Origin of the sequence: Limimaricola sp. (genome assembly GCF_016125575.1) — a bacterium.
Classification (GTDB): domain Bacteria; phylum Pseudomonadota; class Alphaproteobacteria; order Rhodobacterales; family Rhodobacteraceae; genus WGLM01.
On sequence record NZ_WGLM01000001.1, the window covers coordinates 220,162 to 274,272 of the forward strand.

A 54,111-nucleotide genomic window follows, 5' to 3' on the forward strand; every position below is an offset into this window, starting at 1 on the left:
GATGCCTCCGGCGGGAGTACTTGGAGCAAGATGAAGGGGATGGCGATGGTTCCGGGCGAAGTGATGGTGGCCGAGGGCGAGATCGAGCTGAATGCCGGGCGCGCGGGCGTCTCGTTGCAGGTCGCCAATACCGGCGACCGGCCGGTACAGGTGGGCAGCCATTTCCATTTCGCCGAGGCCAATGCGGCACTGGATTTCGACCGCGCGGCGGCGCGCGGCATGCGGCTGGATATCGCCGCCGGAACCGCGGTTCGGTTCGAGCCGGGACAGCGGCGCGAGGTGCGGCTGATCGCGGTCGCGGGCGCACAGCGCATCTTCGGGTTCAACCAGCATGTGATGGGAGACCTCTGATGCCTGCCCGCATTTCCCGCCGCGATTATGCCGCGATGTTCGGCCCCACCACCGGCGACCGGGTGCGACTGGCCGATACCGACCTGGTGATCGAGGTGGAGCGGGACCTGACCACCTATGGCGAGGAGGTGAAGTTCGGCGGCGGCAAGGTGATCCGCGACGGGATGGGGCAGTCCCAGGTGACGCGGGCGGCCGGCGCCGTGGATACCGTCATCACCAATGCGCTGATCGTCGACTGGACGGGCATCTACAAGGCCGACGTGGGGCTGCGCGACGGGCGGATCGTCAAGATCGGCAAGGCGGGCAACCCCGACACGCAGCCGGGCGTCGACATCGTCATCGGGCCGGGGACCGAGGCGATCGCGGCAGAGGGCCGCATCCTGACGGCGGGGGGGATCGACAGCCATATCCATTTCATCTGCCCCCAGCAGATCGACGATGCGCTGCATTCGGGCATCACCACGATGATCGGCGGCGGCACGGGCCCCGCGCATGGCACGCTGGCCACCACCTGCACGCCGGGGCCTTGGCATATCGGGCGGATGCTGCAATCGGCCGATGCCTTTGCGATGAACCTGATGTTCGCAGGAAAGGGCAATGCCAGCCTGCCCGCCGCGCTGGAAGAACAGGTGCTGGCCGGTGCGGCCTGCCTGAAGCTGCACGAAGACTGGGGCACGACGCCCGGCGCCATCGACTGCTGCCTGTCGGTGGCCGATGCGATGGACGTGCAGGTGATGATCCATACCGATACGCTGAACGAATCCGGGTTTGTCGAGAACACCGTCAAGGCGATGAAGGGCCGCACGATCCACGCCTTTCACACCGAGGGGGCGGGCGGCGGCCATGCACCGGACATCATCAAGATCTGCGGGGAAGAGCACGTGCTGCCTTCCTCGACCAACCCGACGCGGCCCTTTACCGTCAACACGGTGGACGAACACCTCGACATGCTGATGGTCTGTCATCACCTCGACAAGTCGATCCCCGAGGACGTGGCCTTTGCAGAAAGCCGGATCCGGCGCGAGACCATCGCGGCCGAGGACATCTTGCATGACATGGGCGGGTTTTCCATCATCGCCTCCGACAGCCAGGCGATGGGCCGGGTGGGCGAGGTGCTGATCCGCACCTGGCAGACGGCGCACAAGATGAAGGTACAGCGCGGGCGGCTGGCCGACGAAACCGGCGCGAACGACAATTACCGCGTCCGCCGCTACATCGCGAAATACACGATCAACCCCGCGCTGGCGCATGGCATCTCGGGCCATGTCGGCAGCATCGAGGAGGGCAAGCGCGCGGACCTCGTGTTGTGGCACCCGGCGTTTTTCGGTGTAAAGCCCGAGATGGTGCTGATCGGCGGGACCATCGTCGCGGCCCAGATGGGCGACCCCAATGCCTCGATCCCGACGCCGCAGCCGGTCTATACAAGGCCAATGTTCGGCGCGTTCGGGCGGTCGGTGGAGCGCTCTGCCGTGACCTTCGTCAGTGCCGCGGCGCAGGATGCGGGCGTCGGCAAGGCGCTGGGCCTGGCCAAGGACACGGTGGCGGTCGCCGGGACGCGCACGATCGGCAAGCGCGACCTGAAGCTGAACGACGCGCTGCCGAAGGTAGAGGTGAACCCCGAGACCTACGAGGTGCGGGCCGATGGCGAGTTGCTGACCTGTGAGCCGGCCGAGGTGCTGCCGATGGCGCAGCGCTACTTCCTGTTCTGAGGCGGGCCATGATCCGGGCCATGACGCGGCTGCAAGGCGGGAGTGCGCAAAGGGCAGTTGTGCCCGGTGCCGTGGGGGATATGTTGCCGGGCAGGGGAGGAAACAACCTGTGATCACACGAGGTGTTTCCAATGGCACAGACTGTAACCGCCTTTCATGGCAATGGATTTTCGTTGCGCGCACTGGCCGCGCGGGTGGCGGCGGGCGTTTCGCGGGCCGTCGTGCGGATGACCGAAGCGGGGCCGCATGCCGCCGAGATCAAGCGGCTGAACGCGCTCAGCGACGCGCAACTGGCCGCGATGGGCAAGACCCGGGCGGGCGAGGTGCGGCGCATCTTCGGGGCGCATTACTACATCTGAGCGGTGCCGCGGCATGAGCGCGCCCGATCTTCCGCCCGCCGTCGCGGTGGTGCAGGGGGGGGCGGCCATCGCCACGCTGCGGCTGAGCTACGAAGAGCGGCTGGTGCGGCGCAAGCGGCTGGCCACGCTCGAAGGGCCGATGGTGCTGGTGGACCTGCCGCAGGTCGCCAGCCTGAACCACGGCGACCGCTTGCGGCTGGCCGACGGGCGGCTGGTGGCGGTCGAGGCCGCGGCCGAGCCGCTGATGGACATCCGGGGCGATCTGCCGCGGCTGGCTTGGCACATCGGCAACCGGCATGCGCCCTGCCAGATTGAGACCGACCGACTGCTGATCCGGCGCGACGTGGTGCTGGAGAAGATGCTGGCGGGGCTTGGCGCGCGGGTCACCCACCTGATGGCGCCCTTCACGCCCGAGGGCGGGGCCTATGGCCACGGGCGCACCTTCGGACATGACCATGCGCATTGACGACCTTCTGACGCTGGCGCAGTGGCTGGCGCCGACATTTCCGACCGGGGCCTTCGCCTGGTCGCACGGGCTGGAAGCGGCGGTGGCGGGGGGCGAGGTGCGCGATGCGGCGGGCCTGGCCGACTGGCTGGCCGCGGTGATCGACCTTGGCGCGGGGCGGGCCGACTGCATCCTGCTGGGCGCGGCCTGGCGGGCCGAGGCGGACGAGGTCGCGGCGCTGGCCGAACTGGCCGATGCGCTGGCCCCCTCGCGCGAGCGGCGGCTGGAAACATTACAGCAGGGCGCGGCCTTCGCCGCCGCGGTGCGCGCGGTCTGGGGTTTTGACCTGCCCGACATTGCGCTGCCGGTGGCGGTGGGCCGGGCGGCGCGGCTGGCCGGGCTGCCCGCGGGGCCGGTCGCGGCACTGTGGTTGCAGGGCTTTGCCGGAAACCTCGTGCAGGCGGCACTGCGGCTGATGCCCCTGGGCCAGACCGCGGGGCAGCGGGTGCTGCACGGCCTGCAGCCGCTGATCGCGCGGGTCGCGACCGAGGCGCTGGCGGCCACGCCCGATGACATCGGCACCGGCACGCTGGCCGTCGACATCGCGGCGATGCGGCACGAGGCGCAGTATTCCCGGATCTTCCGGTCGTGACCGGGGCGGGCGAGAGGGAGGCAGCGATGAGCGGGAACGGACCCCTGAAGGTGGGCATCGGCGGGCCGGTGGGCGCGGGCAAGACGACGCTGACCGCGGCGCTGGCGCGTGCGCTGAAGGACCGCCTGAGCCTTGCCGTGATCACCAACGACATCTACACGCAGGAAGATGCCGAGGCGCTGATGCGGATGCAGATCCTGCCCGAAGACCGGGTGATGGGCGTGGAAACGGGGGGCTGTCCGCATACCGCGATCCGCGAGGATGCTTCGATCAACCTCGCCGCCGTCGCAGAGATGCGCAGCCGTCATCCCGATCTGGACCTCGTGCTGATCGAAAGCGGCGGCGACAACCTGTCGGCCACGTTCAGCCCGGAACTGGCCGACCTGACGATCTATGTCATCGACGTGGCCGCGGGCGAGGAGATCCCGCGCAAGGGCGGCCCGGCGATTACCCGCTCGGACATCCTTGTCATCAACAAGACGGACCTCGCGCCTTATGTGGGCGCGAGCCTTGAAGTGATGGAGCGCGACGCGACGCGGATGCGCGCGGGCCGGCCGTTCCTGTTTGCCAGCCTGAGGCATGGCAAGGGGGTGGAAGAGGTTGTCGACCTCATCGGGCAGATCGGCGGCATCGGTCCCTGAAGGGGGGCGCTGCCCCCGCTGCGCTCCCCCCGGAGTATTTCGAGCCAGAAGAAGGCCCGATGTTTAGCCGATGTAGCGGCGCAGGGTTTCTGCGACGCCGTTGGTCCAGAGGCTGGCCAACTGTTCTGTGAAAGCCGCGGCGAAGGCCTGGTTCTCGCCCAATGCGCCGAAGATCGTGGTGTTGCCGATGAAGGCGTCGGCGTTGTCCTTTGCGGCCAGCGCGCGCGCCTTGAGGTCGGCGGCAGCCTCGTCATTGGGCGGGATTGGCTGGCCCGCCTCGTCGGTCCCGGCGCAGTAGCGGCACCAGAGGGCGACTTCGAGCGCGAGACCCGTGATCGGGCTGCCCTGTGCCAAAGCATCGCGGAGCATTGGCAGGATGAACTTGGGCTGGCGGTTTGACCCGTCAAGGCAAAGGCGCGGGATAGTGTCGCCCACCTCGGGGTTGGAGAAGCGCGCGATGATCGTCTGCTGGTAGTCGCTGTAGCTGACGCCCGGCAACGGCGCGAGGGTGGGGATGATCTCGCGCGTTTGCAGCGCGCCCAGCCAGTCGCGGATCAACGGATCTGCCATGGCGTCATGCACGAAGTGATGGCCCAGCAGCGCCGACGGATAGGCAATGGCCGCGTGACCGCCGTTGAGGATGCGCAGCTTCATCAGCTCGTAGGGCGCGACATCGGCCACAAACTCGGCCCCCACCTCTTCCAGCGCGGGGCGGCCCTGCGGGAAGTTGTCCTCCAGCACCCATTGCCGGAACGGCTCGCAGGCAACGGGGACGGCATCGATCAGGCTGAAACGGTCGGCCACCATCGCGCGTTCGCGGTCCGAAGTGGCGGGCGTGATGCAATCGACCATCGAATTGGGGAAGGCCACGTTGGCCGCGACCCAGTCGGCAAATGCGGGGTCCGACAGGCGGGCAAGCCCCACGACCGTGCGCTGGCAGACATGGCCGTTATGCGGAAGGTTGTCGCAGGTCATCACGGTGAAGGGGGCCGCGCCCGCGTCGCGGCGGACGCGCAGGGCGGCGAGGATCATCCCGAAGGCCGAGCGCGGCGTGTCGGGGTGGGCGGCATCATGGACCATGTCCGGATGGGCCGCGTCGAACCCGTCGGTCTTGGCGTCGACGTAATAGCCGCCCTCGGTCACGGTGAGCGAGACGATGCGGATCGCCGGGTCGGCCATGCGGGCGATGGTGGCGGCGGCCTCGACCGGGCAGAAATCGATCATCGCGCCCACGACGCGGGCATTCAGGCCGGTCGGGTCAAGCTCGACCACTGTGGTCAGCCAGTCCTGTGCGGCAAGGCGTTCACGCATCACCGCGTCGGCGGGGCGCACGCCTGCGCCGCAAATCGCCCAGTCATGGTCGCGCCCGGTGGCGAACAGCCGGTCGAGATAGACGGCCATGTGTGCGCGGTGGAAATTGCCCACCCCGATATGCAGGATTCCGGCCTTGAGGCCCGCGCGATCATAGCCGGGGCCGGCGACGTTTACTGGCAGGTCGGCCAGCGCGGCAGAGGTTAGAGGTGTCGGCATCAGCTCATCCAGTTTCCGCCATCGACGTTGTAGGTCTGGGCGACGATGTAGTCGGCTTCGGGCGTGGCAAGGAAAATGGCCATCCCGGTCAGGTCGGCGGCGGTGCCCATCCGGCCAAAGGGGACGGCGGCGCCCACCTGTTTCTTCTTCTCGCCCGGTTGCAACCCTTCGAGGCGGGCAAAAAACGCGTCCACCCCGTCCCAATGTTCGCCATCGACCACGCCCGGTGCGATGGCGTTTACGTTGATGCCATGCTTGATCAGGTCCAGACCGGCCGACTGTGTCATGCTGATGACGGCGGCCTTGGTTGCACAGTAGACGGCGACCAGCGCCTCGCCCCGGCGGCCGGCCTGGCTGGCCATGTTGATGATCTTGCCGCCCTTGCCGCGCGCGATCATGGATTTCGCGACGGCCTGCATCGTGAAAAGCGTGCCCGCAACGTTGACCGCGAACAGCTTGTCATAGGAGGCGCGGGTGATTTCGACGATCGGCGCGGCCTCGAAAAGGGCTGCGTTGTTGATCAGTATGTCGATGCCGCCCAGCTGTGCCTCGACCGCCGCGATGCAGGCGTCGATACTTGCCTGGTCGGTGACATCCAGCGCAAAGGCATGCGCCTGCGGCCCGATCTCGGCGGCGGTTGTCTCGGCCGCGGCGACATGGATGTCAGCGATGGCGACGGTCGCGCCCTCGCGCACGTAGGCCTCGGCGAAGGCGCGGCCGATGCCCCGCGCCGCGCCGGTGATCAGCGCCGTTTTGCCGGCAAGCCGTGTCATATCCGCAGCCCCTTCGCGTCGAAGCGGTGCAGTTTGCCCTCTTCGGGGGTGAGATAGATGGTGTCGCCGTAGCGCAGGCTAACCTCGCCGCCGGCCCGCACGGTGATCGCGTCGGCCAGCCCGGTGCCCGTGACGTGGAAGAAGGTGTCGGAGCCGAGGTGTTCGGAAACGCCCACCTTGCCTTGCCATGTCCCCTCGGTCGGCGAGATGGCGATGTGCTCGGGCCGGATGCCGATGGTTGTGGCATCATGTTTCGCGGCCTCGGCGCCCTCGATCAGGTTCATCCGGGGGCTGCCGATGAAACCGGCGACGAAGGTGTTGCGCGGGCTTTGGTAAAGCTCCAGCGGGCTGCCCACCTGTTCGATGTTGCCAGCGCGCAGCACAACAATCTTGTCGGCCATGGTCATCGCCTCGACCTGATCATGGGTGACGTAGATCATCGTCGTCTCCAAACGCTTGTGCAGTTCGGAGATTTCCAGACGCATGCCCACGCGCAGCGCGGCATCAAGGTTTGACAGCGGCTCGTCAAAAAGGAAGGCAGCCGGCTCGCGCACGATGGCGCGGCCGATTGCCACCCGCTGACGCTGACCACCCGAAAGCTGGCCGGGCCGCCGGTCAAGATAAGCGGTCAGGTTCAGCACCTCGGCGGCGCCCGAGACGCGCTTGTCCTGCTCATCCTTGCTCAGCCCCGCCATGCGCAGCGGGAAGGCGATGTTCTTGCGTACGCTCATATGCGGGTAAAGCGCGTAGGACTGGAACACCATCGCCAGCCCCCGCTTGGCCGGCGGCACCTCGGTCGCGTCGCGCCCGTCGATCTGGATATGGCCCGAAGACACGTCCTCCAGCCCCGCGATCAGCCGCAGCAGCGTGGACTTGCCGCAGCCCGAGGGGCCGACGAAGACCACGAATTCGCCGTCCTCGATAGTCAGGTCCAGCGGCGGGATAACTTCGACTTCGCCGAACTTCTTGGTCACCTTGTCGAGCGTGATGCGTCCCATGATGGTTTCCCTTGTTGCGCTGCCGCCGCGCGGCCTGAGCGCCTGTTGCCTACTTCACCGCGCCGAAGGTCAGGCCGCGGACGAGTTGTTTCTGGCTGAACCAGCCCAGCACGAGGATGGGGGCGAAAGCCATCACCGAGGCCGCGCTGAGCTTGGCGAAGAACAGGCCCTCGGGGCTGGAATAGCTGGCGATGAAGGCGGTCAGCGGCCCGGCATTCGCCGCCGTCAGGTTGAGGGTCCAGAACGCCTCGTTCCAGGCGAGGATGACGTTGAGCAGGATCGTCGAGGCGATGCCGGGCAGGGCCATCGGCGTCAGCACGTAAAGGATCTCGGCGCGCAAGGTGGCACCGTCCATCCGCGCGGCCTCAAGGATTTCGCCCGGGATCTCGCGGAAATAGGTGAAGAGCATCCAGATGATGATGGGCAGGTTGATCAGCATCATCACGATGACAAGGCCGGTGCGCGTGTCGAGCAGGCCCAGCTGGATGAACATCAGGTAGATCGGGTAAAGCACGCCCACCGCCGGCAGCATCTTGGTGGACAGCATCCACATCAGGATGTCCTTGGTCCGGCGCGACGGGACAAAGGCCATCGACCATGCCGCCGGAACCGCAACGACGGTGCCCAGCAGCGTCGAGCCGCCGGCGATCACGATCGAGTTCCACAGGTGACGCATGTAGTCGGATCGTTCCTGCACGACGGCGTAGTTTTCCAGCGTCCAGTGGAAGAACAGGAACTTGGGCGGCGCGGCAATGGCATCCGCTTCGGTCTTGAAGCTCGTGAGGATCGTCCAGAGGATCGGGAAAAAGATGAGCAGGCCGACGCCCCATGCGAGCACCGTATAGACAATCTTGCGGCGGGTGGTGACTGAACGGGCCATCTCAGGCTCTCCCGTGCGGGGGTTGCGGTGTGGCGTGTGCGTGGAACTCAGGCATCGAGGTTCTTTCCGACGATGCGCATGAGGAAGATCGCGACGATGTTGGCAAGGATGATCGCGTAGACGCCGCCCGCGCTGCCAAGGCCGACGTTCTGACTCTCCAGTACGCGCTGGAAGATCAGGTAGGTCAGCGTTTTGGTGCCGAAGGCGCCCGCGGTGGTGACGTAGATTTCCGCGAAGATCGACAGAAGAAAGATCGTCTGGATCAGGATCACGATGGTGATCGCGCGCGACAGGTGCGGGATGACGATGAACCAGAACCGCTTGAGTGCCGGCGCGCCGTCCATCTCGGCGGCTTCCAGTTGTTCGCTGTCCAGCGACTGGATCGCAGTCAGCAGGATCAGCGTGGCAAACGGCAGCCATTCCCAGCTCACGATCAGGATGATCGAGAACAGCGATTGCTGGCTGACCCAGTCCACCGGGGCCGCGCCGAATGCCCGCCAGAGATGGGCGAAAAGGCCATTGGTGGAGTCCATGAACATGTTCTTCCACACGAGGCCCGAGACGGTCGGCATTACGAAGAAGGGCGATATGACGAGGATCCGCACGATGCCGGTGCCCCACATCGGCTGGTCCAGCAGGACCGCCAGAAGCGTGCCGAGCAGCACCGTCACGACAAGGACGCCACCAACGATGATCAGGGTGACCTGGATGCTGGGCCAGAACGAGCTGGACGTGACAAACCGCGCGTAGTTCTGGAAACCGACCCAATCGAGGCCCTTGCCCAGCGAGTCGCCGCGCAGCGGCAGGTATCTCTTGAAACTGAAGTAGAGCGTCAGGATCAGCGGGACGAGCATCCAGCCCAGAAGCAGGATGACCGCCGGGGCCATCATCAGTCTTGCGGCGGCGCGGGAATGCTGGGTTGCCATGGCTGACCTGTTCTTTTGAAGGGTAAGCCGTCCGGGTGGCAGTGATACGGCACCGGGATCGGCAGGCAGGTGGGCGAGAAAAGGGGGCGGGGGCCGGGGCGAACTCCGCCCCCCGCCAGGAGGAAACCTTAGCGGTAACCGGCCGCAGACATCGCGTCGTTGGTCATGGCCTGAGCCTTGGCTAGCGCATCGTCAACGCTTTCCTGTCCGGCATAGACCGAGGCGAATTCCTGGCTGACATCGGTGGCGATGCCGGCGAATTCAGGGATCGCCACGAACTGGATGCCGACATATGGTACCGGTTTGACGGTCGGGTGCAGCGGGTCAGCCGCGTTGATCGAGTTGAGCGTCATCTTCGCGAACGGGATATCCTTGTAGTTCGGATTCTCGTAGAGCGAGGTGCGCGCGCCCGGCGGGACGTTGGCCCAGCCCTCTTTCGAGGCGACGAGGTCGATGTAGTGCTTCGAGGTCGCCCATTCGATGAACTGCTTGGCGGCATCCACCTTCTGCGAGCCGGCCGGGATGGCCAGCGCCCAGGCCCAGAGCCAGTTGGCGCGCTTGTCGACGCCCTCATGGTTGGGGGCCATCGCGAAGCCGACCTTGTCAGCAACGGTCGATTGGCTGGGATCGGTCACGAAGGACGCGGCCACCGTGGCGTCGATCCACATGCCGCACTTGCCCTGCTGGAACAGCGACAGGTTTTCGTTGAAGCCGTTGGTGGCATAGCCCGACGGGCCCGATTCCTTCATCATGTCGACGAAGAAGGTCAGCGCCTGTTTCCATTCCGGCGTGTCGAACTGGGCGTTCCAGTTCTCGTCGAACCAGCGCGCGCCGAACGAGTTGGCAAGCACGGTGATGAAGGCGCCGCCCTCACCCCAGCCGGCCTTGCCGCGCAGGCAGATGCCGTTGATGTCGTTGGCGCGGTCGGTCATCGCCGCGGCCGCCTTGCGGATGAACTCCCAAGTCGGCTTCTCGGGCATGGTCAGCCCGGCCTTTTCCATCAGGTCCTTGCGATACATGACCATCGAGCTTTCGCCGTAGAACGGCGCGGCGTAGAGCGTGTTGTCGTAGCTCAGACCGGCGCGCATCGCGGGCAGCAGGTCGTTGACGTCATAGTCGGCGGGCAGGTCGTTCAGCGGCACCAGCCAGCCGTTCTTGCCCCAGATCGGCGTCTCGTACATGCCGATCGTCATGATGTCGAACTGGCCACCCTTGGTGGTGATGTCGGTGGTCACGCGCTGACGCAGCACGTTCTCTTCCATCGTTACCCAGTTCAGCTTGATATCGGGGTGCGACTTGGTGAAGTCGTCGGTCAGCCCCTGCATCCGGATCATGTCACCGTTGTTCACGGTCGCGATCGTCAGCGTGGTTTCCGCATTGGCCATCGCGGCGAGCGTGCACAGCGCGGACGCGCCCAAAAGGGCGCGAACAGAAATCGTCATGGTGGTCCTCCCTCATGCCCAATGGGCATTTGCTTAGTCAGTGGGCAATTATTCGCTTGGCCAATGATTCGAGTCAAGACGGGTTACACGCCGCGCTGCGGCGTCGCGTAATTGTTTGTGATACCGAGAAAAAATCTTAAGGCTTGGTTTTGCCACATGCTGTTGCCCGCTGCCGGGGCTGCGCTGCGGCATAAGCTGGCGAGCTTGATCGGCGCTGCTCAGGGCAGGGCGATCAACCGTTCGGCGGTCAGTTCATTGGTGATCAAGCCGTTCACGAGGTGGCCTGTCAGGGCTGCGCGAATCGCCTTGATCTTCGATTCACCCACAGCCACAGCGATCACCGGGCGGTCGGCCGCGCGCGGCAGCGGGGCCGAGGCCACGCGCCGATTATGGGCGCAGTCGATGACATGTCCACGATCGTCGAAGACCCAGCTGGTGATCTCGCCGGCGGCACCGGCGGCCCGAAGTTCCGCCATTTCGGCGGGCCGCAGGAAGCCATCCACCAGCACCGGCGCGCTCATGTCCATCTGGCCAACGCCGACCATCGTCAGATCCGCCTCGGCACACAGTGCCAGTGAGTTGCGCACCGGCTCTTGCGCATGCAGCGCGCGCAATTCCTCGGCGTCGCGGGCCAGCACCGGCAGCGGCACCGGGTAATGCCGCGCGCCGACCCGGTCGGCCATCGGGATGACGGCGTTGTAAGGCGTCGCCGAGCCGTCCGACATCACGTTGCCCAGCAACGAGACGATCTTGTGCTGCGGGCATTCCATCCGGCTGAGCTGTTCCACCGTGGCGCGCAATGCCCGGCCCGTGCCCATCGCGATGATCCGTGGTTCGGGCGCGCGCAAGGTCTTTTCCAGAAGGGCCGCAGCGGCAATGGCGATGCCTGTCAGCAATTCCGGGGCACCCGGATCAGACGGCACCACCTCGCATGTGGTCAGCGGGAAACGGTCGCACAGGGTTGCGGCCAGGTCCATGCAGCGTCCGATCGGGTGGTCAAGCCGGACCTTGACCAGTCGTTCCGACACCGCCATCGCCACCAGCCGCTGTGCCGATTGACGCGACACGCCCAGCTTGCGCGCGATCTCGTCCTGCGTGTTGCCGGCGACATAGTACAGCCATCCGGCGCGCGCGGCGTCGTCGAGGCGGGTCGTCTCGGGGGTGAAGCGTCCGGTGCTCACTGCGCGGGCTCATCCTGGGCAAAGCTGTCGGTCAGGGCGTCGAACCGCGCCCATTCCGAAAAGGACCGCACAGGCGCGCCGGTGTCAAATGCTTCGCCGCCCAGATGCGCGCCGCCGGTATAAATGGCCACCTGCATGCCTGCGGCTTGGGCGGCGGCGACGCCCGGCGCGCTGTCCTCGATCACCAGCGTGCGCGTGGGGGCGGCGCCCATCTGCGCGGCGGCGAACAGGAAGAGATCGGGCGACGGTTTGCCATGGGCGACCTGGCTGGCGGTAAAGACCCGCGGTCCGAAATAAGGCGCAAGCCCCGTCACCTCGAGCGATCGGGTCACCCGCGGCGGGCTGGACGACGTGGCCACGCAAAAGGGTATGGCAAGACGTGACAGCACCTGCTCGACCCCCGGTGTCGGCCGCAACTCGCTGGCGAACCGGTCGAGCAGCACGGCGCGATAGCGGGCCTCGAACCCATCGGGCAGGTCCGCGCCCAGACCAGTGCGGATCTGCTTTGCGACCGTGGGAAAGCTGCGGCCAAGGAAGTGACGACGAACATAGGCGAAATCGACGTTGACGCCGACCTCGGCCAGCAGCCCGATCAGCACCTCGGCGCTAAGAACCTCGCTGTCGACCAGAACGCCGTCGCAATCGAAGATGATCAGATCGGGGTACGGCATCGGTCCTCTCGGATTGGGCGCGGCCAACATGACGCCAGCGCGAAGCAAACGCAAAGCCAGATTGGGGAGGGCAGCAAGGCGCGGCTCGCCGGTGCAATCGACATCCTGCCAGACGATATCAGGCCAGAAGACCGGAAAATCAGGCCTTTGGCAGACAAACGCCATCATGGCTTTTGCCGTGAACACCAAGCCTGCGCGAGGGGCGGTTTGGCGGCCGGCAGGCCACAACGGTCAGCCCGTCGCGATTGCCCGGCGCATAGGACACGCGCGCCTCTCCGGGATCAAAGCTGGCCGTGGCACCCGGGGCCAGCGTGACGGATTGCAGGCAAGGCGCCGGGTTCAGCTCTCCGGGCATGCAGAGGCCGACCGTAATCGGAAAATCGCAAACGTTGGTGACGCGCCGCGGCTGAACTTCTCCCAACATGCCAGTTGTGCAACGGTTTACGTCCGTGCGCAGCGACGCCTCCTGATAGGATCCGCTGGCCCTGTCGATCAGTGGCGGCACGCCGAAGGCCGCGACGATGGCCACCAGCAGGCCGGCCCAGATCGGGACCCGCCGGGGCTGCCCCTTGCGCTCGAACAGCGTCAATGCCGCAAGTCCCGCCCAAAGCCCGATGAAGGCCATGCCGGGCGTGACATCCGGCAAGAACGGGCTTGCGCGCCAGGCCTGTTGCACGACAGCAAATACCGGGGGGCCGGCAATGGCCGCCGCCGCTCCGATCAGCGCGCAACCCCAGAGGGGAATGCGCCACCGCGTCTCGCTGCGCCGGCCCAGAACCCACGATAACACGGCCGCCGCAATGCCAAAGAGGTAGGCGCCGTCCATCAGTTCCGGCATCAACTGGCCCCCTGTTTGCCGCGGATTTCGATCTGTCGCACCAGTCTGGCCCAAAAGACCGCGCCACTCAACGTTTCCGCCCGCGGGGCCCGGGGCAGCGCCATGCCATTGCAATCCGCAGTCGCGCGACGGCGTTCAAGGGATTGGTATCAGGGTGATTGGTGGAGACGATCGGGATCGAACCGACGACCTTGTCATTGCGAACGACACGCTCTCCCAACTGAGCTACGTCCCCACTGCGCCGCTATTTGGCGAATAGGGCCGGGCGTGTCAAGGACCCCACGGAGCGAACCGCGCATGATCTGGATCAAGGCGTCTGGCCGGGGCACAAAGGATGTTGGGGCAAGCCTTGAAGGAGAGTGGCCATGTACAAAAATATTCTGGTCCCCGTTGCCTATGATCACGATCATTCCGACCTGCAGCCGCTGGAAGTGGTCCGTCTGCTGGCCGATGCCGGCGCGCGTGTCACCCTTCTGCATGTGATGGACGAGGTGCCCAACTACGCGATTTCCTACATGCCCGAGGATTTCCGCATCAAGGCGCGCGAGGCGATCTATCGTGACCTAGAGGCGCGGGCGAGCGCGATCCCGGGATGTGAGGCGCGGGTGATCGACGGAACACCGGGCAGCACGATTCTGGATTTTGCCGGCGAACACGGGGTTGACCTGATCGTCATTGCCTCGCACCGGCCCGGCATGCGCGACTACTTCCTTGGCTCAACCGCCGCGCGGGTTGTGCGCCACGCCGATTGCGCGGTGCACGTCTTGCGTTAGGTCGATCAGGCCTGCAGGGCGCGCACGCCCACGTCGCCTTCCTCGCGGGCCTTCATCGCCAGTGCGGCGGCATGGCTGGCCGCTGCCGTGGTGAAATACGGGATCTTGTCGTAAAGCGCGACCGAGCGGATTTCGCGGCTGTCCTCGACGGCTTGCGCGCCTTCGGTCGTGTTGAAGACCAGCGCGATATGCCCGTCCTTCAGCCTGTCGACAATGGTCAGCCCACCTTCATAGACCTTGTTGACGGTCTCGGCGGCGACGCCGTTTTCCGTCAGCCACGCGGCGGTGCCGCGGGTGGCGACGATGGCAAAGCCCATGCTGACAAGTAGCCGTGCTGCCTCGAGCATTTGTGGTGTCTTGTCGGTATCGCGGATCGAGATGAAGACGGTACCCTCGGTCGGCAGGATGGTGCCAGCGCCCATCTGCGCCTTGAGGAAGGCGCGGGCAAAGCTGCGGTCCCAGCCCATCACCTCGCCGGTCGAGCGCATTTCGGGGCCAAGGATGGTATCGACGCCGGGGAAGCGGGCGAAGGGCATCACGGCCTCCTTCACGCTGAACCACGGCATGTCGGGATCGACCAGCGTCAGCGGGTCGCCCAGCGGCAGCGGCGTGTCATAGCTGACATTCTGGTAGGGCGGCCGATCGGGGAAATTCGACATCGGCTCGCCCGCCATCAGCCGCGCCGCGATCGACGCGATGGCCGAGTCGGTGGCCTTGGCGACGAAGGGCACGGTACGGCTGGCGCGCGGGTTCACCTCGATCAGGTAGACCTCGCCGTCCTTGACCGCGAATTGAACGTTCATCAGGCCGACCACGCCAAGGGCCAGCGCCAGCGCCTCGGTCTGTCGGCGCAACTCGGCGACGACGGATGCAGGCAACGTATGGGGCGGCAGGCAACAGGCGCTGTCGCCCGAATGCACGCCCGCCTCTTCGATATGTTGCATGATGCCCGCGACATGCACGCGCTTGCCATCGCAAAGCGCATCGACATCCACCTCGACCGCGCCGGCAAGGTAGCTGTCCAGAAGGACCGGACTGTCGCCCGACACGACGACCGCCTCGCGGATGTAGCGGCGCAGGTGGTCCATGTCGCGCACGATCTCCATCGCGCGGCCGCCCAGCACGTAGGACGGGCGGATCACCAGCGGAAAGCCGATGCTTTCGGCAATTTCCAGCGCCTGCTCATCGGTCGATGCGATGCCATTGACCGGCTGCTTCAGGCCGAGTTTCTGGACAAGTTGCTGAAACCGCTCGCGGTCTTCGGCAAGGTCGATGGCGTCCGGAGTGGTGCCCAGGATCGGGATCCCGGCCTCTTCCAGCGCATTGGCCAGCTTCAGCGGCGTCTGCCCGCCGAACTGGACGATCACGCCGTGCAGGGTGCCGTTTTCCTGCTCGACGCGCAGGATTTCCATGACGTGTTCAAAGGTCAGAGGCTCGAAATAAAGGCGGTCGGAGGTGTCGTAATCGGTCGACACCGTCTCGGGGTTGCAGTTGATCATGATCGTCTCGTAGCCCACGTCCGAGAGCGCGAAACAAGCGTGGCAGCAGCAATAGTCGAACTCGATCCCTTGCCCGATCCGGTTTGGCCCGCCGCCGAGGATCACCACCTTCTTCGCCGTGGTCGGCCGCGCCTCGCATTCGACCTCGCCCATCGCCGGGCTTTCGTAGGTGGAATACATGTAAGGCGTTTGCGCCTCGAACTCGGCACCGCAGGTATCGATCCGCTTGAAGACTGCTGTCACACCCAGCCGTTCGCGGGCGCGGCGGACCTGCCCCTCGGTGCGCCCTGTCAGCGTCGCCAGACGTGCATCGGTGAAGCCCATCATCTTGACCCGGCGCAACCCTTCTTCATTGACGGGCAGGCCGTCGCGGCGGATCGCGGTCTCGGCTTCGATGATCTCGCGGATGCGGGCGAGGAACCACGGATCGTACTTGGTGACGGCATGGATCTCGTCGTCCGTCAGGCCGTGCCGCATCGCCTGCGCGATCACGCGCAACCGGTCGGGCGTGGCCTTGGACAGTGCGGCGATAATTGCCGATTTCTCGGGCGCGCCGGCAATCGCGACCTCGTCGAAACCGGTCAGCCCGGTCTCCATGCTGGCCAGCGCCTTTTGCAGCGACTCGTGGATCGTGCGGCCGATCGCCATCGCCTCGCCGACCGACTTCATCGCCGTGGTCAGCTCGGCCTTGGCGCCGGGGAACTTTTCAAAAGCGAACCTGGGGATCTTGGTGACCACGTAATCTATGGTGGGTTCGAAGCTGGCCGGTGTCACTTTCGTGATGTCGTTGTCCAACTCGTCCAGTGTGTAGCCCACTGCCAGCTTGGCCGCGATCTTGGCGATCGGGAAACCGGTCGCCTTCGAGGCCAGCGCCGAGGAACGGCTGACGCGGGGGTTCATCTCGATCACCACCATGCGCCCGTCGGCGGGGTTGATCGCCCATTGCACGTTCGATCCGCCGGTCTCGACCCCGATCTCGCGCAGCACGGCGATCGAGCCGTTGCGCATGATCTGGTATTCCTTGTCCGTCAGCGTCAGCGCGGGCGCGACGGTAATGCTGTCGCCCGTGTGGACGCCCATTGGGTCCACGTTCTCGATGGAACAGACGATGATGGCGTTGTCGGCGGTGTCGCGCACCACCTCCATCTCGAATTCCTTCCAGCCCAGCAGCGATTCATCGACAAGGATCTGGCCCACCGGCGAGGCATCCATGCCAGAGCGGCAGTAATGCTCGTATTCGGCGCGGTTGTAGGCCACGCCGCCACCGGTGCCACCCAGTGTGAAAGCGGGGCGGATGATCGCCGGCAGACCGATATGCTCTAGCGCCTCCAGCGCGATGGCGACGCCCGCCTTGATGTCACGCTTGCCGTTGGGCAGCTTGGGCGCGGTCACGATTGTGGCCTTGGGGTTTTCCAGCCCGATCCGGTCCATCGCCTCGCGAAACAGCTTGCGGTCTTCGGCCATCTCGATGGCCTCGCGCCGCGCGCCGATCATTTCGACGCCGAATTTTTCCAGCACGCCCATGTCGGCCAGTGCCAGCGCCGTGTTCAGGCCGGTCTGCCCGCCCATCGTGGGCAACAGCGCGTCGGGCCGCTCTTTCTCGATGATCTTGGCCACCACATCGGGCGTGATCGGCTCGATATAGGTCGCGTCGGCCAGCCCCGGGTCAGTCATGATCGTGGCCGGGTTCGAGTTGACGAGGATCACCCGGTAACCTTCTTCGCGCAGCGCCTTGCAGGCCTGTGCGCCGGAATAGTCGAACTCGCAGGCCTGTCCGATGACGATGGGCCCGGCGCCGATAATCATGATCGACTTGATATCGGTTCTTTTCGGCATGGCGGCATTCCCCGGTGGCGGCGCGACGCAAATCGGACCGGGTTATAGGCAAGGGCCGGATGGGCGCAAGCGCAGACGCGGTCACGTGCTGCAATTTCATGCGACGGAGCGCGGCGCAAGGGCCCCGGCGCAGCGCGGCTCTGGGCAAAACGGGGAGGAACGCCTACCTTGTGGTGAAAGACGGGTGACACGACGATCGCGCGAAGGGATACGCGGGTATGGCTGCACGACCTTCCGGCTGGATCAGGCGCCCTGCGGATGGCGACAGCGTCGGTGCCGAGATGGTTTTTCCACTGGCAGACCAGTTGGCCGCCACCGAAGGCAAGGCCGCCGCACGTGCGCTGGAGGCCGAAATCTGGCCCGGCCGCCCACCCGATCGCGAGGCACCGGTTGATCAGGCCCGGGCCGTGGCCTTTCACCGCGCCGTGCAATCTCGCTTTGCTGACAATTACGCCAAGATCGCCACTGATGCCGGTCGCGAGGCGGCCGACCTGATCCTTGAACGCCGAATGTCGCCGCGCGCCCGGCGCCTTCTTTCTAATGCCCCTTGGCCGGTGGCGGCGTGGCTGCTGGGGCAGGCGATCCGTCAGAACGCGTGGTATTTCGTCGGGAGCGGGCGGCTCGACTTGCCGGGGCGGCTGGAACTGGAATTGCATGATGTGCCGCTGCTGGTCGGGGACGATCCGGCGCTTGCCTGCCGGTTTCACGTCGCGCTTTTCGAGCGGCTGTTCCAGCGCGTCGTCGACGAGCGTTTGCGGTGCTATGAAGGGATGCTCGGGCGGCCAGCCGCCTCGTGCCGGATCGCGCTTTACGCCGAAGAGATCGGCTAGGCCCCGCGCGTTTCCCGCCGCCGCGATGCCGTTTTCAGGGCTGCCTTTCGGAGCGCCGCAGCCTAGATGAGGCGCAGGCGGGGGCTGGGACAGGATGAAACAGCGGTGAGATTGCGCTTTGATCGCGGGCCAGAGGGAGAGGCCGCCGCCTTTGCCGCGCCCCTGCGTATCGTGCAGGCCGATACGGCTGCCGACGTGCCCGCCGCGCTGGCCGCCCTTGATGCCGCTCTGGCCGACGGCGCGTGGCTGGCCGGTTATGCCAGCTACGAACTGGGCTATGCACTGGAGCCGCGGCTGGCACCGTTGATGCCTGTACATCGTCGGCTGCCACTGATCCGCTTTGGCGTCTTTGACGCGCCCACCGCCCCGCCGCCACTGGCCGTGGGGCCTGCCGCACTTGGCCCGCTGGTTCCGCTCTGGTCGCCCGGCCGCTATGCCGCGGCCTTTGCCCGCGCGCATGACTGGATCGGCGCGGGTGACATCTACCAGACCAACCTCACCTTCCGCCTGCGCGGCCCTGCCACCGGCACGCCCGAGGCGCTTTACGCCGCGCTGGGCAAGGGGCAGGCGGTGGGCCATGGCGTGCTGGTGGAGCAGGAGGGGTTGCCCGCGCTGCTGTCGCGCTCGCCGGAACTTTTCTTCCGCGTCGATGCGCAGGGGCTGATCCAGACCCGGCCGATGAAGGGCACCCAGCCGCGCAGCGCCGACCCGGACGAGGATGCCCGCCTGCGCGCCTTCCTGCAGGCCGACCCGAAAAACCGGGCCGAGAACCTGATGATCGTGGACCTGCTGCGCAACGACCTGAGCCGCGTCTGCACCACTGGCAGCATCCGGGTGCCCGAGCTTTACCGGGTGGAAACCTATGCGACGGTGCACCAGATGACCTCGCTTGTCGAAGGGCAGCTGGAGCCGGGCACCGGGCTAGGCGCGATCTATCGCGCGCTCTTTCCCTGCGGCTCGGTCACCGGGGCGCCCAAGGTGCGGGCGATGGAGGTGATCGCGGAACTGGAAGAGGGCGCGCGTGATATCTACTGCGGCAGCATCGGCTGGGCCGCGCCGGACGGGCGGGCCGATTTCAACGTGGCGATCCGCACCCTGATGGTCGAGGATGGCATCGCCGACCTGTCGGTGGGCGGCGGGCTGGTCTGGGACAGCACCGCGGCCTCGGAATACGAGGAGGCGCTATGGAAAGCGCGTTTCGCGGCCCCCTTCCGGCAGGGCTGAAACTGATCGAGACGATGGGCTGGCGCCCGGGCGAGGGGGTGCGCTGGCGCGACCGGCACATGGCGCGGATGGCGGCCTCGGCCGCGCGGCTGGGCCTCTACTTTGAGGGCGCGGCGGCGGCACGGCTGCTGGACGCGCTGACGGGCGAGGGGGCGCTGCGGGTGCGGCTGACCTTGGGGGCCGACGGGTTCGACCTGACAACCGCGCCCCTGCCGCCCGCAAAGACGCAATGGCATCTCGCGCTGGCCGAGGAACGGCTTGAGCCGCACGACCCGTGGCTGGGGGTGAAGACGACGCAGCGCGCGCTTTACGACAGTGCCCGCGCCGCCCTGCCGCCGGGCATCGACGAGGTGCTGTTTCTCAACACCGACGGGCTGCTTTGTGAAGGCACCATCACCAATGTTTTCCTGACCATGCCCGACGGCGCGCACCTGACCCCCGCGCGGCGCGCGGGCCTGTTGCCGGGCATCCTGCGTGGCGTGTTGCTGGAACAGGGCTGGCGCGAAGCCGACCTGACGCTGGCCGACCTGCGCGCGGCGCGCGCCGTGGCGGTGGGCAACGCGCTACGCGGCCTGATCCCCGCGCGCCTTGCCTGAATAGAGGTAATCGCGCGTCAGCGGCACGGACCGCTGGTCGCGGGCAAGCTGGAACTGGAACACCACCTGGTGATCGTGCCGGAACGTCATTTCCGAGGCGATCAGGTAATACCGCCACATCCGGCAGAACCGGTCATCGTAAAGTGCGCGTACCTTGTCGATGTTGGCGTCGAACCGGTTGCGCCAGTGCTTGAGCGTTTCGGCATAGTGCAACCGCCAGACCTCGATGTCGCAAGGCATCAGGTCTTCCTTCTCCAGCACCTTCAGCACCTCGGACATCGAGGGGATGTAGCCGCCGGGAAAGATGTACTTGTCGATCCAGGGCGAGGTGGCGCTGGGCGGCGCGGTACGGCCGATGGTGTGGATCAGCGCAACCCCTTCAGGGGTCAGCAGGCGCCGGACGTGGCGGAAATACTCGTGGTAATGCGGCACGCCGACATGTTCGAACATGCCGACCGAGACGATGCGGTCGAAGGTTTCGGTCACCTGCCGGTAGTCCTGCAGCCGAAACTCGACCTGTCCCTCCAGCCCGGCCTCCTTCGCGCGCTGGGTGGCCACGCCGTGCTGTTCGCGCGACAGCGTCACGCCCACCACCTTCGCCCCGAAATCGCGCGCCAGCGTCAGCGCCATGCCGCCCCAGCCGCAGCCGATATCCAGCACGCGCATCCCCGGCTCCAGCATCAGCTTGCCCGCGATATGCGCCTTCTTCTGCGCCTGGGCCTGTTCAAGGCTGTCCTCGGGCGTCTTGAAATAGGCGCAGGAATACTGCCGGTCGGTATCGAGAAAGAGGCTGTAAAGCTCGCCCGACAGGTCATAGTGATGCGCCACGTTGCGCTGGGCGCGCGGCGCTGGGTTGAACTGGTGAAACCGGCGCAGCGCCTTGCGCCCCAGCACGGTGGGCATCTGCATCCACGTGGGGCCCGTGGTCGCCGAATTCTTGACTGCCAGCGCGATGAATCCTTCCAGATCATCGCCATCAATCGTCAGGTCGCCGTTCATGTAGCCTTCGCCGACGCCCATGTCGGGGTTCAGGCAGATCCGGCGCAAAATTGCAGGGTCATGCACCTCGACGGTGATGGGGGGCGTGTCGTCCTTGCCGTAATGGCGGACCCGTCCACCGGGCAGCCGCACATCCAGTCGGCCGATCACGATCATGCGCCTTAACATGGCGTCCAGCAAATTTTCCCACATCGACCACCTTCCTTCGCGCCCGCTGCGGGCGCTATGACGATTGTTCTTGAGGTTTTGCGCGAACGGGGCCGAACTTGGTCAAGCTTGGGCGGAATGTAAAGGCCATTGGCCCCGCGATGGGGCAGGGCGTGCTTGACTTCCCAAGGCGGGCAAGGTGTATCGGCGCGACGAATGACCGCCCCGAAAGGACGCCCAAGATGCATGCCTACCGCAGCCATACCTGTGCCGAACTGACTAAGGCCGATGTTGGACAGACGGTGCGCCTGTCGGGTTGGGTGAACCGCGTGCGCGACCACGGCGGCATCCTGTTCATCGACCTGCGCGACCATTACGGCGTCACACAAGTGCTGTGCGACCCCGACAGCCCGGCCTTTGCTGCGGTCGAGAAGGTGCGCGCCGAATGGTGCATCCGCATCGACGGCGAGGTGAAGGCACGCGACGCCGCGTTGGTGAACCCCAAGCTGCCCACCGGCGAGATCGAGGTCTTCATCCGCGAGATCGAGGTTCTGGGCGCGTCGGCCGAATTGCCGCTGCAGGTCTTCGGCGATCAGGATTACCCCGAGGAAACCCGCCTGCGCTATCGCTACCTCGACCTGCGGCGCGAGGCGATGCAGGACAACATGAAACTGCGCTCGGACGTGGTGCGCTCGATGCGGCAGCGGATGTGGGACAAGGGGTTCCGCGAATACCAGACGCCGATCATCACTGCCTCCAGCCCCGAGGGCGCGCGCGATTTCCTGGTCCCGAGCCGCCTGCATCCGGGCAAGTTCTATGCCCTGCCGCAGGCGCCGCAGCAGTTCAAGCAGCTGATCATGGTCTCGGGATACGACAAGTATTTCCAGATCGCGCCGTGCTTCCGCGACGAGGACCCGCGCGCCGACCGTTCGCCGACGGACTTCTACCAGCTCGACCTCGAGATGAGCTTTGTCACCCAGCAGGACGTTTTCGACACCGTCTCGCCGGTGATCGCGGGCGTTTTTTCCGAGTTTGGCGGCGGCAAGAAGGTGGACGCGCCAGAAACCTGGCCGCAGATCAGCTACCGCGATGCGGCGCTGTGGTACGGCACCGACAAGCCCGACCTGCGCAACCCGATCAAGATGCAGGTCGTGTCCGAGCATTTCCGTGGCTCGGGCTTTGCGATCTTCGCCAAGCTGCTGGAGCATGAGGGCAACGAGGTGCGCGCAATCCCCGCGCCCACGGGCGGCAGCCGCAAGTTCTGCGACCGGATGAACGCCTTTGCCCAGAAGGAAGGGCTGCCGGGGATGGGCTATATCTTCTGGCGCAAGGCCGAAGACGGCACGATGGAGGCCGCCGGCCCGCTGGCCAAGAACATCGGCCCCGAGCGGACCGAGGCGATCCGTCAGCAGCTGGGCCTCGATGTCGGCGATGCGGCCTTCTTCCTGGGCGGCAAGCCTGCCGCCTTCGAAAAGATCGCTGGCAAGGCGCGCACCGTCATCGGCGACGAGCTGGGCCTGACCGAGAAAGACCGCTTCGCCTTTGCCTGGATCGTCGACTTTCCGATCTACCAGAAGGACGAGGAAGGCGGTTACGAGTTCGAGCACAACCCCTTCTCGATGCCGCAAGGGGGCATGGAGGCACTGTCAGGCGATCCGCTGGATGTGCGCGGCTTTCAGTATGACCTTGCCTGCAACGGCTATGAGTTGGTCAGCGGCGCGATCCGCAACCACAAGCCCGAGATCATGTTCAAGGCCTTCGAGATTGCCGGTTACGGCGAGGACGAGGTGCGCCGGCGTTTCGGCGGCATGGTCAATGCGTTCCAGTTCGGCGCCCCGCCGCACGGCGGCTGCGCGGCAGGTATCGACCGCATCGTGATGCTGCTGGCCGACACCGCCAATATCCGCGAGGTCATCATGTTCCCGATGAATCAGCGCGCCGAAGACCTGATGATGGATGCCCCCTCGGCACCCACCAACGATCAGTTGCGCGAATTGCGCCTGCGGGTGCTGCCGAAGGAAGAGTGATCCTGCTCAGCCGTGGCTGGCGGCAGCACGCGCTGCCCGCCAGTCTTGCAGCCGCAGCAGGCCCATGACGCTGCCCCAGTAGACCAACCACGAGCCAAGCGTCACCATGTCAGGCTGCGCGCGGTATCCGGTCAGGGCCGAGATCACGCCGCCGATCCGGGCGCCATCGTCCAGCAGCCAGGACGTGTCCCAAAGCGGCATGCCATAGGGGAGCCATCCCAATGAGACCATGCGGCCGACGCCATCGGTGAACAGCGCGCATCCCAGAAGCAGCAAGACCACCTCGGACACCTTGAAGAAGCGCCGCCATGGCAAGAACCGGCTGCCCAGTTGCAAAAGCGCGAAGGTGCCCAGCGCGGCGACAAGACCAACGCCCGCCGCCAGCACCGCACCGACAACCTGACCAGATCCCGACCCGGCCATGATACCGTAAAGAAACACCACCGTTTCGCTGCCCTCGCGTGCCACGGCAATGGCGGCAAGGAAGAAGACGGTCCACCACTGGTTGCGCTGCACCGCGACCGACAGGCCTTCTTCAAGTTCGCGCTTTAGCGTGCGGCCGTGGCGGCGCATCCACGCCACCATCTGCACGATCAGAACCGCGGCGATCAGCAGCATCGCCATCATCAGGTAATCCTGCCGCTCGCCGCCGAAGTAGTGAGCGAACCCAAGGATCAACAGCGCGAAGAGCAGCGCGGTTGCCACACCCGCCGCAACGCCGCCCCAGAGGAACGCCGCTGCGCGACCCGCGGCACGATTGCGCGCCAGCCATGAACTGAGGATGCCGATGATCAGCAGCGCTTCGATGCTTTCGCGCCAGATGATGAAGATGATCTGTCCGCTCATCGGCGTTACTCCTGCCCGACGACGATCACGCCATGGGCGCTGTCCATGTCCTCATGGAACTCGTCAACGAAATCATACTCACCCGCGGGCAATCCGCGCAGCGAAAACTGCGTCTCTGTCCCGGGAGCCACTATGATTTCCTTGCGCAGACGCTTGCTTTCGAATTCTGCCGCCGTGGTGCCAGTGTTGCGCACGACGATCGTGACAGTGGCACCTGCGGCCAGTTCCAGACGCTGTGGGGCCACGACACCGTCTGTCATCTCGATGACCAATGGGGCGTCACCTTCGGCGCGCAAGGCGGCTGGGGCGGCTAGGGCAAGGGCGACAAGCAGGGATTTGAACAATACGCGGAACATGAGACCTTCATCCTCGGGACTGATGAGGGAGTGATACCTGATAGAAGAACTCGGGAAAAGAGAAAATTTCCGACAATATCACTCGGGATAAGCGTTCGGTCCGCGCAACTTTCCGCGAAGGGCCCATGCTGCCCCTGCCGTGATGGCGGGGGGCATGCTACGATTATTCTCTCAGAGGGCGATACAGAGGATGGTGCGAGGCATCATGAGCGCCACATCCACCCTTGCCGCCACCCGATTCGGCACAGGTCTGTCGCCCACGGTCCCGCCGCCCTCCGATGCCGCTGCGATCCTTTCCCGATTGGCCGGGCCCGATACCAGCGCCGCCAAATGGCCGATCCCCACCTATTCGGCGGCGCATCCGAACCTTGTTGAAATGAACACGCTCTTGCGCGCCGTCCACGCGGCGCGCGGGCAGGGACATGCGGCAGAGGCGGCGGCGCGCCTGCCCCTGCGCGATGCCTACGTCAAGGCGCGCGCGTTGCGGGCGGCCACGTTGCAGGCCACGCTGGTGCGCGGCGCAGCGGGCGACGACGGCTTTCGCGAGCGGCTGACATGGTTCTGGGCCGACCATTTCACCACACGGGCAAAGAACGGCAAGCTGCAGCACCTTGTGACACCTTATGTCGAGGAAACCATCCGCCCGAATATGGCCGGGTCATTCGCCTCGCTGCTGCGTGCGGTCGTCACCGCGCCGATGATGCTGATGTATCTCGACCAGGTCAGTTCGATCGGGCCGGACAGCCCGGTTGGCCGCCGTTCTGACAAGGGCCTGAACGAGAACCTCGCGCGCGAACTGATGGAACTGCACACGCTGGGCGTCGATGCCGGCTATACGCAGGATGATGTGCGCGAGATGGCCCAGTTGCTGACCGGGCTCAGCTACACCGCCGAGCGCGGCTTTTTCTACGCTCCTGCGCGGGCAGAGCCGGGGGCCGAGACGGTGATGGGCGTTACCTACGGCGCGGCCTCCAACCTTGCGACGGTTTACAAGGCCATCGACGATCTGGCCGTTCATCCCGCGACGGCGCATCACATCAGCACCAAGCTGGCCCGCCACTTCGTCGCCGATGACCCCGACCCGGCGCTGGTCGCCGCGATGGTGGCGGCATTCATCGCATCGGACGGCGACCTGCCCAGCGTCTATGCGGCGATGCTTGATCATCCGGCGTCGTGGGTGATGCCTGCGCAGAAGGTCAAGCGGCCGCTGCATTTCGTGGTCTCGGCACTTCGCGCCCTTGAGGTTGCGCCAGAACGGCTTCTGGCGCTCGACTACCGGCTGACGCAACGGCTTGTGGTGGTGCCGATGGGGATAATGGGGCAGGCGTGGGAACAACCCACCGGTCCCAACGGCTGGCCCGACGAGGCCGCGGCATGGCTGACGGCCCAAGGTATTGCCGCGCGAATCAACTGGTCCATGCAGGTGCCTGCGCAGCTGCGCGACGTGCTGCCCGATCCGCGCGATTTCGCGACCGTGGCGTTGGGCCCAGACATACCCGACACCGTGCGCTTTGCCGCCGCGGCGGCAGAGACGCGGGCCGACGGCGTGGCGCTGGTGCTGCTCTCGCCCGCCTTCCAGAGGAGTTGAGCCATGTTGACACGCCGCCGCCTGTTGCTGACCGGGGCCGCACTTGGCTGCTCGGCGGCGGCGTCGCCTTGGCTGACGCCAATCGTGCTGGCCGATGCGCCATGGCAGAGCCGGCTGGTCGTGATCGTGCTGCGCGGTGCCATGGACGGGCTGGACGCGGTGCAGCCGGTGGGTGACCCGGCCTTTGCAGGATTGCGCCCGACGCTGGCCGCCGGTGACGCTGCGCTGCCGCTTGACGGTTTTTACGCCATGCATCCGGCGCTGGCCCCGCTGATGCCGCTCTGGCGAAAGGGCGAGCTTGGCTTTGTCCATGCCGTCTCGACACCCTATCGCGACAAGCGCAGCCATTTCGACGGGCAGGACATTCTGGAGGCCGGGGTCGCCGGCTTGGGCACCGGCGTGCGTGACGGCTGGCTGAACCGGCTGTTGCAGACAACACCGGGAATGGCTGCGGAAACCGCCTATGCGGTGGGTGTGGACGAAATGCTGATCCTGACCGGCAAGGCACCCTACTTGCACTGGGCGCCGCAGACCCGGCTGGACCTGTCGGCGCAGGCGCAACGGCTGCTGGGGGTGCTCTATCAGAACGATCCGCCGTTCCGTGCCGCGGCGGACGAAGCTGTTCGCATTGCTCAGGACATTGCCATGAGCGACGGTGACACCGATGCAGCGATGCCGGGCCCCGATGGGGCCGATGGCACCGGTATGTCCGCAATGGCGCCGCCACCTGCCCGCGCCCCGGCGGTGGCCGATCATGTGCAGTTGGCGCAATTCGCCGCTGCGCGATTGCGCGGGACCACCCGGATCGCCAGCTTCTCGCTCAGCGGGTGGGACAGTCATGTCGGCCAGAGCGGGGTGATGAAGCGGATGTTGGGCAAGCTGGCCGAGACGATCCTGGCACTGAAGGCGGGGCTGGGGGACGACTGGGCGCGAACGGGCGTGATCTGCCTGACCGAGTTCGGGCGCACCGCCTACGAGAACGGGACACGTGGCACCGATCACGGCACAGGCGGCGTGATGGTCTATGCCGGGGGCGCGTTGAAGGGCGGGCAAGTGGCGGGTAGCTGGCCGGGGCTGGCCGAGGCGCAACTGTACGAATCACGCGACCTGATGTCGACGCGCGATGTTCGCGCCCATGCGGGCTGGATCATGCGGGGGCTTTTCGGGGTCGAGACCGGGGTGATCGACCGGGTGATCTTTCCCGGTGTCGATCTTGGTACGGATCCGCGACTAGTGCTTTAGGGGCCGCGACCGTCAGACGGCGGCGTCTTGCGCGGCGGTGACGGCGGCAGGCGCTTGAGAGGTTCGTGTTGCGGCGCCGGGCAGGATTGTGCCGACGATCGCCAGCGCCAGAAGCAAGGTTCCAGTCATCAGAACCATCCAGTCGATGCGCGCATCCCCGGCATCAGTATGGCAGTAACGTTCCAGCAGGCGATCCATCTTGCGCTGTCCTCTTTCTCGGCGCGGCCCGGCAGACAGATCATGCCGTCGGACCATGCCCGACACTGGCAAGTCGATGCGGCACGATCTGGGCAGGGTTTGGGTGATTTGCGGGCCGTGGCGCTAGAACGGCCCGGGCCGGGCCAGCCGCTCCTCGACCAGTGCGCTCAGGCGCGCCAATGCAGGGTGAAGCGCGGCACCCGTGCGCCGGCGTGCGGCGACCCGACCTACCGCGTCGCCCAGAACACGGTCGTCGGCGCTGCGTGCAACCCCGCCAAGGAACTGGGTCAGGTAGTCCACCGTTCCGCTTGCAGGCTGTCCGCGCAGCCGGTCCGAGGCTAGCCGCAGGTCATCCCGAAAGGCCATCGGATCCGGTCGGATCGTTTCGATCCGCGCGGGCACCGGTCCTGCCTGGGTTCCCAGCGGCCTCATCTCCGGTGGCAGATGGGCCAACAGCGTCGCCTGAAAAGAACCGAGACTGGTGATGGGTTTGGGCAGGAATCCGTCGGCCCCGGCCGCCAGCGCCCGCGTCTCACCCCCCGGATCGCCGCTGGTGCCCAGCAAGGCCGGGATACGGGGCACGGCGCGGGCGATTTCGGCAATCAGATCCTCGCCCGCGCCATCGGGCAGGCCAAGGTCCACGATGACCACGGCCGGACGATACACACCCAAGTGCCGCCGTCCTGCCGCGATGCTGTCGGCGCGCCGTAGCCGGGCGCCGGACCGCTGGCACAAAAGCCGCATCGCCTCGCTGGCGAAACGGCTGTCCTCGACAGTCAGTACGGTCAGGCCGAAAAGCGGCCGGTCGGGCGGCGCGGGCCGCTGCATGAGAAAGGCGTCGATCTCGTCCATGGTTATGTCCCCCGGGGATTGGTGATGGCAGTCACGCAGCCGAGTGAACACCGGCGAGGTTAATGAAGTCCCAACGTGGCTGCGCCCCGGTTGCCTTGCGCGCACGCCCGGCCTACATCGGGGCAACCCCAGAAGGAGCCTCACCATGATCGGCCGCCTCAACCATGTCGCCATCGCCGTGCCGGATCTGCCCTCCGCCATCGCGCAATACCGCGACGCGCTGGGCGCCGAAGTGGGCGCGCCCCAGGACGAACCCGACCACGGGGTGACGGTGGTCTTCATCACCCTGCCAAACACCAAGATCGAGCTACTGCATCCGCTGGGCGAAGGTTCGCCCATCGCGGGGTTCCTGCAGAAGAATCCGTCAGGTGGCATCCACCATGTCTGCTACGAGGTCGAGGATATCCTCGCCGCGCGCGACCGCCTCGCCGCCACCGGCGCGCGGGTGCTGGGCGACGGCACGCCCAAGATCGGCGCGCATGGCAAACCGGTGCTGTTCCTGCATCCGAAGGATTTCAACGGCTGCCTGATCGAGCTGGAGCAGGTCTGATCGTAACCCGAAAGGCCATTAAATGAACTGGTTCTCCGCAATCATCCTGCTCGCCGTCACGTGGTGGCTGGTCTTCTTCATCGTGCTGCCGCTACGGCTGGTCACCCAAGGCGAGGATGGCAAGGTCGAGCACGGCACGACGGCCTCGTCGCCGGCCAGTTTCAGCTTTCGCCGCAAGGCGAAGATCACCACGATTTGGGCCTTGCTGATCTGGGCGGGCCTCTGCGCGATCATCGTATCGGGTGTGATCACGCTTCAGGATATCGACCTCTTCCACCGCTTCAACCCGCCGCACTGAGGCCGGTCAGTCCAGCTGCCAATCGACGATCCGGGCAAGGTCGGGCCGGGGCCGCTCGGGCGGCGCGGCGGTTTCGGTCCCGATATGGACGAAACCCACGACCGATTCCCAATCGGATAACGCCAGCGCGGGGCCCATCAGCGCGCGGTCATGCGCGGCCCAGCCGGTCAGCCAGTTGGCCCCCCAGCCCGCCGCCAGCGCGGCGTTCAGCAGCGCGAGGCACGCCGCGCCGGCGGACCATGTCTGTTCGATCTGCGGGACCTTGTCCTGTGCCTTGGGGCTGGCGATGACGACGACGGCCAGCGGGCTGTCGCGGTATTGCGAGACGGCCTTTTCGGTGGCCGCGGCATCGAGGCTCAGCGTGGCGGCACGCGCGGCTACGGATTGCGCCAGCCGGTCCAGCGCGGCACGGCCCAGCACGACAAAGCGCCACGGCTCCAGCTTGCCATGATCGGGCGTCCGCGCGGCGGCAGTTAGGATCTCGGTCAGCTGGTCGCGGTCGGGCGCGGGGCGGACAAGCGTTTTCGCGGGGCGCGAGCGGCGGGTCAGCAGGAAATCGAGGGCGGGCTGGTTGCGGGCGGGCATGGCGGCTCCTGTCGTTGTGCCCGTTCAATAGCCCGTGGCCAGCGCCTGCGCCATCTCGTATAGCCGGGCCTCGACGAAGGCGTCGAAGGCGGCATCGGGCTGGCGCAGGGCAAAGACATCGCCGAAAGGATCGGGCGCCGCGATGCTGCTGCCCGCCATCTCGGCCAGTACGGCATGGCCGCAGAAGGGCACGTAGGTTTCCGAATAGCCCCCCTCATGCGCCATCATCAGCCGCCCGCCGCAGACATCATGGGCAAGCTCCATCACCGCCCGGGTCATTTCGGCGAAGGTGCCCTGGTGCGCCAGCATTCGACCAAGCGGATCGTTCGCGGCAGCGTCAAAGCCGCAGGCGACGATGATCACGTCCGGCTGATGCGCGCGGATCGCCGGCAGGGCCAGTTGGCGCAGCGCGGCCAGATAGGTGACGTGGCCGCAGCCCGGCGGCAGCGGGATGTTGAGGTTCGCCCCCTTGCCCGCGCCTTCGCCCCGGTCGGCGAAGGCGCCGGTATCCATCGGGTAATTCCGGTCCTGGTGGATCGAGACGGTCAGCACGTCGGCGCGGTCGTAGAAAATGGCCTCGGTCCCGTTGCCGTGGTGCACGTCCCAGTCCAGAACGGCAAAGCGCGCGGCCCGGCCAGCGGCGCGCGCAGCCTCGATCGCGATGGCGATATTGGCCATCAGGCAGAAACCGTTCGGCCCCTCGGGCAGGCAATGGTGCCCCGGCGGGCGCGACAGGGCATAGGCATTGTCCAATTCGCCACGCAGCACCGCGTCGAGCGCGGCCACCGCCAGCCCGGCCGACAGCGCCGCAATCTCGTATCCGCCGGAACTGAAGGGCGCGCGCCGGCCCAATTCGCCCCCACCCGCGTCCGACAGCGCCTTGAACCGGTCAAGGTAGTCGGCCGGGTGGACGCGCAGCAGGTCCTCGCGGCTGGCCTCGGGCGCGCCGCGCAGGTCCAGTTCGCGCGCCAGCCCCGTCACCTCGATCAGGTTCTTCAACCGCCGCTTGGTCTCGGGGTTTTCCGGCAGGCCGCCGCCGGGCTGCACCAGCCCGCCCACCGGCAACATTCCGGCGTAATTGCCACCGCCATGCCAGAACGTGCGTTCGTCCCAGAAAAACCCCGTGCTCATGTGAATACCTCTTCTTCTGGCTCCTAAATATCCTCGCCGAAGGCGAAAGCCCTGCCAAGGGCGGATCGGGATGCTATCAGGGCGCATGACCGATCTGTCCCACCTTGCCCGGCCGGGGGCCGAGATTGCCGTGCGTGTCACGCCCAAGGCCGCGTCCAACCGGATCGTGGCCGAGGCGGGGGCGATCCGGGTCTATGTCACCACGGTCCCCGAGGACGGCAAGGCGACCGCCGCCGTGGTCAAACTGCTGGCCAAGGCGCTGGGCGTGCCGAAGTCGCGCCTTGTGCTGGTCCGGGGCGCCACCGCGCGCGACAAGGTGTTCCGGCTGGACTGAGCCGGGGCAGAGCGCTCAGCCCTCGCCCTCTTCGGCGGGGCGCAGCCGGTAAACCCCTTCGGGCAGGTCCAGCGCCGCTTCCAGATCGCGCAATTGCACCATCGACAGCGTGATCTTGACCACACTGTCGGTGCGCGCGTCGTATTGTTCCAGCGTCACGCAATCCTCGAAGGCGTTGATCGTGACGTCCTCTGTCAGCGGCGCGGGCCCTTCATCGACCAGCGTCACCACGGTCGCGTCGAACTCGTGTTCAATGGTAAACATGCTGGGCAGCCTAGCGCGCCCTTTCGCCGATGCAAGCACGGGTGCGCGCCTTTCCCCTCTGGCCTGCGGGCGTGACCGGGCTAGACTGCGGTGCATGTTCCTGCGTCGCCTTCTGATCGTCATAGTTTGCCTCGGGCTCGCCGCCTGCGACGTGGCTGCGCCCAAGACGCCGTCGGCGCCTGTTTCGTCCGAGCGCAGCGCGGCGGCGCGGGCGGCGGTGCAGATGTTCCTCGACGTGGTCGACAATGTCGCCCCGGTTGCTGCCAGCGATTGCCGGGCCCGCGCCCCCGGTCGCGACTGCAACTTCGTGATCGGTGTCGACAGCGATCCACGCCAGCCGCCCAACGCCTTTCAGACCACCGACCGAAATGGGCACCCGGTGATTGTCTTTACCATCGCACTGATCGCCAGCGTGCAAAACCCGGATGAGTTGGCCTTCGTCATGTCGCACGAGGTGGCGCACCATATTCTTGGTCATCTTGCGCTGACGCAGGCCAATGCCGCCGCCGGGGCCGACGCGATGGTGCGCATCGCTGCGGCCAATGGCCGGACCACGCGCGCGCAGTTGCGGGCAGCACAGCAGCTTGGCGCCGAATTGGGCGCGCGGCGATATTCGAAGGAATTCGAGTTGCAGGCGGACGCCCTTGGCACCGTCATCGCCCATGATGCGGGCTATGACCCGGTCAAGGGCGCGCTCTTTTTCTTCCGGCTGCCAGATCCCGGCAACGATTTCATGAGCACCCATCCCGGCAATGCCGAGCGTTACGCGCTGGTGCAGCGGGTGGCGGCGGGGTTCTAGGCGGCAAACGCACCGATGCTGATCGCGGCAAAGAAACAGCCTGATCCGGCCAGCACGAAGCCGTGCCAGATGGCCATCGCATATTTCAGGTCTTCCCACGAAAAGAATAGCGTGCCCGCGGTATAAAGCGCGCCGCCCAGTCCGATCAGGATCAGCGCCGTCATCGGCAGCACCTGCATCAGCGACAGCGCCAGCAGCAGGCTCATCCAGCCCAAGAGCAGGTAAAGCGTGGTGGAATAGCGCCCCGCCGCACGCCAGAAGAACAGCTTGGCTGCGGCGCCGATCAGCGCCAGCACCCAGACCACGGCCAGAACAACATAGCCAAAGACGGACCCCAGCATGACGACAAGCGGCGTGTAGGTGCCCGCGATCTTGACGTAGATCGCGGCATGATCGAGCCGTTGCAGCGACGGGCGCAGCCGTTCCCAAGGGGTGAAATGGTAGAAAAGCGATGCGATGAAGCTGAAACTCATCGCGCCGCCGTAAATGCTCAGCGCCGCAACCCGGCTTCCGCCAAGGCGCGGACTGGCCAGCACGATCAGCAGGATGGTTCCACACAAGGCCAGCGTAACCGCCAGCGCATGAACCAGCGCGTCGGCAATCCGCTCGGATCGGGCAAAGGCTGGATAATCCACGCGATCCCTCCCTGAATACCGGACCCATCATAACCGGGGATCATGACATTATTTGGAAATTGTGATGAATATTGCAAACATGCCGTTGGGTCAGGCAGGGCCGGGTCGTGCGCGGGAGTCCGCCGGAGCCGGCCATGCCCGTGGCAGGCGCGGGGAGGCGCAGGGGAGCATGGTGATCGAGACGATGCGGCGGGTTTGGCTGCGCGCGAAATGGTCGTGGCAGGGGGTGGTGCATGTCTGGCGTACCGAGGGTTCGCTGCAGCAATGGCTGTGGGCCAACGCAGTATCGTTGACCGCGGCGTTCCTGTTGCCGCTGTCCAGCACGGAACGTGCGATGCTGCTGATGGGGGGCGTGATGATCCTTGCCGCCGAATGCATGAACACGGCAATCGAACGGGTGGTTGATGACATCTCGACCGAACGGCGCGACCGGGCGGGGCAGGCCAAGGACGCCGGAAGTGCAGCCGTGGCGCTGACGGGCGTCGCGGTAGGCCTTGTCTGGGTCTGCGTGATCTGGCGATTGCTCAGCTGACGCGCAGGCGGCGCATTGTCACCACCTGCTGCACCAGAGCCATCGGGCCCACGCTGCGGGCCATGTCACCGATCATCTTCGCATCGGCAACCAGCCCCTTGCGCCAGCCATACTTGCGGCCCTTCAGCGGGCTTTGCACGCCACGCCAGCGCACCACGGCCACCGGTGCGCGCCGCGCGATCAGCAGGCGGTTGAGATAGACCTCGAAGCCGAAGCGCGGCAGGTTCAGCAGCGCGGCCTCGTGCCCGTCGAGCAGGGCCTTGGGCAGCACCCGCTCGCCCGAAATGTAATCAATCCCGATCATCCGCCAAAGCGCCGGTGCATTGTCGCGCAAGCTGATCGCCACCTCGGCGCGGCCTGCGGTCACCGGCGCGATCAGCGCGTCCAGATGGGCAGGTGTCAGCCCGGTCAGGTCGGCATCTATCAGCATCAGGTGGGCGCCCTGCGCGGCGGCCACGCCGGCCAGCAGGGCCCGCGTCTTGCCGCCGTTGCGGTCCATCTCGATCAGCCGCGCGCCGGTGACCGCGCGGACCAGCGCGGGCGTGCCGTCGGTCGAGCCGTCGTCCACGACGATCACCTCGTCCACGCCCGGATGGCCGACGACCGCTTCCAGCACCGCGCCGATACGCGCCGCCTCGTTATAGGCGGGGATGATGCAGGTCAGCCCGCTCATTCCTTCTGGCCCTTGGAATGGACGTACCAGAACAGCGCCGCTGCAACGAGCGCGATCAGCATGACGACCGAGATCTTGCCGATATAGCCGTTGATGCTGGCATAGGCATGGCCAATCGTGAAGCCGACGATGGTGAAGAACAACGTCTTGGGCACGGTGCCGACAAGGTTGTACCAAAGGAACGGCCAAAACGGCATCCGCGCCGCCCCGGCCGCCAGCAGCACCAGAAACCCCGCCGAATGGGTGATCTTGCCGATCACGATGGTGCGCCCGCCCTTGGCCTTGAAATGCGCGACAAGGGCGGCCAGCCGTGCTTCGTCGCCGCCGATCCGGGCCAGCCAGTGTGCAGGCAAGAAGCGCGGCCCGGCCCGGCCCAGCGCGTACATGCCGGCATCGCCCACAAGGTCGGCCAGCACACACACGCCATAGACCGCAACGACGTTCATATACCCCAGCCGCGCGAAGTAGGCCCCGATCACGGTGACGATCGGTCCTTCGAGGATGGCGATGGGGAACAGCAGCGCCAGTCCGTAGGTCTGCAGAAGTTGCGCCAGTGCGGCCGTGGTGAACATCAGCCGCGCCCCTTTCCGTCCTGTCCTGGGATCTGGGCCACGGTCATCTTGTTGCCGCGCCACTCAAACCCGCTGCCCGCCCAGGCCGAGACCCAGAGCGCCGGGATCAGCGCGTCGCGCAACAGCCACGCGGCGATGTCGGCGGGGCCGGCCGGCCAGCTTGCGCGCCGCGCCAGCAGCCATTCGGCACCGTACCACGCCAGCGCGCCGAGGGCCGCCATGGGCCATGACAGCACGCCCGTCGCGCCGAGCAGGGCGAGGCCCAGCATCGGAAAGAACCCGCCCGAGGCGATCTCGGCCATGAAAAGGCCGAGAAAGCCCAGCCGCCGCACACGCGCCCAGCGCACCTGCCGGTTCCAGACCTCGGCCCAGTTGCGCCGGCCCAAGGGCTGCGGCAGCGGCGCGGTCAACAGGCGCACCTTCAGGCCGCGGCCTCGGACCGCTTTGGTCGACGCCACGTCTTCGGCCATTTCCTGGCCGAGCTTCACCAGCCCGCCCGCATCTTCAAGGATATCGCGCCGCCAGAACAGCATCTTGCCTTGGGCAAAGCCGTTGCCCATGCTGTCGGACATCAGCTGCATCCGGTCCTGGTAGGTGTTGAGAAAGGCCGCCTCGAGCGCGGCCCAGAATCCTTCGGGGCGGATGCCTGCAGGCGGAGAGCTGACCAGCCCGGTGCCCGGCGTCCAATGCCCGAGAAGCTGGTCGAGATAGTCGGGCGGCAGCAGGACGTTGCTGTCGGCCATCAGGATCCAGTCGTATTTCGCGGCGTACCAGCCCTTCACGAGGTTGTTGAGCTTGGGGTTGCCGCTGGGCCGTTCGTCGCCGATCAGCAGCCGCGCGTCGACCTGCGGATGCGCCGCGATCAGCCGTTCGACCACCGGCACGATCGGGTCGTCCGCATCGGCGCAGCAGAACAGGATTTCATAGTCCGGGTAGGCGGGGGTAAAGGTCGAGGCCAGCGTTTCCTCGATATGGTTCTCGATCCCGCGCACCGGGCGCAGCACGCTGACCGGGGGGCGACCCGCGATGCCGCCCTTGGGCGCGCGCCGACCGAGCCTCATCCAGACCGTACCAACGGTGATCGTCTGAATGACGAATGCGACAATGACAAAGGCCGCGATCCAGAATTCGGCCTGCATACTAGTTGGCCAGCGCCAGCCCGTCTTCGTCCTGCTGCCCGGCCTCCGGCGTGCCGGGGACTGGCCGACGATCGGACCAGTCCAGAAGGCGCAGCGTGCCATCGGCCTCTTCGGCAATGGCGCTGCGGTTTTCCACCCAGTCGCCGCAATTGGCATAGGCCACACCGAAACGAGCATGCAGGGCAGGCTGATGGAAATGACCACAGACGATGCCATCAAGGCCCTGCGCCACGGCCAATGCCGACAGCCGCTCTTCAAACCGGTCGGAGGCGCGCAACATGCCGTTGACGACGTTTACCAGTTCCTCGATCCCGTCCCAGCGCCGCCAGCCAAGGCGTTTCAGGCCGCGGTTTACCTGCTTGTTGACCTCGCGCAGCAGGCTTTCCATCCACGCGCCGACATTGGCAAGCCACGGCACGGTACGCGCAAACACATCGCAACTGTCGCCGTGGATGACGAGGTAGCGCCGCCCGTCAGCCGCTTCGTGTATGCATTGCTGGGCGATGGTGACCGCGTCGAAATGCCGTCCCTGAAAGCGCATGAAAAGGGCGTCATGGTTACCGGGAAGATAGGTGACCTGCGTGCCCGATTGCTGGATGTCCATCAGCTGGCGCACGACGGCATCATGTTCGGGGGTCCAGTTCGGGCCCATTGGCCGCCACGTATCGAAGACATCGCCCACAAGATAGAGATGATCGGCGCTGTGATGGCGCAGGAATTCGGCCAGTTCGACAGCCTGACACCCCTTCGATCCAAGGTGGAAATCCGACAGGAACAGGCTGCGATAGTGACGGCGCGCAGGCGCGGGCACATCGCGCGTCACACGCGGAAGCATGGTGTGAGGATGCGAGGTGCGGGCCGTGGCCAAATCATGTCCCCCAGCCTGCTGCGGCGTCAGGTTCCGGCCACCCTCATAAGGACTGTCCATCGATCGTCTCGCCTTGTCAGCTTCGCCGTCGCGACACCTATTAGGGTGGTATCACGAAAAAGTCACGGGTGCATTACAGTTTTGTAATACGAGTCTGCGCCCGCTCCTTTCCCGCCGCCTAATATCGTCATTCGCGCCGGTTCTGCAAGGGAGGGGTGCCCGCCGCCGGTCAGCCCAGCGTCAGGTTCGGGCACCCCCGGAACGGCCGTTCAGCGGCCGTTGCGCAGCAGGTTGGCGGCAAAGCTGAGAACGCCCAGCATCACCAGAACCTCCGCGATGGGGGCCACCGGGAACATCGCCGTCTCGGCGATGCGGCCGGTCAGCAGCAGGACAAGCATGGTGACAAGCAGCAGCGTGCCCACTTGGTGCAGCCAGAAATGGGCCGTGGCCAGCCCGCTTTCGGCCATGGCAGGAACGACGCGATACACAAGACCGAAGACACTCATCAACGTGAAACCGAGAAGGTTGATATGCGCATGGGCCGGCACCAGCGTGTGGTCGGTCGATGCGCCCATGTACATCCCGATGCTGATACCAGCGATCAGGTAGAGGCAGCCCATCACGAGAAATCCACGAGATACGTTCATCTTGTTCCCTCCGATCGGCGCTTGTCGACGCGCCGCGGGATCAAGGTATCACGATTGTGTTTGCACAGGCATACGGCAAATGCCTGTCTTTTTGGCATAGTCCGGAAATCAGGCCCGGCGCGCCCAGAGATCGTATTCGTCGGCCTCTTCCACCACGACATGTAGCCGGTCACCGGGCGCCAGCCCGGCAAAGCCCTCGTCGATGAACAGCGTGCCGTCGATCTCTGGCGCATCGCCCCTGGTGCGGCAGGTGGCGGCCTCGTCATCGACGGCATCGACGATGACCTCTATCGTTTTTCCAACCTTGGCAGCCAGTTTCGCCGCCGAAATCGCCTGCGCCTTTTCCATGAAGCGATCATAGCGCTCCTGCTTGACCGCGTCGGGCACGTGGTCGGGCAGGGCGTTGGCGCGGGCGCCCTTGACGTTCTCGTACTGAAAGCAGCCGACCCGGTCGAGCTGCGCCTCGTCCAGCCAGTCCAGCAGCGTCTGGAACTCGGCCTCGGTCTCGCCCGGATAGCCGACGATGAAGGTCGAGCGCAGGGTGATCTCGGGGCACACCGCGCGCCATGCGGCGATTTCATCCAGCGTTTTCGCCGCCGCCGCCGGCCGGGCCATGCGGCGCAGCGTGTCGGGATGGGCGTGCTGGAACGGCACGTCGAGATAGGGCAGCACAAGGCCCTCAGCCATCAGCGGGATCAGGTCGCGCACATGCGGGTAGGGGTAGATGTAATGCAGCCGCACCCATGCGCCGAGACTGCCAAGATCGCGCGCCAGATCGGTGATGTGGGCGCGGTGGCCCTTCTCGGTCGCGTGGCGCAGGTCGAGGCCATAGGCCGAGGTGTCCTGGCTGATGACCAGCAGTTCCTTCACCCCCGCGTCAACCAGCCGCTCGGCCTCGCGCAGGACCGCGTGCGCCGGGCGCGACTGCAGCCGGCCGCGCATATCGGGGATGATGCAGAACTTGCACTTGTGGTTACAGCCCTCTGAAATCTTGAGGTAACTGTAATGCCGCGGCGTCAGCGAGACGGCGCTGGCGGGCAGCAGGTCGATGAACGGGTCGGGCGCGGGCGGCACGGCGGCATGGACCGCGTCCAGCACCTGTTCGTATTGATGCGGCCCGGTGACGGCCAGCACCTTGGGGTGCGCGCCGGTGATGTAGTCGGGCTCGGCCCCCAGGCAGCCGGTGACGATGACCCGGCCATTCTCGCGCAACGCCTCGCCGATGGCCTCCAGGCTTTCGGCCTTGGCGCTGTCGAGGAAGCCGCAGGTATTAACGATCACCGCATCGGCGCCGGCATAGTCGGGGCTGATCGCATAGCCTTCGGCGCGCAGCCGCGTCAGGATGCGTTCGCTATCGACCAGCGCCTTGGGGCAGCCAAGGCTGACCATGCCGACGGTCGGCTGGCCCGGGCGCGCGGCGTCGGGCACGCGGGCGCGGGCAAGGTCGGGGCGAAGGTCGGGCGGGTTCTGGCTCATCCGCGCGGATATACGCGAGCGGCGGGTGTGGGGGAAGGCCCCGTCAGACCCGCTTTTTCTGCATCCGATGCACCATTCCCAGGACCGTGCGGCGCGGCAGGAACGGCAGGACCCAGCCCAGGGCCAGCGCCATGCGCCAGTCGTCGATCACCAGCGGCTTGCCCGCCAGCATCGCGTCATAGCCGATCCGCGCGACCTTGCCTGCCGGGGCCGCGCTGTTGCCCAGCGCGGTGGAGGTCAGGTTCGCCGTCTCGAAGAACTCGGTCGCGACGGGCCCGGGTGCCAGCACGGTCGAGGTGACACCCTGCGCGCGCAACTCCTCGCCCAGGGCCTGGCCAAAGCTGTTCACGAAGGCCTTGGAGGCATAGTAAGTGGCCTGCAGAGGCCCCGGCAACATTCCGGCGGTCGAGCCGACATGCAGCATCCGGCCCTTGCCGCGCGCGGCCATCGCGCGGGCGAAATGGTGGCTCAGCACCATCGGCGCGCGCACGTTCACCTCCAGCATCTGCAGGTCGCGCGGCAGCTCGCGGTCGGTAAAGGCGCCGTGGCCGCCAAAGCCCGCGTTATTGATCAGCACGTCCACCGACAGGCCCGCCGCCTCGACCGCCGCGATCAACGCCTCGGCCCCGCCCGGCGTGCCGAGATCCTGCACGATGACATGGACCGCGATGTCGTGCTTGCCCTGCAACTCGGCCTTCAACGCCTCCAGCGCATCGCCGCGCCGCGCCGTCAGGATCAGGTCGCCGCCGCGGGCGGCATGGATGCGGGCAAACTCGCGGCCAAGGCCGGACGAGGCGCCGGTGATCAGGGCTGTATTGGGCATGGGCTTGGTCCTTTGTCAACGTTTGTTGACTTTCAGGTAGCTCTGACAGGGCGTCTTGTCAACGGATGTTGACGAAATTTGCCGCGCGCGTCACAAGGACAGGATGCGCAAGGCCGACCAGACCCGTGACAAGCTTGTCGAGGCTGCCCGCGCCGCATTCTGGGCGCGCGGCTATTCCAACGTGCCGCTGCGCGACATCGCGAGGGCGGCGGGCGTCGATGTGGCGCTTATCTCGCGCTATTTCGGCGGCAAGCAGGGGCTGTTCGAGGCCGCGCTGAACGGCGCCTTCGACTGGCCTGACCTGTTCGACGGCACCGAAGACCCGTTCGGCACGATCCTGGCCAAGTTCTCGAACCCCGCGAAAGAGGGTTTCGAGCGGCAGGTGGTGCGCATGATCCTGATGAACGCCACCGATCCCGATGTCGGCCCGCTGGTCCGCGCCGAGATGGAACGCAAGCTCTTGGCGCCCCTGCGTGCGCGGCTGGGGGGCGAAGGGGCGGCGGCCAATGTCGCGCTGTTCGTTGCCGCACTTCTGGGCGCGTCGCTGGCGCGGCAGGGGCTGCAACTGCATGGCCTGGCCGACCAGCCGTCCGCGGTCTACGCCGCGCAGCTGCGCCACCTTGTCGATGCGGCGCTGTCCTTCGATGTAGCGGCGGGGACTCAGGCCGGGGCGGGGCGGTAGCCGAAACCGGGCATGATCTCGGCGATGCCCGGCAGGTCGTCTTGCCCCGTGGCGCCCGCCATCTGGCCCGACATGGTCAGCACCGCGTAGCCGTGCACCATGGACCACAGCATCATCTCGGTCTTGAGCAGGGCATCGGGGCCGGTGCCCTTGTCCCAGTCCAGCCCTTCCGAGATGCCCGCCAGCACCGCGAAGCTTTCGCCCGCCGCGGCGACAAGCGCGGGATCTTCGAAATCGCAATGGATGGGCGAGAACATCATGCCGAAAAGGTGCGGATGCGTCGTGGCGAAGCGGACATAGCCCTCCATCGCGGCACGCAGGCGGGCGGGCCTGTCGGGCGCGGCGCCCAGCCCTTCGCGCATGAAGGCGGCATGGCGGCGGAACCCCTCGGCCGCGATCGCCGTCAACAACCCGCGCAGAGAGCCGAAATGGTTCTTCGGCGCGGTATGGCTGACGCCCACGCGCGCGGCGATGGCCCGCAGGGTCAAGGCCGGCAGGCCCTCGGTTTCCAGTATCTCCAGCCCCGCGGCGACAAGGGCGTTCTTGAGATTGCCGTGGTGGTAGGTGTCGCGGGTCTCGGGGCTGGTCATCGCTTCTCCGGGCTTATCTTTCCAACGTAAATATTTCCGCTGGACAGATCAAGCGAATCGCTCCATCTATATTTCCAATGGAAACTTACAGTGGAGAGATGCCGTGACGCCCGATGCCCTGTTCAGCCTTGCCGGCACGCTGGCCCTGCCCGGATGGGCGATCCTGATCTTCGCGCCGCGCCGCTGGCCCGCGCTGAATGCGGTGCCCGCCGTGGTGCTGCCGCTGGTCCTGTCGGCAGGCTATACCCTTCTGATCCTTGCCTATTTCGCCGGGGCGGGGGGCGATTTCAGCTTGATCGCCGGGGTGCGGCAGCTGTTCATGGACGACTATGTCCTTGTCGCGGGCTGGGTGCATTACCTGGCGTTCGACATGATCGTGGGCGCGCTGGCGGCAGGCCTGATGGACCGCGCCGGGATCGGCCGGATCGTTCAGGCCTTCGTCCTTGGCACCGTCTTCCTGTTCGGGCCGCTGGGCTACCTGCTGGCCCGGTCGCTGGTCGGTGCGCTGGGGCCAATGGGCCTGTTGGCCCGCACCTTTCAGCCGCAGGAGGGCTGATCCATGATGTCGCTGTCCATTTCCGCCGCCCGGCCCGACCCGTTCCTGACCCTTACGGCCGCCGCGGCGGTGCTGCTGGCCCTGGCCGTCGGCTGGTCTGCGGTCGATCACCGGATGGTGGGCGACGCGCAGGTCTGGGTGAAGCCGGCCAAGTTCGCCCTGTCCTTCATCGTGCATTTCGCGACGCTCGCCCTGATCATGCGCGTGCTGTCGCCCGAATGGCGCGAGGGGCGCGCGCTGGGCCTGACGGCCGGGGTGATGGCCACGGCGTTCCTCGGCGAAATGGCCTATATCTTCGTGCAGGCCGCGCAGGCGCAACCGTCGCATTTCTACGTGAGCGACGGCTTTCACAGCATCATGTATCGCCTGATGGGCTTTGGCGCGGTGCTGCTTATCCTCGGGCCGCTGGTGGTGGCCTGGGCGGCGGTGTCCGACCGCGCGGCGGCCCTTGGCCCGGCGACGCGGGCGGGCATCGGCTGGGGCGCGGCGGCGTCCTTCGTGCTGACAATGATCACCGCGGGCACGATGGGCGCACGGCTAAGCCATTTCGTGGGCAACCCGCCCCCCGGCGCGCCGACGCTGCCCTTCTTCGGCTGGTCCGCGGCGGTGGGCGATCTCAGGCCCGCGCATTTCGTGGCGCTGCACGCGCTGCAGGTGCTGCCGCTGGCAGGGCTGCTGCTGGACCGGGCCGGACTGGGCGCGGGGGCGGTCCGCTGGGTTGCCTTGGGCTGGGGCGCGCTGAGCCTCGGTCTTTATGCGCAGGCGCTGATGGGGCTGCCGCTGATCCGCCTATGACATTGCAAAAAGACAAGGCCGCCGGGCGTAACCCGGCGGCCGTTCATGTTCGAGATTGGAAAAGTCCTAGCGGCGGCGATCGCGCCGGCTGCTCATCGGCTGGAAGGCGACTCCGACATGCGCCTCGCAATAGGGTTTGCCGGCTTGGCTGGGCAGGCCGCAGAACCAGAAATTGTCGGTCGCGGGGTCGCCCACCGGCCATTTGCAGGTCTTCTCGGTCAGTTCCATCAGGCTGAGGCGCCGGGCGGTCTTTTCCACCTCGTTGACCTTGGCCAGCGCCTCGGGGCTGATCTCGTTGGCCGAAGGTTGCGGCGGCAGCGGCTGGCCCGCGGGGATGATGGCGCGGCGCGCAGCACTCATCGGGATACCGTTCTCGTCCGCAATAACATCTTGCTGTTCGGCGGCCTCTTGCGCCGGGGCGGCAGCCGGAGACACCTCGGCGGCGGCCTCGGCCGGTGCCGCGGCGGCGGGCGCAGGGGCCTCGGCCGTCTCGGTCTCACCGCTGGCGCCGGCCCCCACGCGGTTGGACAGGCCAAGGCGATGCACCTTGCCGATGACCGCGTTACGGGTCACGCCGCCAAGTTCCTTGGCGATCTGGCTGGCCGACTGGCCGTCGGTCCACAACTTCTTGAGCAGCTCGACGCGCTCGTCGGTCCAGGACATGGCTTTTCCTCTGGTTCATTTGCCACCGGTGGCCCAACGGGCGTTCCGGTCTTGCATCATCGGGCGATCCCCTATTCTAAGCAGCCTGACGGCGGATACAAGGTTGCGCCGTGCAGAAAGGAGACCCCGCGATGGCGATGGAGATGGGTGTGCGGCGTTTCGGCCGGGTCAACTGGCTGGGAACGTGGTCGCTGGCGACGCGCGAAGTGCAGCGCTTCATGAATGTCTGGTCGCAGACGGTCATGGCGCCACTGATCAACGCCGCGTTGTTCCTGATGATTTTTACGCTGGCGATCGGCTCGCAGCGCGGCGACGTGATGGGTGTGCCCTTTTTGCGGTTCATCGCGCCGGGCATCCTGACCATGACGGTGATCCAGAACGCGTTTGCCAATACCTCGTCCTCGTTGGCCTCGGCCAAGGTGCAGGGCAATATCGTCGACACGCTGATGCCGCCGCTCAGCGGGGCAGAGCTTGTGGCGGGCTATTTGGCCGGCGCCGTGGCGCGCGGCCTGCTGGTGGCGGCTGTCATCGCGCTGGGGGTCTGGATCTTCCTTGGGGTGGGTCTGGCGCATCCGCTTTGGGTGCTGGTCTTCACCTTTCTGGGGTCGGTCTTCATGGGCGCACTGGGTCTGATCGCGGGTATTTTCGCCAACAAGTTCGACCAGCTTTCGGCGATCAGCAACTTCCTGATCACGCCGCTCTCGTTCCTGTCCGGCACCTTCTATTCGATCGATGCGCTGCCCGACCCGATGCGGACGATGAGCCATGCCAATCCGATCTTCTACATCATCGACGGTGTGCGGTTCGGCATGCTGGGCGTCTCTGACAGCCCGCCGTTGACGGGACTTGCGGTGGTGTTGGTGGCATCGGCGGCAGTCGTTGCTTTGTGCTGGCACTGGTTCCGGCGCGGCTATCGCCTGAAGGCCTGAGCGCGCGGAGGGGCACTGCCGGGCGTTGACACGCCCGCGCCCCTCGGCCACCAACAGGAACGGCCTTTTCCGGCCGCGACCCCTGTGGAGAGAACGATGATTTCCTCGATCCTGCCCACCTACAACCGTGCGCCCCTGAGCTTCGTCAAGGGCGAGGGAAGCTGGCTGACCGAGGCATCGGGGCGACGCTACCTTGATCTTGGCGCGGGGATCGCGGTGAATGCGCTGGGCCATGCCAACCCCGCGCTGGTGGCCGCGCTGACGGCACAGGCCAATGCGCTTTGGCATGTGTCGAACCTCTACACCATCCCGCAGCAGCAGGAACTGGCCGACCGGCTGGTCGAGGCGACCTTTGCCGATACGGTCTTTTTCACCAATTCCGGGACCGAGGCCTGCGAATTAGCCGTGAAGATGGCGCGCAAGCATTTCAATGACACCGGCCGCCCCCAGCGGACCGGCATCATCACCTTCGAGGGGTCGTTTCACGGCCGCTCTAGCGCGGGCATCGCCGCGGCCGGGTCCGAGAAGATGACCAAGGGCTTTTCGCCGCTCTTGGCGGGCTTCATTCATGTCCCCTTCGGCGATCACGACGCGCTGCGCGACGCCGCCGCCCGCCATGACGTGGGCGCGATCCTGATCGAGCCGGTGCAGGGCGAGGGCGGCATCCGCCCGGTGCCCGACCAGTGCTTGAAGGGATTGCGCGACCTTTGCGACGAACACGGGCTGCTCCTGATCTTCGACGAGGTGCAATGCGGCATGGGCCGGACCGGCAAGCTTTTCGCCCATGAATGGTCCGGCATCACGCCCGATATCATGATGGTGGCCAAGGGCATTGGCGGTGGTTTCCCGTTGGGCGCGGTGCTGGCGACCGCGATGGCGGCCGATGCGATGACGGCGGGCACGCACGGGTCGACCTATGGCGGCAACCCGCTGGCCTGCGCGGTCGGCAACGCTGTGATGGGCATCATCGCGACCGATGCCTTCCTTGCCGAGGTTAACCGCAAGGCGGGCCTCTTCCGCCAGGGGCTGGAGGCGCTGGTTGCGGCCTATCCCGACATCTTCGAGGCGGTCCGCGGATCGGGCCTGATGCTGGGCCTGAAATGCCGCGCGGCCAATACCGACGTCGTCAAGGCCGGCCTTGCGGCAGGGGTGCTGACCGTGCCTGCCGCCGACAACGTGGTGCGGATCCTGCCGCCCCTGAACATCCCTGACGAGGACATCGTCACCGGCCTTGCCCTGCTCGACAAGGCCGCGGCCAGCATGGCGCCGGCCTGAGCGAAGGATCTGCAGATGAAGCACTTTCTCGATATCAACAAGACCGACCCCGCCGCGCTGCGCGGCATGATCGACGCGGCCCGCGCGATGAAAACCGCGCGCAACGGCCGCCCCAAGGGGATGCCCGACGACGACCAGCCGCTGAAGGGCCGCATGGTTGCGCTGATCTTCGAAAAACCTTCGACCCGGACGCGTGTCAGCTTCGACGTGGGCGTGCGGCAGATGGGCGGGCAGACGTTGGTGCTGTCGGGCGCCGACATGCAACTGGGCCATGGCGAAACCATCGCCGACACTGCCCGCGTGATGAGCCGCTACGTCGACCTGATCATGATCCGCACGTTTGAAGAGGCGGTGCTGCTGGAGATGGCCGAACACGCGACCGTGCCGGTGATCAACGGCCTGACCAACCGCAGCCATCCCTGCCAGATCATGGCCGACGTGATGACCTTCGAGGAGCATCGCGGGCCGATTGCCGGGAAAAAGGTGGTCTGGTCGGGCGACGGCAACAACGTCTTTGCCAGCTTTGCCCATGCCGCCGGGCAGTTCGGCTTCAACCTGACCTTCACCGGCCCCGAAACGCTGGACCCCGAGCGTGTGTTTCTTGACGAGGCCCGTGCGAAAGGGGCCGAGATCACGATCGAGCGCGATCCGCATAAAGCGGTGCAGGGCGCCGACCTTGTCGTCACCGACACATGGGTCAGCATGCATGACCCGCAATCGGCCCGCGAACGGCGGCACAACCAGTTGCGTGGCTATCAGGTAAACGCGGCGCTGATGGCGCAGGCGAAACCCGATGCCCTCTTCATGCATTGCCTGCCCGCCCACCGCGATGACGAGGCGACAAGCGAGGTGATGGACGGCCCGCATTCGGTGGTCTTCGACGAGGCCGAGAACCGGCTGCACGCGCAGAAGGCGATCATGCGGTGGTGCCTCGGCGTCTGATGGGGGTTTCCGGCGGGGCGCTTGCGTTCTATCTGACAGGTCCGGGCCGCTGAAGCCCGCCATAGGAGAGACCCATGCAATCCCCCATTCCCGGACTTGTCCATTCGCTGAACGCGCTGAAAGCGATCCTTGCCAAGGCCGAGGCGCACTGCGTCGAGAAGAAGATCGATCCTTCTGTCCTGATGCAGGACCGGCTGTTCCCCGACATGCTGCCGCTCTGGCGGCAGGTGACCATCGCCTGCGACAACGCCAAGGGCGCCGCCGCGCGGCTGGGCGGGGTCGAGAACCCCAGCCATCCCGACACCGAAACCACGTTCGAGGAGTTGCGCGCGCGCATCGACAAGACCGTCGCCTTCATGCAGAGCGTGCCGGCGGAAAATTTCGAGGGAGCCGAAACCCGGCCGATCGTCATGAAGTTCGGCCCGCGCGAGGTGAATTTCACCGGTGCGAGCTACTTGTCGAGCTACCTGATGCCGAACTTCTACTTTCATATGACGACGGCCTACAACATCCTGCGCCATGACGGCGTGGTGCTGGGCAAGGGCGATTTTCTGGGCGGCTGAGGCCGGCCTCAGAGCATTGAGAAGACGTCACGCAAAGCAGGGTCGCCAATCATCTTGGCGGCCTTTTTCGGCGAGACCCAAGCGCGCTTGCGCTTCTTGACCTCGGGAAAGACCTTCGACATCGATTGGACCTTGATCTCGAACACCTTGATTTCACAAGGAATCTCTTCACCGTCGTCAAAGCGCTTGATGCTTTCGAAACTGCCCAGTGCCGATTTCGAGGGTTTGCCGCGTTTTACGCCGGCCTCTTCCCAAGCTTCCTGAAGCGCCGTCTGGCGGGGATGTTGCCCGTCAATCGGCCAGCCTTTGGGCAGAATCCAGCGCCCACGCGACGATGTGACCAGCAGCACCTCACGCCCCTTGCGTCCCCGCCGGTGACAAAGCGCGGCGAATTGCAGGGCCGGATCCCGGTCCTGATCGTCGTCGGTCATGCGGTTGGCCTTGGCCAAAACTGCTGCCTCCATGCCTGAGTTTCTTGTTTTATGAATATAACTTAGCAGAGTCTCGCGGCCAAGGCAAACAACCCGAGGTTTCCGGGCATGGTCACGTGCCGCGCGGTTTGGCCCTTAGCGTGGGTTCGGCCACCGTGGGGTCGTCTGGCCACGGGTGGCGGGGGTAGCGCCCGCGCATCTCCTTTCGCACATCCGCGTAAGATGTGGCCCAGAAGCCGGGAATGTCCGTCGTCGTCTGCACCGGCTTGCCCCCCGGCGACAGCAGCGTGACCCGCAGTGGCACGGGCCCGATCATCGGGTGGCGCGTGACGCCGAACATTTCCTGCAGGCGCAGGGTGATCTCAGGCGCGGGGCCATCATAGTCGATGGGCACCTTGCGGCCCAGCGGGGTTTCGAAATGGGCGGGTGCTGCACGGTCGAGCATCTGCATCTGGCCGTGGTCGAGCATCGCGCGCAACGCCGGCAACAGGTCGAACCGGCGCCAGTCCTCGGCGCTGCGCACGCCCTGCAGGAAGGGGGCAAGCCATATCTCAAGGCCGTCGAGCAGCGCATCGTCCGTCATCGCGGGCAGAGAGGCGCCGCCGCCGCGCACCAGTTCTACCCGCGCGCGGAACCGCGCGGCCGGCCCGTCCAGCCGAAGGCCCAGACTGCGCACGCCCTCGCACATCGCCCGGGCAAGGGCCTCGGGCGGCGCGTCGGGCCAGGGCTGGTCATCCAGCACCAGCGCGCCAAGGCGTTCCTGCCGCCGCGCGCGCACGCGCCCCTCGCGCCGCGACCAGTCGCAGACTTCGGCACGGGTAATCTGGTCTGCGAAAAGGCCGCGCAGTTCGGCCTCGCTCAGCAGGGCGGCCTGCCGGATGCGCGCCTCGCGCGGGTCGCCGTCAAGATCGGTCGCCACGATCAGGCGTTGGCCCGCCAGCGGATCGGCCGCGTCCATCACCGCGCCCTTGCCCCCCGACAGCAGGTAGCGCGGCGCATCGCCCGGGCGGCGCAACCCGATCCGGTCGGGATAGGCCAGCGCCGCCATCGCGCCGGGCGACAGCGCCACGCCCTGCGGCAGGCCGCGCGACAGGCGCGGCACCTCGGCCTTGATCCGCGCGATGACGGGATCAAGCGCGGTGCCCGGTCCGGCATAGCGCCCGGCCAGCGCGCGCAGGCGCAGCGCCAAGTCCACCGACGCGCCCTTCAGCGGATCGCGCTCTGCCAATATCGCGGCGAGGGGCGCGGCCTGTTTTCCCGCCACCTGCAGCATGTGGCCCAGCCGCGGATGCAGCGGCAACGCGGCCAGCGCCCGGCCATGTGGTGTGATCCGGCCGTCCGGGCCGATCGCGCCCAGCCCGGCCAGCAGGGCGCGCGCCTCGGCCAGGGCCCCGGCGGGCGGCGGGGTGAGGAAGGCTAGGTCGTCCTCGCCCCAAAGCGCCAGTTCCAGCGCCAGCGGGGCCAGATCGGCCGCCTCGATCTCGGCAGGGGGGAAGGCGGGCAGCGCGCCGTCCTCGCCCTTGGTCCACATCCGCAGCGCCAGCCCCGGCGCGACCCGCCCGGCGCGGCCCGCGCGCTGCGCCGCCTCGGCCCGGCTGACCCGTTCGGTCACCAGCCGCGACATGCCTGCGCCCGGATCGTAGCGGGCGCGGCGGGCGAGGCCCGCATCGACCACGACGCGCACGTCTTCGATCGTCAGCGATGTTTCCGCGATCGCCGTCGCCAGCACCACCTTGCGCCCCGACGAGACGGGGGCGACGGCCGCGCGCTGCGCCGCGAAGGGCAGGGCGCCGTAAAGCGGGCGCAGCGCGACATCGGCGGGCAGATGCGGGGCCAGGGCCGCCTCGGTCCGGCGGATCTCGGCCTCGCCGGGCAGGAAGACCAGAACGCCGCCCCCGGTTTCCGCCAGCGCCTGCCGGACGGTATCGGCCACTGCCTGTTCCAGCCGTGCCTCGCGCGGCAGGGCGGTGTCGCGAAAGCGGATCTCGACCGGATAGGCGCGCCCCTCGGAGGTGATCAGCGGCGCGTCGTCCAGCAGCGCGGCGACCGGCCCGGCATCAAGCGTGGCCGACATCACCACGATCTGCAGGTCGGGGCGCAGAAGGCCGCGCACCTGCCATGTTAGCGCCAGCCCCAGATCGGCATTGAGCGAGCGTTCGTGGAATTCGTCGAAGATCACCGCGCCGATCCCGTCAAGCCCCGGATCGGCCTGCAACATGCGGGTCAGGATGCCCTCCGTCACCACCTCGATCCGTGTAGCGGGGCTGGTCTGCGTCTCGCCGCGCATCCGGTAGCCGACCGTCTGGCCCACCTTCTCGCCCAGCGTCTGGGCCATGCGCTCGGCCGCCGCGCGGGTGGCCAGGCGGCGCGGCTCCAACATAACGATGCGCCCCGTGACAAGGCCCGCATCAAGCATCGCAAGTGGCACGCGCGTCGTCTTGCCGGCGCCGGGGGGGGCCTGAAGCACCGCGCGGCCATGTGCGCGCAGCGCCGCGACAAGGTCGGGCAGGGCGGCGTCGATGGGCAAGGGCGCGCGGGCGGTCATGCCGCCTTATCGGCCAGCGGCGCGGTCACGTCCACCGCGCTCAGACCCCGTCGAGCGGGCCAAGAGACAGGATGGCGGCGCGCAACTTTTCCGGCAAAGAGGTATCGGCGCCGGGTGGGGCAGCGTCCAGTGCGGCGGCCACGTCCTTGGCCAGAATGCCGATGGAATTGTCATCCGCCAGCCCGTCGCGGGCAAATTCGATCCGGTCGAAGCCACTGGAAAACCACGTCTGCCCCGATGAATCGTTGACGAGGTCCAGAAACGCGCGGGGGTCCAGCCCGCCTTCCATCGCCCAGTCCAGCGCCAGCCGCGTGGTGGTGACCGAGGCCGCGGCAATCATGTTGTTGAGGACTTTTGCGCGCATCCCCGCGCCATAGGGCCCCATCCGATGGCTGACACGGCCCATCGCGTCGATCAACGGCTGCACAGCGTCCAGACCGGCCGCATCGCCCCCCAGCATGAACGACAGCGTCCCAGCATCCGCGCCCGATTGCGCGCCGGACATCGGCGCGTCGATCAGGGTGATGGCTGTTGGCACCCGGTCCTGCAATTGCAGGACGTAGCGGGGTGACAGGGTGGAACAGACTAGGATGTGACGCAGGCCGGGTGCGCGCGCCACGATGCCTTGCGCACCGAAAAGGACGGCATCGGTCTGCTCGGCGTCACGCACGACGGTCACAAGGGTGGTCAGGCCGGTTGCGAAGGTTCCCGCGTCGGTCGTCACCTCGGGGCCGATGCCGCTTCGGATGTCGAGGCCACGCGCGCTGAAATTGGCGCGGCGCAAGCAGCGCAACATGCCAAGGCCCATCCGGCCACATCCCGCCACGCCGATTATCGCGTTTTGCATCCGCCCCTCCGTTCCTACCGCCCGATCCGAGCGTGGCACGGCGGTGAATGCAAGGCCGGCCTCAGCGGACGATCACCTCGTCGCGCACGAACATGTTGGCCCAGGCGAGATCGACAAGTTCGGGCGTCATCCGGCGCGGCCAGCCCTCGAAATCGCAGATCGCGATCATCTGGTCGATCAGGAAGATCGGCTGGTAGTTGGCATAGATGTTGTTGATCGTGGGGTATTTCACCTTCAGCAGGTGCACCAGCGAAGCCTGATCCAGCTCAATCCCCCGCTTGCGGGCGACCATCGCAAAGATCTTGAGATAGTTTTCCTGGTTCGGGCCATCGATCTTGATCTTGTAGAAGATCCGGCGCAGCGCGGCCTGGTCGAAAATCTCGTTGGGGTGGAAGTTGGTGGAGAAGACGACGAGCGTATCGAAGGGCACTTCGAACTTTTCGCCCGATTGCAGGGCGAGAATGTCGCGCCCCTCTTCCAGCGGCACGATCCACCGGTTGACGATCTTCTGCGGCGGTTCTTCCTGCCGGCCAAGGTCGTCGATGATGAAGATGCCGCCGGTGGCCTTCAGCTGCAGTGGCGCCTGGTAGGTGCGTGCGACGGGGTTGAAGACCAGATCCAGCATCGCCAGCGACAGCTCGCCCCCAGTCACCACGGTCGGTCGCAGGCAGCGCACGTAGCGGGGATCATGCCGGCCCGCGCTGCGGCGCAGGGCGTTGTTGTCTTCGGGATCTTCCTCGATCGAGGTATGCATGATCGGGTCATAAACGGTGATGACCTGCCCCGCATATTCCAGCGCGCGCGGCACATGGATGGTGTCGTTCAGCGCGGCGCGGATACCGTTCGAGATCGAGGATTTGCCGTTGCCCGGCGGGCCATACATCAGGATCGAGCGGCCGGCGCTGACAGCCGGACCAAGCCGCCCCAGCAGACCTTCGGGCAGGATCAGGTCACCCATCGCGGCGGTCAGCTGCTCGCGGGTGATCTGGGTGTTGCGGATCGACTGGCGCTTGACCTGCTCGGCATATTCGGCAAGCGGCACGGGCATCGCGCCATAATATTCAGATTGCTTTAGCGCCTCTAGCGCACGCGCCTTGCCCATCTCGGTCAGCTGATAGCCCATCTCGTTGCCCGCGGTCGGGCTCATCGAACCGGTGGCCTCCAGCAGGCGCTGGCCACGCGCCATGTCGACGAGTTGCTGGGTGATGGCGCTGGTCATGCAGATGGCTTGGGCGATGGCGCTGACGGTCTGCACGTGCTGGCGGAACATCGTCTTGATCAGGATGTCGCGCATCATCACCGGCGAAAGGCCCGCGGTTTCGATCGAGCGCGGCGGCAGCGGGATCAGCGCTGGGGTATTGAGCATGTTCATCGACGTTCACCTGTCTCGACACGAGGACCCTTGTGTCCGATGCGCCGCGTTGACCGCCCATTCTGGCCGCCGCGGAGATCGGTTTTTGCAATGCAAGAGGTGCGGACTTATTGTGGCGCAAAAATGGATAAATACGTACCAGAGGCGGGCAATGCAGAAATCCAACCCTATTGTGCTGGCGGGTGTGATCCTTGGCGCCCTGTTGCTGCTGGCCGGAGCCGACGTCCTGAAGGGCGGCTTCTACATGGGCAAGCACGAGGGCGACGCCTACCAGTTCATTGATATCGTGATGCGGATGGCGCAGGGCGAGGTCGCGCATCGTGATTTCATGACGCCCATCGGCGCCTTGGCCTTTGCGCCGGTGGTGTTGCTGGTCAAGGCAGGCATGGGCATCGGGCATGCGATCATCTGGGCGCAGGTGCTGGTCGCCGTTGTTTTGGCGCCACCCCTTTGGTGGATCGCGCAGCGCCGGCTAACCCCTTTGGCTGCCGTCCTTTTCAGCATTGTGGTGATGGTCTTGATCCTCGCGCTGGTGCATGGCGAGGCGCAGCGCAGCGTCTCTATCTCGATGCACTACAACCGATGGGCATGGGCTGCCGCATACATTGCCGTGCTGGCTGCGATCCTGCCGCCGGACGTCCCCCGGCGCGCGGGCTCTGAACCGCAGGCGCAAGGCACCGTCGACGGGCTGATCGTGGGCGCGGCAATGCTGGCGCTGTTGCTGATCAAGGTCACCTATTTTGCCGCCTTTGTCATACCGGTGGTGCTGGGGCTGGTTCTGACCGGGCAGCGGCGCACGCTGCTGATCGCGCTTCTGACCGGGCTGGCCGCGATGGCCGCGCTGACCGTGTGGCTGGGGATTGACTACTGGACGGCCTATATCGGCGACCTGCTCACGGTTGCCCGCTCTGACATTCGCCCGCAGCCGGGCGAGCCATTTGGTGCGATTCTTGGCGCACCGGCCTATATCGGCGGGTCGCTGGTGGCGGTTGCCTCGGTCATCCTGCTGCGGCGCGCGGGTGCGGCCACGGGAGGTCTGGTACTGCTGACCCTCTTGCCCGGCTTCTTCTACGTCACCTACCAGAATTTTGGGAACGATCCCCAGTGGTTGCCGCTTCTTGCGGTGATCGTTCTGGCGTTGCGTCCTATGCAGGAGGTGACGCATGGCGGGGGGCCGCTGACACTGGCCGCGGCGATGGCACTTGCGCTGGGGGCGCCGTCCTTTTTCAACCTTGCCTACAGCCCCTTCCGCCACCTTGCTGTCGATACCTCCAAATACGCGCCGCTTCTGCCTGACGGCGGCCGCAACACGGACCTTCAGACGCTGGCGATCCGGGCCAACCGGGTGGATGCGCGGGTGGCGCTGGACGGGCCGGGCTCGGGGCTTGAGGCCTATCGCGCCGCTGCCGAACGCGATCCCGCGCCCAGCTTCGCGGGTCAGACGTTTCCGATCTGCAGTGTAGAACTGGGCTTGCCGCTGTTCTTCCGGGCGATCGCGCAGGATCTTGCCGGCGCAGGCTACGGCGGGGCGCGCATCTTTGCGGCTGACCTGCTGTCGCCGTTCTGGCTGTTCGGGGATTTCCGTCCGCTGGCGCATGCCGCGCCGTGGTATTACGGCGGGCTGCCGGGCTTTGATGGGGCCGACTATCTGCTGGTGCCGGTCTGCCCGATCGAGCAGGACGTTCAGGCCAAGATCCTTGATGCGGTCAAGGCATCGGGCGAAACGCTGACCGAGGTCCGGCGGACGCCGCTTTATATCCTCTATGCGCGGGGCTGAACCGGCTTAGCCCAGAAGTGGGACACTGAGGTAGACCACCAGCGCCAGCGCCAGTGGAAAGCCTAGCGGAAACCGGCGTCCGGCAGTCCAACTGGCCCAATTCGGGGCAAGTTGGCGCAGCGCCGTGAAGCGCACGATGCTGTGCAGGGCCAGTGCGACGACGATCGTCGCGGCCAGAAGCATCATCATCGGCCCGCCATCCTCGATCGCGACAAACGGGGCCGCGGCGGCAATGAACTTTGCATCGCCCGCGCCCATCATCCCGGCCGCGTTCGCCAGCATGCCCAAGACCAGCAGTACGGCCAGATGCGACCAGCGCCAAAGGTAGACGGGCAGCGGAAAGACCCACAGGCCCACGATGGCGAAAACCGCGACAAGGGCCAGCACGGCCCGGTTGGGGATCTTCATC

59 protein-coding genes and 1 tRNA gene (1 of these 60 only partly in view) are annotated in these 54,111 nt (G+C 66.3%); 26 read left to right on the forward strand and 34 right to left on the reverse strand.

Annotated elements, in window-relative coordinates; all coding sequences use genetic code 11:
* Nucleotides 1–45: 45 nt before the first annotated feature.
* The 6 genes from GC146_RS01215 to ureG all read left to right on the forward strand — a co-directional run bounded on the left by GC146_RS01215 (nt 46) and on the right by ureG (nt 4,157).
* Nucleotides 46–351: an urease subunit beta gene (locus GC146_RS01215; protein ID WP_291833210.1), complete on the forward strand. Its 306-nt coding sequence runs from the start codon at nt 46–48 to the stop codon at nt 349–351.
* Nucleotides 351–2,060, forward strand: coding sequence for an urease subunit alpha (ureC, locus tag GC146_RS01220; protein ID WP_291833214.1), 1,710 nt, complete (start codon nt 351–353; stop codon nt 2,058–2,060). Before GC146_RS01215 ends, ureC begins: the two co-directional genes overlap by 1 nt.
* A gap of 131 nt (nt 2,061–2,191) precedes the next feature.
* Nucleotides 2,192–2,419 (forward strand): hypothetical protein, encoded by a 228-nt coding sequence (locus GC146_RS01225; protein ID WP_291833217.1) that lies wholly within the window; start codon nt 2,192–2,194, stop codon nt 2,417–2,419.
* Between the two features lie 13 nt (nt 2,420–2,432).
* Nucleotides 2,433–2,885 carry an urease accessory protein UreE gene (locus GC146_RS01230; RefSeq protein ID WP_291833220.1) on the forward strand — a complete coding sequence of 151 codons (453 nt, stop codon included), beginning with the start codon at nt 2,433–2,435 and terminating at the stop codon, nt 2,883–2,885.
* The gene (locus GC146_RS01235) at nt 2,875–3,516 is read left to right on the forward strand and encodes an urease accessory UreF family protein (RefSeq protein ID WP_291833417.1); all 642 of its coding nucleotides are present in this window, start codon (nt 2,875–2,877) and stop codon (nt 3,514–3,516) included. Before GC146_RS01230 ends, GC146_RS01235 begins: the two co-directional genes overlap by 11 nt.
* Nucleotides 3,517–3,542: 26 nt before the next feature.
* Complete coding sequence (gene ureG / locus GC146_RS01240) at nt 3,543–4,157, forward strand: urease accessory protein UreG (RefSeq protein WP_291833223.1); 615 nt, start codon at nt 3,543–3,545, stop codon at nt 4,155–4,157.
* A 63-nt stretch (nt 4,158–4,220) separates the two neighbouring features.
* On the opposite strand, the gene GC146_RS01245 is transcribed toward ureG, so the two are convergent.
* The 10 genes from GC146_RS01245 to GC146_RS01290 form a co-directional block, all read right to left on the reverse strand.
* Nucleotides 4,221–5,687 carry a mannitol dehydrogenase family protein gene (locus GC146_RS01245; protein ID WP_291833225.1) on the reverse strand — a complete coding sequence of 489 codons (1,467 nt, stop codon included), beginning with the start codon at nt 5,685–5,687 and terminating at the stop codon, nt 4,221–4,223.
* On the reverse strand, nt 5,687–6,460 hold the full coding sequence (locus tag GC146_RS01250) for an L-iditol 2-dehydrogenase (protein WP_291833227.1): 774 nt from the start codon (nt 6,458–6,460) through the stop codon (nt 5,687–5,689). Before GC146_RS01250 ends, GC146_RS01245 begins: the two co-directional genes overlap by 1 nt.
* Complete coding sequence (locus GC146_RS01255) at nt 6,457–7,458, reverse strand: ABC transporter ATP-binding protein (protein ID WP_291833230.1); 1,002 nt, start codon at nt 7,456–7,458, stop codon at nt 6,457–6,459. Before GC146_RS01255 ends, GC146_RS01250 begins: the two co-directional genes overlap by 4 nt.
* A gap of 49 nt (nt 7,459–7,507) precedes the next feature.
* Nucleotides 7,508–8,338, reverse strand: coding sequence for a carbohydrate ABC transporter permease (locus tag GC146_RS01260; protein WP_291833233.1), 831 nt, complete (start codon nt 8,336–8,338; stop codon nt 7,508–7,510).
* A 47-nt stretch (nt 8,339–8,385) separates the two neighbouring features.
* The gene (locus GC146_RS01265) at nt 8,386–9,264 is read right to left on the reverse strand and encodes a sugar ABC transporter permease (protein ID WP_291833236.1); all 879 of its coding nucleotides are present in this window, start codon (nt 9,262–9,264) and stop codon (nt 8,386–8,388) included.
* A 128-nt stretch (nt 9,265–9,392) separates the two neighbouring features.
* Nucleotides 9,393–10,649 carry a sugar ABC transporter substrate-binding protein gene (locus GC146_RS01270; RefSeq protein ID WP_291833420.1) on the reverse strand — a complete coding sequence of 419 codons (1,257 nt, stop codon included), beginning with the start codon at nt 10,647–10,649 and terminating at the stop codon, nt 9,393–9,395.
* Between the two features lie 275 nt (nt 10,650–10,924).
* On the reverse strand, nt 10,925–11,887 hold the full coding sequence (locus GC146_RS01275) for a sugar-binding transcriptional regulator (protein WP_291833239.1): 963 nt from the start codon (nt 11,885–11,887) through the stop codon (nt 10,925–10,927).
* The gene (locus GC146_RS01280; RefSeq protein WP_291833242.1) at nt 11,884–12,558 is read right to left on the reverse strand and encodes an HAD family hydrolase; all 675 of its coding nucleotides are present in this window, start codon (nt 12,556–12,558) and stop codon (nt 11,884–11,886) included. Before GC146_RS01280 ends, GC146_RS01275 begins: the two co-directional genes overlap by 4 nt.
* 139 nt (nt 12,559–12,697) lie before the next feature.
* Nucleotides 12,698–13,396, reverse strand: coding sequence for a hypothetical protein (locus GC146_RS01285; protein WP_291833245.1), 699 nt, complete (start codon nt 13,394–13,396; stop codon nt 12,698–12,700).
* A 159-nt stretch (nt 13,397–13,555) separates the two neighbouring features.
* Nucleotides 13,556–13,631 (reverse strand) — tRNA-Ala (locus GC146_RS01290).
* 130 nt (nt 13,632–13,761) lie between these two features.
* On the opposite strand from GC146_RS01290, the gene GC146_RS01295 reads away from it, so the two are divergent.
* Nucleotides 13,762–14,169: a universal stress protein gene (locus GC146_RS01295; protein WP_291833248.1), complete on the forward strand. Its 408-nt coding sequence runs from the start codon at nt 13,762–13,764 to the stop codon at nt 14,167–14,169.
* Nucleotides 14,170–14,174: 5 nt separating this feature from the next.
* Here the strand turns inward: GC146_RS01295 and carB are convergent, their stop codons facing one another.
* On the reverse strand, nt 14,175–17,504 hold the full coding sequence (gene carB / locus GC146_RS01300) for a carbamoyl-phosphate synthase large subunit (protein ID WP_291833251.1): 3,330 nt from the start codon (nt 17,502–17,504) through the stop codon (nt 14,175–14,177).
* Between the two features lie 218 nt (nt 17,505–17,722).
* On the opposite strand from carB, the gene GC146_RS01305 reads away from it, so the two are divergent.
* From GC146_RS01305 to GC146_RS01315, 3 genes are all read left to right on the forward strand, one after another.
* Nucleotides 17,723–18,334, forward strand: a complete 612-nt coding sequence (locus GC146_RS01305) for a hypothetical protein (protein WP_291833254.1) — start codon at nt 17,723–17,725, stop codon at nt 18,332–18,334.
* Between the two features lie 66 nt (nt 18,335–18,400).
* Nucleotides 18,401–19,558 (forward strand): aminodeoxychorismate synthase component I, encoded by a 1,158-nt coding sequence (locus GC146_RS01310; RefSeq protein ID WP_291833257.1) that lies wholly within the window; start codon nt 18,401–18,403, stop codon nt 19,556–19,558.
* On the forward strand, nt 19,519–20,154 hold the full coding sequence (locus GC146_RS01315; protein ID WP_291833260.1) for an aminotransferase class IV: 636 nt from the start codon (nt 19,519–19,521) through the stop codon (nt 20,152–20,154). The genes GC146_RS01310 and GC146_RS01315 overlap by 40 nt, the downstream gene beginning before the upstream one ends.
* Here the strand turns inward: GC146_RS01315 and GC146_RS01320 are convergent.
* On the reverse strand, nt 20,122–21,345 hold the full coding sequence (locus tag GC146_RS01320) for a cyclopropane-fatty-acyl-phospholipid synthase family protein (RefSeq protein WP_291833262.1): 1,224 nt from the start codon (nt 21,343–21,345) through the stop codon (nt 20,122–20,124). The two genes, GC146_RS01315 and GC146_RS01320, sit on opposite strands and share 33 nt — an antisense overlap.
* A 197-nt stretch (nt 21,346–21,542) precedes the next feature.
* On the opposite strand from GC146_RS01320, the gene aspS reads away from it, so the two are divergent.
* On the forward strand, nt 21,543–23,327 hold the full coding sequence (gene aspS, locus GC146_RS01325) for an aspartate--tRNA ligase (RefSeq protein ID WP_291833265.1): 1,785 nt from the start codon (nt 21,543–21,545) through the stop codon (nt 23,325–23,327).
* A 6-nt stretch (nt 23,328–23,333) separates the two neighbouring features.
* Here aspS and GC146_RS01330 read toward each other — a convergent pair whose 3' ends face one another.
* The gene (locus GC146_RS01330) at nt 23,334–24,173 is read right to left on the reverse strand and encodes an FTR1 family protein (RefSeq protein ID WP_291833267.1); all 840 of its coding nucleotides are present in this window, start codon (nt 24,171–24,173) and stop codon (nt 23,334–23,336) included.
* 5 nt (nt 24,174–24,178) lie between these two features.
* Complete coding sequence (locus GC146_RS01335; RefSeq protein ID WP_291833269.1) at nt 24,179–24,529, reverse strand: cupredoxin domain-containing protein; 351 nt, start codon at nt 24,527–24,529, stop codon at nt 24,179–24,181.
* A 205-nt stretch (nt 24,530–24,734) separates the two neighbouring features.
* On the opposite strand from GC146_RS01335, the gene GC146_RS01340 reads away from it, so the two are divergent.
* Both GC146_RS01340 and GC146_RS01345 read left to right on the forward strand, forming a co-directional pair.
* Complete coding sequence (locus tag GC146_RS01340; RefSeq protein ID WP_291833272.1) at nt 24,735–26,117, forward strand: DUF1800 domain-containing protein; 1,383 nt, start codon at nt 24,735–24,737, stop codon at nt 26,115–26,117.
* 3 nt (nt 26,118–26,120) lie between these two features.
* The gene (locus GC146_RS01345; protein WP_291833275.1) at nt 26,121–27,359 is read left to right on the forward strand and encodes a DUF1501 domain-containing protein; all 1,239 of its coding nucleotides are present in this window, start codon (nt 26,121–26,123) and stop codon (nt 27,357–27,359) included.
* Between the two features lie 12 nt (nt 27,360–27,371).
* Here the strand turns inward: GC146_RS01345 and GC146_RS01350 are convergent, their stop codons facing one another.
* Together GC146_RS01350 and GC146_RS01355 are read right to left on the reverse strand one after the other, a co-directional pair.
* Nucleotides 27,372–27,557 (reverse strand): hypothetical protein, encoded by a 186-nt coding sequence (locus GC146_RS01350; RefSeq protein ID WP_291833278.1) that lies wholly within the window; start codon nt 27,555–27,557, stop codon nt 27,372–27,374.
* A 123-nt stretch (nt 27,558–27,680) separates the two neighbouring features.
* A complete protein-coding gene (locus GC146_RS01355) occupies nt 27,681–28,409 on the reverse strand; it encodes a response regulator (protein WP_291833281.1) in 729 nt (242 codons plus the stop codon).
* A gap of 145 nt (nt 28,410–28,554) precedes the next feature.
* Between GC146_RS01355 and mce the strand changes: the two genes are divergently transcribed.
* Both mce and GC146_RS01365 read left to right on the forward strand, forming a co-directional pair.
* Entirely contained in the window at nt 28,555–28,959 is a 405-nt protein-coding gene (gene mce, locus GC146_RS01360) for a methylmalonyl-CoA epimerase (protein ID WP_291833284.1), read from the forward strand.
* Between the two features lie 22 nt (nt 28,960–28,981).
* The gene (locus GC146_RS01365; RefSeq protein WP_291833287.1) at nt 28,982–29,257 is read left to right on the forward strand and encodes a DUF1467 family protein; all 276 of its coding nucleotides are present in this window, start codon (nt 28,982–28,984) and stop codon (nt 29,255–29,257) included.
* Between the two features lie 6 nt (nt 29,258–29,263).
* Here GC146_RS01365 and GC146_RS01370 read toward each other — a convergent pair whose 3' ends face one another.
* Nucleotides 29,264–29,842, reverse strand: a complete 579-nt coding sequence (locus GC146_RS01370) for a nitroreductase family protein (RefSeq protein ID WP_291833291.1) — start codon at nt 29,840–29,842, stop codon at nt 29,264–29,266.
* Between the two features lie 24 nt (nt 29,843–29,866).
* Complete coding sequence (locus tag GC146_RS01375; protein WP_291833293.1) at nt 29,867–30,973, reverse strand: class II histone deacetylase; 1,107 nt, start codon at nt 30,971–30,973, stop codon at nt 29,867–29,869.
* A gap of 85 nt (nt 30,974–31,058) precedes the next feature.
* On the opposite strand from GC146_RS01375, the gene GC146_RS01380 reads away from it, so the two are divergent.
* Nucleotides 31,059–31,307, forward strand: a complete 249-nt coding sequence (locus GC146_RS01380) for a DUF167 domain-containing protein (protein ID WP_291833294.1) — start codon at nt 31,059–31,061, stop codon at nt 31,305–31,307.
* Between the two features lie 15 nt (nt 31,308–31,322).
* On the opposite strand, the gene GC146_RS01385 is transcribed toward GC146_RS01380, so the two are convergent.
* Nucleotides 31,323–31,571, reverse strand: coding sequence for a hypothetical protein (locus GC146_RS01385; protein WP_291833297.1), 249 nt, complete (start codon nt 31,569–31,571; stop codon nt 31,323–31,325).
* A 94-nt stretch (nt 31,572–31,665) separates the two neighbouring features.
* Between GC146_RS01385 and GC146_RS01390 the strand changes: the two genes are divergently transcribed.
* Nucleotides 31,666–32,370: a M48 family metallopeptidase gene (locus GC146_RS01390; protein ID WP_291833298.1), complete on the forward strand. Its 705-nt coding sequence runs from the start codon at nt 31,666–31,668 to the stop codon at nt 32,368–32,370.
* Here the strand turns inward: GC146_RS01390 and GC146_RS01395 are convergent.
* The gene (locus GC146_RS01395) at nt 32,367–33,005 is read right to left on the reverse strand and encodes a hemolysin III family protein (RefSeq protein WP_291833300.1); all 639 of its coding nucleotides are present in this window, start codon (nt 33,003–33,005) and stop codon (nt 32,367–32,369) included. The two genes, GC146_RS01390 and GC146_RS01395, sit on opposite strands and share 4 nt — an antisense overlap.
* A 169-nt stretch (nt 33,006–33,174) precedes the next feature.
* On the opposite strand from GC146_RS01395, the gene GC146_RS01400 reads away from it, so the two are divergent.
* The gene (locus GC146_RS01400) at nt 33,175–33,537 is read left to right on the forward strand and encodes a diacylglycerol kinase (protein WP_291833303.1); all 363 of its coding nucleotides are present in this window, start codon (nt 33,175–33,177) and stop codon (nt 33,535–33,537) included.
* Here the strand turns inward: GC146_RS01400 and GC146_RS01405 are convergent.
* The 7 genes from GC146_RS01405 to GC146_RS01435 form a co-directional block, all read right to left on the reverse strand.
* Nucleotides 33,530–34,210 carry a glycosyltransferase family 2 protein gene (locus GC146_RS01405; RefSeq protein ID WP_291833306.1) on the reverse strand — a complete coding sequence of 227 codons (681 nt, stop codon included), beginning with the start codon at nt 34,208–34,210 and terminating at the stop codon, nt 33,530–33,532. The two genes, GC146_RS01400 and GC146_RS01405, sit on opposite strands and share 8 nt — an antisense overlap.
* Nucleotides 34,207–34,782 carry a VTT domain-containing protein gene (locus GC146_RS01410; RefSeq protein WP_291833309.1) on the reverse strand — a complete coding sequence of 192 codons (576 nt, stop codon included), beginning with the start codon at nt 34,780–34,782 and terminating at the stop codon, nt 34,207–34,209. The genes GC146_RS01405 and GC146_RS01410 overlap by 4 nt, the downstream gene beginning before the upstream one ends.
* Entirely contained in the window at nt 34,782–35,921 is a 1,140-nt protein-coding gene (locus tag GC146_RS01415; protein WP_291833311.1) for a ceramide glucosyltransferase, read from the reverse strand. Before GC146_RS01415 ends, GC146_RS01410 begins: the two co-directional genes overlap by 1 nt.
* Before the next feature lies 1 nt (nt 35,922).
* Nucleotides 35,923–36,756, reverse strand: coding sequence for a UDP-2,3-diacylglucosamine diphosphatase (locus GC146_RS01420; RefSeq protein WP_291833314.1), 834 nt, complete (start codon nt 36,754–36,756; stop codon nt 35,923–35,925).
* Nucleotides 36,757–37,058: 302 nt separating this feature from the next.
* The gene (locus GC146_RS01425; RefSeq protein WP_291833316.1) at nt 37,059–37,436 is read right to left on the reverse strand and encodes a hypothetical protein; all 378 of its coding nucleotides are present in this window, start codon (nt 37,434–37,436) and stop codon (nt 37,059–37,061) included.
* 108 nt (nt 37,437–37,544) lie between these two features.
* Nucleotides 37,545–38,912 carry a 30S ribosomal protein S12 methylthiotransferase RimO gene (gene rimO, locus GC146_RS01430; RefSeq protein WP_291833319.1) on the reverse strand — a complete coding sequence of 456 codons (1,368 nt, stop codon included), beginning with the start codon at nt 38,910–38,912 and terminating at the stop codon, nt 37,545–37,547.
* Nucleotides 38,913–38,955: 43 nt separating this feature from the next.
* Nucleotides 38,956–39,735, reverse strand: a complete 780-nt coding sequence (locus GC146_RS01435; RefSeq protein ID WP_291833324.1) for an SDR family oxidoreductase — start codon at nt 39,733–39,735, stop codon at nt 38,956–38,958.
* A 103-nt stretch (nt 39,736–39,838) separates the two neighbouring features.
* Between GC146_RS01435 and GC146_RS01440 the strand changes: the two genes are divergently transcribed.
* Nucleotides 39,839–40,417: a TetR/AcrR family transcriptional regulator gene (locus tag GC146_RS01440; RefSeq protein WP_291833326.1), complete on the forward strand. Its 579-nt coding sequence runs from the start codon at nt 39,839–39,841 to the stop codon at nt 40,415–40,417.
* On the opposite strand, the gene GC146_RS01445 is transcribed toward GC146_RS01440, so the two are convergent.
* Nucleotides 40,396–41,007, reverse strand: a complete 612-nt coding sequence (locus tag GC146_RS01445; protein WP_291833329.1) for a TetR/AcrR family transcriptional regulator — start codon at nt 41,005–41,007, stop codon at nt 40,396–40,398. The genes GC146_RS01440 and GC146_RS01445 overlap by 22 nt on opposite strands.
* A 103-nt stretch (nt 41,008–41,110) precedes the next feature.
* Here GC146_RS01445 and GC146_RS01450 point away from each other — a divergent pair, with 103 nt between their 5' ends.
* Nucleotides 41,111–41,563, forward strand: a complete 453-nt coding sequence (locus tag GC146_RS01450) for an abscisic acid-deficient protein Aba4 family protein (protein WP_291833332.1) — start codon at nt 41,111–41,113, stop codon at nt 41,561–41,563.
* 3 nt (nt 41,564–41,566) lie between these two features.
* The gene (locus GC146_RS01455; protein WP_291833335.1) at nt 41,567–42,358 is read left to right on the forward strand and encodes a hypothetical protein; all 792 of its coding nucleotides are present in this window, start codon (nt 41,567–41,569) and stop codon (nt 42,356–42,358) included.
* 66 nt (nt 42,359–42,424) lie between these two features.
* On the opposite strand, the gene GC146_RS01460 is transcribed toward GC146_RS01455, so the two are convergent.
* Nucleotides 42,425–43,021: a GcrA family cell cycle regulator gene (locus GC146_RS01460; RefSeq protein ID WP_291833338.1), complete on the reverse strand. Its 597-nt coding sequence runs from the start codon at nt 43,019–43,021 to the stop codon at nt 42,425–42,427.
* Nucleotides 43,022–43,152: 131 nt separating this feature from the next.
* Here GC146_RS01460 and GC146_RS01465 point away from each other — a divergent pair, with 131 nt between their 5' ends.
* From GC146_RS01465 to GC146_RS01480, 4 genes are all read left to right on the forward strand, one after another.
* Nucleotides 43,153–43,950 carry an ABC transporter permease gene (locus GC146_RS01465; protein ID WP_291833342.1) on the forward strand — a complete coding sequence of 266 codons (798 nt, stop codon included), beginning with the start codon at nt 43,153–43,155 and terminating at the stop codon, nt 43,948–43,950.
* A 96-nt stretch (nt 43,951–44,046) separates the two neighbouring features.
* Nucleotides 44,047–45,225 (forward strand): aspartate aminotransferase family protein, encoded by a 1,179-nt coding sequence (locus GC146_RS01470; protein WP_291833345.1) that lies wholly within the window; start codon nt 44,047–44,049, stop codon nt 45,223–45,225.
* Between the two features lie 15 nt (nt 45,226–45,240).
* Nucleotides 45,241–46,167 carry an ornithine carbamoyltransferase gene (argF, locus tag GC146_RS01475; protein WP_291833348.1) on the forward strand — a complete coding sequence of 309 codons (927 nt, stop codon included), beginning with the start codon at nt 45,241–45,243 and terminating at the stop codon, nt 46,165–46,167.
* Nucleotides 46,168–46,241: 74 nt separating this feature from the next.
* Entirely contained in the window at nt 46,242–46,730 is a 489-nt protein-coding gene (locus tag GC146_RS01480; protein WP_291833350.1) for a DUF1993 domain-containing protein, read from the forward strand.
* Nucleotides 46,731–46,738: 8 nt separating this feature from the next.
* On the opposite strand, the gene GC146_RS01485 is transcribed toward GC146_RS01480, so the two are convergent.
* From GC146_RS01485 to GC146_RS01500, 4 genes are all read right to left on the reverse strand, one after another.
* Nucleotides 46,739–47,161, reverse strand: coding sequence for an NUDIX hydrolase (locus GC146_RS01485; protein WP_291833354.1), 423 nt, complete (start codon nt 47,159–47,161; stop codon nt 46,739–46,741).
* Between the two features lie 112 nt (nt 47,162–47,273).
* Entirely contained in the window at nt 47,274–49,706 is a 2,433-nt protein-coding gene (hrpB, locus tag GC146_RS01490; RefSeq protein WP_291833356.1) for an ATP-dependent helicase HrpB, read from the reverse strand.
* Nucleotides 49,707–49,746: 40 nt separating this feature from the next.
* Nucleotides 49,747–50,553 (reverse strand): NAD(P)-binding domain-containing protein, encoded by an 807-nt coding sequence (locus GC146_RS01495; protein ID WP_291833359.1) that lies wholly within the window; start codon nt 50,551–50,553, stop codon nt 49,747–49,749.
* A 61-nt stretch (nt 50,554–50,614) separates the two neighbouring features.
* On the reverse strand, nt 50,615–51,925 hold the full coding sequence (locus GC146_RS01500) for an ATPase (protein ID WP_291833361.1): 1,311 nt from the start codon (nt 51,923–51,925) through the stop codon (nt 50,615–50,617).
* Between the two features lie 151 nt (nt 51,926–52,076).
* On the opposite strand from GC146_RS01500, the gene GC146_RS01505 reads away from it, so the two are divergent.
* Nucleotides 52,077–53,702, forward strand: coding sequence for a hypothetical protein (locus GC146_RS01505; protein WP_291833364.1), 1,626 nt, complete (start codon nt 52,077–52,079; stop codon nt 53,700–53,702).
* A gap of 6 nt (nt 53,703–53,708) precedes the next feature.
* Here the strand turns inward: GC146_RS01505 and GC146_RS01510 are convergent, their stop codons facing one another.
* Nucleotides 53,709–54,111, reverse strand: the 3' portion of a protein-coding gene (locus GC146_RS01510; RefSeq protein WP_291833367.1) for a prepilin peptidase. It continues 86 nt past the right edge of the window; 403 of the gene's 489 nt are visible here — the last part of the coding sequence; the start codon falls outside the window, past its right edge — the gene reads right to left on this strand; the stop codon is at nt 53,709–53,711.

Bases quoted from the DNA above. Each gene is read 5' to 3' on its own strand.
- GC146_RS01420 (WP_291833314.1), bottom strand. From the start codon at position 36,756: ATGCTTCCGCGTGTGACGCGCGATGTGCCCGCGCCTGCGCGCCGTCAC.
- GC146_RS01480 (WP_291833350.1), top strand. From the start codon at position 46,242: ATGCAATCCCCCATTCCCGGACTTGTCCATTCGCTGAACGCGCTGAAA.
- GC146_RS01285 (WP_291833245.1), bottom strand. From the start codon at position 13,396: ATGCCGGAACTGATGGACGGCGCCTACCTCTTTGGCATTGCGGCGGCC.
- GC146_RS01465 (WP_291833342.1), top strand. From the start codon at position 43,153: ATGGCGATGGAGATGGGTGTGCGGCGTTTCGGCCGGGTCAACTGGCTG.
- GC146_RS01500 (WP_291833361.1), bottom strand. From the start codon at position 51,925: ATGAACATGCTCAATACCCCAGCGCTGATCCCGCTGCCGCCGCGCTCG.
- GC146_RS01230 (WP_291833220.1), top strand. From the start codon at position 2,433: ATGAGCGCGCCCGATCTTCCGCCCGCCGTCGCGGTGGTGCAGGGGGGG.
- GC146_RS01340 (WP_291833272.1), top strand. From the start codon at position 24,735: ATGAGCGCCACATCCACCCTTGCCGCCACCCGATTCGGCACAGGTCTG.
- GC146_RS01295 (WP_291833248.1), top strand. From the start codon at position 13,762: ATGTACAAAAATATTCTGGTCCCCGTTGCCTATGATCACGATCATTCC.
- GC146_RS01375 (WP_291833293.1), bottom strand. From the start codon at position 30,973: ATGAGCACGGGGTTTTTCTGGGACGAACGCACGTTCTGGCATGGCGGT.
- GC146_RS01390 (WP_291833298.1), top strand. From the start codon at position 31,666: ATGTTCCTGCGTCGCCTTCTGATCGTCATAGTTTGCCTCGGGCTCGCC.
- GC146_RS01320 (WP_291833262.1), bottom strand. From the start codon at position 21,345: ATGTGGGAAAATTTGCTGGACGCCATGTTAAGGCGCATGATCGTGATC.
- GC146_RS01400 (WP_291833303.1), top strand. From the start codon at position 33,175: ATGGTGATCGAGACGATGCGGCGGGTTTGGCTGCGCGCGAAATGGTCG.
- GC146_RS01505 (WP_291833364.1), top strand. From the start codon at position 52,077: ATGCAGAAATCCAACCCTATTGTGCTGGCGGGTGTGATCCTTGGCGCC.
- GC146_RS01310 (WP_291833257.1), top strand. From the start codon at position 18,401: ATGAGGCGCAGGCGGGGGCTGGGACAGGATGAAACAGCGGTGAGATTG.
- GC146_RS01305 (WP_291833254.1), top strand. From the start codon at position 17,723: ATGGCTGCACGACCTTCCGGCTGGATCAGGCGCCCTGCGGATGGCGAC.
- GC146_RS01335 (WP_291833269.1), bottom strand. From the start codon at position 24,529: ATGTTCCGCGTATTGTTCAAATCCCTGCTTGTCGCCCTTGCCCTAGCC.
- GC146_RS01415 (WP_291833311.1), bottom strand. From the start codon at position 35,921: ATGCAGGCCGAATTCTGGATCGCGGCCTTTGTCATTGTCGCATTCGTC.
- GC146_RS01455 (WP_291833335.1), top strand. From the start codon at position 41,567: ATGATGTCGCTGTCCATTTCCGCCGCCCGGCCCGACCCGTTCCTGACC.
- GC146_RS01265 (WP_291833236.1), bottom strand. From the start codon at position 9,264: ATGGCAACCCAGCATTCCCGCGCCGCCGCAAGACTGATGATGGCCCCG.
- aspS (WP_291833265.1), top strand. From the start codon at position 21,543: ATGCATGCCTACCGCAGCCATACCTGTGCCGAACTGACTAAGGCCGAT.
- GC146_RS01485 (WP_291833354.1), bottom strand. From the start codon at position 47,161: ATGACCGACGACGATCAGGACCGGGATCCGGCCCTGCAATTCGCCGCG.
- GC146_RS01440 (WP_291833326.1), top strand. From the start codon at position 39,839: ATGCGCAAGGCCGACCAGACCCGTGACAAGCTTGTCGAGGCTGCCCGC.
- GC146_RS01345 (WP_291833275.1), top strand. From the start codon at position 26,121: ATGTTGACACGCCGCCGCCTGTTGCTGACCGGGGCCGCACTTGGCTGC.
- GC146_RS01405 (WP_291833306.1), bottom strand. From the start codon at position 34,210: ATGAGCGGGCTGACCTGCATCATCCCCGCCTATAACGAGGCGGCGCGT.
- GC146_RS01215 (WP_291833210.1), top strand. From the start codon at position 46: ATGGTTCCGGGCGAAGTGATGGTGGCCGAGGGCGAGATCGAGCTGAAT.
- ureG (WP_291833223.1), top strand. From the start codon at position 3,543: ATGAGCGGGAACGGACCCCTGAAGGTGGGCATCGGCGGGCCGGTGGGC.
- GC146_RS01365 (WP_291833287.1), top strand. From the start codon at position 28,982: ATGAACTGGTTCTCCGCAATCATCCTGCTCGCCGTCACGTGGTGGCTG.
- mce (WP_291833284.1), top strand. From the start codon at position 28,555: ATGATCGGCCGCCTCAACCATGTCGCCATCGCCGTGCCGGATCTGCCC.
- ureC (WP_291833214.1), top strand. From the start codon at position 351: ATGCCTGCCCGCATTTCCCGCCGCGATTATGCCGCGATGTTCGGCCCC.
- GC146_RS01350 (WP_291833278.1), bottom strand. From the start codon at position 27,557: ATGGATCGCCTGCTGGAACGTTACTGCCATACTGATGCCGGGGATGCG.
- GC146_RS01260 (WP_291833233.1), bottom strand. From the start codon at position 8,338: ATGGCCCGTTCAGTCACCACCCGCCGCAAGATTGTCTATACGGTGCTC.
- GC146_RS01425 (WP_291833316.1), bottom strand. From the start codon at position 37,436: ATGAACGTATCTCGTGGATTTCTCGTGATGGGCTGCCTCTACCTGATC.
- GC146_RS01370 (WP_291833291.1), bottom strand. From the start codon at position 29,842: ATGCCCGCCCGCAACCAGCCCGCCCTCGATTTCCTGCTGACCCGCCGC.
- GC146_RS01315 (WP_291833260.1), top strand. From the start codon at position 19,519: ATGGAAAGCGCGTTTCGCGGCCCCCTTCCGGCAGGGCTGAAACTGATC.
- GC146_RS01255 (WP_291833230.1), bottom strand. From the start codon at position 7,458: ATGGGACGCATCACGCTCGACAAGGTGACCAAGAAGTTCGGCGAAGTC.
- hrpB (WP_291833356.1), bottom strand. From the start codon at position 49,706: ATGACCGCCCGCGCGCCCTTGCCCATCGACGCCGCCCTGCCCGACCTT.
- GC146_RS01445 (WP_291833329.1), bottom strand. From the start codon at position 41,007: ATGACCAGCCCCGAGACCCGCGACACCTACCACCACGGCAATCTCAAG.
- GC146_RS01380 (WP_291833294.1), top strand. From the start codon at position 31,059: ATGACCGATCTGTCCCACCTTGCCCGGCCGGGGGCCGAGATTGCCGTG.
- rimO (WP_291833319.1), bottom strand. From the start codon at position 38,912: ATGAGCCAGAACCCGCCCGACCTTCGCCCCGACCTTGCCCGCGCCCGC.
- GC146_RS01495 (WP_291833359.1), bottom strand. From the start codon at position 50,553: ATGCAAAACGCGATAATCGGCGTGGCGGGATGTGGCCGGATGGGCCTT.
- GC146_RS01225 (WP_291833217.1), top strand. From the start codon at position 2,192: ATGGCACAGACTGTAACCGCCTTTCATGGCAATGGATTTTCGTTGCGC.
- GC146_RS01235 (WP_291833417.1), top strand. From the start codon at position 2,875: ATGCGCATTGACGACCTTCTGACGCTGGCGCAGTGGCTGGCGCCGACA.
- GC146_RS01245 (WP_291833225.1), bottom strand. From the start codon at position 5,687: ATGCCGACACCTCTAACCTCTGCCGCGCTGGCCGACCTGCCAGTAAAC.
- GC146_RS01330 (WP_291833267.1), bottom strand. From the start codon at position 24,173: ATGAGCGGACAGATCATCTTCATCATCTGGCGCGAAAGCATCGAAGCG.
- GC146_RS01355 (WP_291833281.1), bottom strand. From the start codon at position 28,409: ATGGACGAGATCGACGCCTTTCTCATGCAGCGGCCCGCGCCGCCCGAC.
- GC146_RS01250 (WP_291833227.1), bottom strand. From the start codon at position 6,460: ATGACACGGCTTGCCGGCAAAACGGCGCTGATCACCGGCGCGGCGCGG.
- GC146_RS01280 (WP_291833242.1), bottom strand. From the start codon at position 12,558: ATGCCGTACCCCGATCTGATCATCTTCGATTGCGACGGCGTTCTGGTC.
- GC146_RS01470 (WP_291833345.1), top strand. From the start codon at position 44,047: ATGATTTCCTCGATCCTGCCCACCTACAACCGTGCGCCCCTGAGCTTC.
- GC146_RS01410 (WP_291833309.1), bottom strand. From the start codon at position 34,782: ATGTTCACCACGGCCGCACTGGCGCAACTTCTGCAGACCTACGGACTG.
- GC146_RS01270 (WP_291833420.1), bottom strand. From the start codon at position 10,649: ATGGCCAATGCGGAAACCACGCTGACGATCGCGACCGTGAACAACGGT.
- carB (WP_291833251.1), bottom strand. From the start codon at position 17,504: ATGCCGAAAAGAACCGATATCAAGTCGATCATGATTATCGGCGCCGGG.
- argF (WP_291833348.1), top strand. From the start codon at position 45,241: ATGAAGCACTTTCTCGATATCAACAAGACCGACCCCGCCGCGCTGCGC.
- GC146_RS01435 (WP_291833324.1), bottom strand. From the start codon at position 39,735: ATGCCCAATACAGCCCTGATCACCGGCGCCTCGTCCGGCCTTGGCCGC.
- GC146_RS01385 (WP_291833297.1), bottom strand. From the start codon at position 31,571: ATGTTTACCATTGAACACGAGTTCGACGCGACCGTGGTGACGCTGGTC.
- GC146_RS01460 (WP_291833338.1), bottom strand. From the start codon at position 43,021: ATGTCCTGGACCGACGAGCGCGTCGAGCTGCTCAAGAAGTTGTGGACC.